Below are 56,249 nucleotides of genomic sequence, written 5' to 3' on the forward strand. Positions count from 1 at the left end.
GGGGTGAGGGCCCTTGTCCGAATGGACGCGGGCCCTCACCCCTCAGCCGAGTCGCAGCGGCGGCGTCAAGCACCGATGGCGTGCAGACCGCCGTCCACGTGGATGATCTCGCCCGTGGTCTTCGGGAACCAGTCGCTCAGCAGGGCGACAACGCCCTTGCCGGCCGGCTCCGGGTCCTTGAGGTCCCACTCCAGGGGGGCGCGGGTGTCCCAGACGGAGGCCAGCTCGGCGAAGCCCGGGATGGACTTGGCGGCCATGGAACCGATCGGCCCGGCCGAGATGAGGTTGCAGCGGATGTTCTGCTTGCCCAGGTCACGCGCCATGTAGCGGCTGGTGGCCTCCAGCGCGGCCTTGGCCGGGCCCATCCAGTCGTACTGCGGCCAGGCGTACTGCGCGTCGAAGGTCAGGCCGACGACCGAGCCGCCGTTCTGCATCAGCGGCAGGCAGGCCATGGTCAGCGACTTCAGGGAGAACGCCGAGACGTGCATGGCCGTGGCCACGGACTCGAACGGCGTGTTGAGGAAGTTGCCGCCGAGGGCGTCCTGCGGCGCGAAGCCGATGGAGTGCACGACGCCGTCCAGGCCGCCCAGCTCCTCGCCGACCAGGTCGGCCAGGCGCCCGAGGTGCTCGTCGTTGCTGACGTCGAGCTCGATGACCTTGGTGGGCTTGGGGAGCTTCCTGGCGATGCGCTCGGTCAGCGTGGGACGCGGGAACGCGGTCAGGATGATCTCCGCGCCCTGCTCCTGGGCCAGCTTCGCGGTGTGGAAGGCGATGGAGGACTCCATCAGCACACCGGTGATCAGGACGCGCTTGCCCTCGAGAATTCCGCTCATGGTGTTCAGTGACCCATTCCCAGTCCGCCGTCAACGGGAATGACGGCTCCAGTGATGTACGAGGCGTCGTCCGAGGCGAGGAACCGCACCGTCGCGGCGATCTCCTCGGGCTGCGCGTACCGGCCGAGCGGCACCTGCTTCACGATCCCCTCGCGCTGCTCGTCGGTGAGCGCCTTGGTCATGTCGGTGTCGACGAAGCCCGGCGCGACGACGTTGAAGGTGAGGTTGCGCGAGCCCAGCTCACGGGCGAGCGAGCGCGCGAAGCCCACCAGGGCGGCCTTGGAGGCGGCGTAGTTCGCCTGGCCGGGGCCGCCGTACAGACCCACGACCGACGAGATCAGCACGACGCGGCCCTTCTTGGCGCGCAGCATGCCGCGGTTGGCACGCTTGACGACCCGGAAGGTACCCGTGAGGTTCGTGTCGATGACCGAGGTGAAGTCCTCCTCGGACATGCGCATCAGGAGCTGGTCCTTGGTGATGCCGGCGTTGGCGATCAGCACCTCGACCGGGCCGTGCTCGGCCTCGATCTCCTTGTAGGCCTGCTCCACCTGCTCGGTGTCGGTGATGTCGCACTTGACGGCCAGGAAGCCGGCCGGCGGCTCGCCCGAGCGGTACGTGATGGCAACCTTGTCACCGGCGTCGGCGAATGCGCGGGCGATGGCGAGGCCGATGCCCCGGTTGCCTCCGGTGACGAGAACCGAGCGGCTCAACGGATCACCCTTTCGATAGCGGTCTGGCACACCCGCCCGAACACCTGGATGACAGGCGGCTTCCTCAAAAACCTATCGGTCCGGGCCCGTGCGCGGACAATCGGGCATCCACAGTGGCTTACGGGACTCCCTGTCGGGTCCCTACAGAAAGATGCGGAACTCCGCCGGAAACGTATGGTCCGCGGACCCGCCCCCGCGACATGATCGGAGCCGACAGGTCACGACTCCAGGGAGATGCCCGTGCCCCATACGATCGACGAAGCCTTCACGGCGCTTCCACTACGCGCCTTGGCCGACGCCGCCCTGGCACGCGCGCGTGCGCTGGGCGCGGCGCATGCGGACTTCCGGTTCGAGCGGGTGCGCAGCGCCTCCTGGCGGCTGCGGGACGCCAAGCCCTCCGGCACCTCGGACACCACCGACCTGGGCTACGCGGTGCGGGTCGTGCACGGCGGTACGTGGGGTTTCGCGTCGGGTGTGGACCTGACCCTGGACGCCGCCGCCAAGGTCGCCTCGCAGGCGGTCCAGATGGCGAAGCTGTCCGCCCAGGTGATCAAGGCCGCCGGGTCGGACGAGCGCGTGGAGCTGGCCGACGAGCCGGTGCACTCCGAGAAGTCGTGGATCTCCTCGTACGAGATCGATCCGTTCTCGGTGCCCGACGAGGAGAAGGCGGCACTGCTGGCGGAGTGGAGCGCGCGGCTCCTGGCCGCCGACGGCGTCAACCACGTGGACGCCTCGCTGCTCACCGTCCATGAGAACAAGTTCTACGCCGACACGGCCGGGACGGTGACCACCCAGCAGCGGGTACGGCTGCACCCGCAGCTGACCGCCGTGTCCGTCGACGAGTCGAGCGGCGAGTTCGACTCCATGCGGACCATCGCGCCGCCCGTCGGACGCGGCTGGGAGTACCTCACGGGCACCGGCTGGGACTGGGACGCCGAGCTGGCGCAGATCCCGGAACTCCTCGCCGAGAAGATGCGGGCACCCAGTGTCGAGTCGGGGGTGTACGACCTCGTCGTCGACCCGTCCAACCTGTGGCTGACCATCCACGAGTCCATCGGGCACGCCACCGAGCTGGACCGGGCGCTCGGCTACGAGGCCGCCTACGCCGGCACCTCCTTCGCCACCTTCGACCAGCTGGGCAAGCTCCGGTACGGCTCCGAGCTGATGAACGTCACCGGTGACCGCACCGCCGAGCACGGCCTGGCGACCGTCGGGTACGACGACGAGGGCGTCGCGGGCCAGTCCTGGGACCTGGTGAGGAACGGCACCCTGGTCGGCTACCAGCTGGACCGGCGGATCGCGCGGCTGACCGGGTTCGAGCGGTCCAACGGGTGCGCCTTCGCCGACTCCCCCGGCCACGTGCCGGTGCAGCGCATGGCCAACGTGTCCCTGCAGCCGGACCCGGCCGGGATGTCGACCGAGGACCTGGTCGGAAGCGTGGAGCGCGGGATCTACGTCGTCGGCGACCGGTCCTGGTCGATCGACATGCAGCGCTACAACTTCCAGTTCACCGGGCAGCGGTTCTTCAGGATCGAGAACGGGCGGCTCGCCGGCCAGCTGCGGGACGTCGCGTACCAGGCGACGACCACCGACTTCTGGGGCTCGATGGCCGCGGTGGGCGGTCCGCAGACGTACGTCCTCGGCGGTGCCTTCAACTGCGGCAAGGCCCAGCCGGGGCAGGTCGCCGCCGTCTCCCACGGCTGCCCGTCCGCCCTGTTCAAGGGCGTCAACATTCTGAACACCACGCAGGAGGCGGGTCGATGAGTCCTCGTGTGCCCCACGGCATGACGAACAAGCCGCACGAGATCGTCGAGCGGGCCCTCGCCCTGTCCCGGGCGGACGGCTGTGTGGTCATCGCCGACGAGCAGTCGACCGCCAACCTGCGCTGGGCCGGCAACGCCCTCACCACGAACGGTGTCACCCGCGGCCGTACGCTCACCGTCATCGCGACCGTCGACGGCAAGGAGGGCACGGCCTCCGGTGTGGTCTCGCGGTCGGCCGTGACCGCGGACGAGCTGGAGCCCCTGGTGCGGGCCGCCGAGGCCGCCGCGCGCGGTGCCCAGCCCGCCGAGGACGCCCGGCCGCTGGTCACCGGCGTGCCCCACTCCCCCGACTTCACGGACGCGCCCGCCGAGACCTCCTCCGCGGTGTTCGCCGACTTCGCGCCGGCGCTCGGTGAGGCGTTCGCCCGCGCGCGTGCCGGCGGCCGCGAGTTGTACGGCTTCGCCAACCACGAGCTGGTCTCCAGCTACCTGGGCACGTCGACGGGGCTGCGGCTGCGGCACGACCAGCCCAACGGAACGCTGGAGCTGAACGCCAAGTCGCCGGACCGTACGCGGTCGGCGTGGGCGGGGCGGTCGACGCGGGACTTCAAGGACGTCGACCCCGCCGGGCTCGACGCCGAACTGGCCGTACGCCTCGGGTGGGCCGAGCGCCGGATCGATCTGCCCGCCGGGCGGTACGAGACGCTGCTGCCGCCCACCGCCGTGGCGGACCTGCTGATCTACCAGATGTGGTCGGCGTCGGGCCGGGACGCGGTCGAGGGCCGCACGGTGTTCTCGAAGCCGGGCGGGGGCACCCGGGTGGGCGAGCGGCTCACCGACCTGCCGCTGACCCTGCGCAGCGACCCGAACGCGCCGGGCCTGGAGTCGGCGCCCTTCGTGCTCACGCACTCCTCCGGGGGCGACCAGTCGGTGTTCGACAACGGGCTGCCGCTGACCGCCACCGAGTGGGTCCGCGAGGGCGAGCTGAGCGGTCTGCTGACCAGCCGGCACAGCGCCGAGCTGACCGGGCTGCCGGTGGCGCCGGGCATCGACAACCTGATCCTGGACGGGGGCGAGGACCGGTCCCTGGAGGAGATGGTCGCGAACACCGAGCGCGGGCTGCTGCTGACCTGCCTCTGGTACATCCGCGAGGTCGACCCGGCGACGCTGCTGCTCACCGGCCTGACCCGGGACGGCGTCTATCTCGTCGAGAACGGCGAGGTGAGCGGCGAGGTCAACAACTTCAGGTTCAACGAGTCGCCGGTCGGCCTGCTGGGCCGGGCCTCCGAGGCCGGGCGCACGGAAAAGACGCTGCCGAGGGAGTGGAGCGACTGGTTCACTAGGGCTGCGATGCCGGCCCTGAGGGTGCCGGACTTCAATATGAGCTCTGTCAGTCAGGGCGTATAACCTCGTAGTCGGCTGTCGCTCGACTGCCCGAAGGTCATTCCAAGGAGATACGAGAACCGTGACGGACATCGTCGACGAACTGAAGTGGCGCGGGCTGATCGCCCTCTCCACTGACGAGGACGCATTGCGCAAGGCGTTCGCGGACGGTCCCGTCACGTTCTATTGCGGCTTCGACCCGACCGCGCCCAGCCTGCACCTCGGCAACCTCGTGCAGATCCTGACGATGCGTCGGATCCAGCAGGCGGGCAACCGTCCGCTGGGCCTGGTCGGGGGCGCCACCGGCCTGATCGGCGACCCGAAGCCGGACTCGGAGCGCACGCTGAACGCCCCGGAGGTCGTGGGCCAGTGGGTCGAGCGGCTGCGCGCACAGATCCAGCCGCTGCTGGACTTCGAGGGACCCAACGCCGCGGTGATGGTCAACAACCTGGACTGGACCCAGGGTCTGTCGGCCATCGAGTTCCTGCGGGACGTGGGCAAGCACTTCCGGGTCAACAAGATGATCGCGAAGGAGGCCGTTTCCCGGCGGCTCAACTCCGACGCGGGCATCAGCTACACGGAGTTCAGCTACCAGATCCTGCAGAGCATGGACTTCCTGGAGCTGTACCGGAGGTACGGCTGCACGCTGCAGACCGGCGGCAGCGACCAGTGGGGCAACCTCACCTCTGGCACCGACCTGATCCACCGGGTCGAGCCCGACGCCGTGGTGCACGCGCTGGGCACGCCGCTGATCACGAAGGCCGACGGCACCAAGTTCGGCAAGACGGAGTCCGGCACGGTCTGGCTCGACCCCGAGATGACCACGCCGTACGCCTTCTACCAGTTCTGGCTGAACGCGGACGACCGGGACGTCTCCAAGTTCCTGCGCATCTTCAGCTTCAGGTCCCAGACGGAGATCGAGGAGCTGGAGCGGCAGACCGAGGAGCGCCCGCAGGCGCGGGCCGCCCAGCGGGCACTGGCCGAGGAGCTGACGACACTGGTGCACGGCGCCGACCAGACGGCCGCCGTGATCACCGCGTCCAAGGCCCTCTTCGGCCAGGGCGAGCTGACCGACCTGGACGAGAAGACGCTGGCCGCGGCCCTCTCCGAGGTGCCGCACATCCAGGTCGCCGAGCTCGGTGCGGTGGTCGACCTCTTCGCCGAGGTCGGCCTGGTCGCCAGCAAGTCGGCCGCGCGCCGCACGGTCAAGGAGGGCGGCGCCTACGTGAACAACACGAAGGTCGCCGCGGAGGACGCCGTCCCCGCCGCGGAGGACCTGCTGCACGGGCGCTGGCTGGTGCTGCGCCGGGGCAAGAAGAACCTGGCGGCGGTCGAGGTCACGGGTTCCTAGCCGCGCCGAAGCCGGTCACACCGAAGGGGGCTCCTTCCCGTACGGAAGGAGCCCCCTTCGCCGTGCCGCCCTCAGGTTCTCTGCTTGTCGCGGCCCAGCGTCGCCATGTACGCCATGTCGCCCAGGAAGACGATGATGACCGCGGCCGCGAGCTGGAACAGATGCCGCAGCCAGTCGATGCCGGAGGTGGCGTCGACGCCGGCCGCGCGGGCGATCGCGTTGCCGACGATCGCGCCCAGGATGCCGAAGATGGTGGTCAGCCAGAGAGGGCTGTGCTGCTTGCCCGGGATGATCGCCTTCGCGATCAGCCCCAGGACGAATCCCACAATGACGGCCCACAACCAGCCCATGGCTGCCTCCTCGTACGGCTCTACGTGAGCATTACGCCCAGTGTCGGTCGGCTCGCCGTACGTCGCATGGCGGGTGCGGCCGTACGTGCCGCGGCCGAGGACGTTCGTCCAGGGTGGAGGTGCCCCGCTCTCGTAGGCGGCGCAGGCCGGGCGTACCGTGGATGCTGTCCGGGTCCCCGTTCCCCGACCGGGGGCGGACCGGATACGGGGTGGGGAGACTCGGATGCGGGCGGATGGTGGAATGTGATGCGGAAGCAACATGGCGGCGGCAACGTCCAGGTGTTCCGGATCACCGGGGCCAGGACGAGCCTCCAGGAGGACGTGCGCGGACGGCAGCGCCGGTACGTCATCTCGATGACGGTCCGCACCCTCTCGGTGATCCTCGCGGTGACGCTGTGGAACGTCGAACGGCACGTCGCGATCGTCGCCCTGGTACTCGGGGCGGTACTTCCCTATATCGCCGTGGTCATCGCCAACGCGGGGCGGGAGAACGCGCCGTCGCTCCCGTCGACGTTCGTGGCCGCGCCGACGCGGCCGATGATCACTCCGCCCGGTGCGGAGGAGCCCTTCGCGGAACCCGTCCCGGAAGACGCCGCGGCCGATCCGGCCTCGGGCGCGCGGAAGGAACCGCGCGAGCGAGCATGATCATGCACGGCGTCGGCCGATCATGAGGCGGCGTCCGCGGGCGAGTCACAACCGGAAGTCAGGGCGTCGCCAAGCTCAAGAAAAGCTCAGATCAATCATGTTGTTCCGGTGCCGGGCGACGGGTTACCCGTGACATACTTCGTAGGCGCTCCGCATCCCCCGTCGGAGCGACGGACCGACGCCGGGCAGCTCCCCCCGTGGCTGCTCGGCGTCGCCTTTTTACGCATCTGTGAGACGAACCGGTGAGTGAAGAAACCCCGATCTGTTCCGCCAAGGGCTGTCGAGCCGGCGCCGTGTGGGTGCTGGCGTGGAACAACCCGAAGATCCATACGCCGGAGCGGCGCAAGACGTGGCTCGCGTGCGAGGAGCACCGGGAGCACCTGTCACAGTTCCTCGGGGTGCGGGGGTTCCTGAAGGACGTGGTCCTCCTGTCGGAATGGGAGTCCTCCGAGGCCTCGTAGCCGCTCGCTCCGTCCGCCCGGCGGCCGTTCGATCCGCTAGCCGCCGATCGCCGACATCGGCCGGTCCGGCTGGTGGAACGTCGGGTCGTCCAGCCCCGAGCCCGCCTTCTTGCCCCACATGGCCAGGCGCCAGATGCGGGCGATCTCCTCGTCGGGAGCGTCGGAGCGCAGGGCGGCGCGCAGGTCGGTCTCCTCCGTGGCGAACAGGCAGGTGCGTATCTGGCCGTCGGCCGTCAGGCGGGTGCGGTCGCAGGCCGCGCAGAACGGGCGGGTGACGGAGGCGATGACGCCGACGCGGTGCGGTCCGCCGTCGACGAGCCAGCGTTCGGCGGGGGCCGAGCCGCGCTCGTCGGAGCCCTCTTCGGTGAGGTCGAAGCGGGTGCGCAGGGACGCCAGGATGTCTCCCGCCGTGATCATGCCGTCGCGCTTCCAGCCGTGCTGGGCGTCGAGGGGCATCTGCTCGATGAAGCGCAGTTCGTAGTCGTGCTCCACCGCCCAGGCCAGCAGGTCCGGGGCCTCGTCCTCGTTCAGTCCCGGCATCAGGACCGAGTTGACCTTGACCGGGGTCAGGCCGGCGTCGCGGGCGGCCTCCAGGCCGGCGATGACGTCCTGGTGGCGGTTGCGGCGGGTGAGGGTCTTGAAGACGTCCGGGCGGAGGGTGTCCAGGCTGACGTTGACCCGGTCCAGGCCGGCCGTCTTCAGGGCGGCCGCGGTGCGCTTGAGGCCGATGCCGTTGGTGGTGAGGGACATCTGAGGGCGCGGCTCGAGGGCGGCGACGCGCTCGACGATGCCGACCAGGCCGGGGCGCAGCAGGGGCTCGCCGCCGGTGAAGCGGACTTCCTCGATGCCGAGGGAGGTGACGGCGATGTCGATGAGCCGCACGATCTCGTCGTCGGTGAGCAGGTCGGGCTTGGCAAGCCACTGCAGGCCCTCCTCGGGCATGCAGTAGGTGCAGCGCAGGTTGCAGCGGTCGGTCAGCGAGACTCGCAGGTCGGTTGCCACCCGGCCGTAGGTGTCGATGAGCACGTGGGCCCCCTCCCTCGTCGCGGATCAACTGTTTCCGTCTCCTGCGAGCCTACGTGACGGGACCGACATCACCAGAGCCCGATCCCACGAGACGGGGCGCGGCCGCGTCGTAGAGACCTACGACGCGGCCGCTCAGGGGGCGGTCTCAGTGGATGCCCGTGGGTTTGCTCAGTGGGCGCCGGTGCCGGTCAGGGACCGTACCTCCAGCTCCGCGTACTTGGCGGTGTCCGGCTCCTCCTTGGAGAGGACCGTGCCGAGCCAGCCCATCACGAAGCCGAACGGGATCGAGATGATGCCGGGGTTCTTCAGCGGGAACCAGGCGAAGTCGACGTCCGGGAACATCGCCTTGGGGTCACCGGAGACGACGGGCGAGAACAGCACCAGGCCGACGGCGACGACGAGACCGCCGTAGATCGACCACAGGGCGCCCTGGGTAGTGAACCGCTTCCAGAACAGGCTGTAGAGGATCGTCGGCAGGTTGGCGGAGGCCGCGACCGCGAAGGCGAGGGCGACGAGGCCGGCGACGTTCAGGTCGCGGGCGAGGGCGCCCAGGAGGATGGAGGCCGCGCCGATGCCGATGGTCGCCAGCCGGGCCGCCCTCATCTCCTGCTTCTCGGTGGCCTTGCCCTTCTTGATGACGTTCGCGTAGATGTCGTGCGCGAAGGACGACGACGAGGCGAGGGTGAGGCCGGCGACCACGGCGAGGATGGTCGCGAAGGCCACCGCCGAGATCACGGCGAGCAGGATCGCGCCCCAGGCGGAGTCGACGCCGCCGAGGTGGAGGGCGAGCAGCGGTGCCGCCGTGTTGCCGGACGGGTTGGACGCGATGATCTCGTCCTGCGAGATGAGCGCCGCGGCGCCGAAGCCGAGGGCGATGGTCATCAGGTAGAAGCCGCCGATGATGCCGATGGCCCAGTTCACGGACTTCCGGGCGGCCTTGGCGTTGGGCACCGTGTAGAAGCGGATCAGGATGTGCGGCAGACCCGCGGTGCCGAGCACCAGGGCGATGCCGAGGGAGATGAAGTCCAGCTTGGTGGTGCCGGTCGCGCCGTACTGGAGGCCGGGCTCCAGGAAGGCGGTGCCCTTGCCGCTGTTCTCGGCGGCCGTGCCGAGCAGGTCGGAGATGTTGAAGTTGAACTTCAGCAGCACCAGGAAGGTGATCAGGATGGTGCCGCTGATGAGCAGCACGGCCTTGACCATCTGGACCCAGGTGGTGCCCTTCATGCCGCCGATGGAGACGTACACGATCATCAGGACGCCGACGAGGGCGACGATGAGGACCTTGCCGGCGTCGGAGGTGATGCCGAGCAGCAGCGAGACGAGGACGCCCGCGCCGGCCATCTGCGCCAGCAGGTAGAAGATCGAGACGACGATCGTGGAAGTGCCTGCCGCCGTACGGACCGGGCGCTGGCGCATGCGGTACGCCAGGACGTCACCCATGGTGTAGCGGCCGGAGTTGCGCAGGGGCTCCGCGACGAGGAGCAGCGCCACCAGCCAGGCGACCAGGAAGCCGATGGAGTACAGGAAGCCGTCGTACCCGAAGAGTGCGATGGCGCCGGCGATGCCGAGGAAGGACGCGGCCGACATGTAGTCGCCGGAGACCGCGAGTCCGTTCTGGAAGGCGCTGAACTGGCGTCCGCCCGCGTAGAAGTCGGCGGCGTCCTTGGTCTGGCGGCCGGCCCATACGGTGATGACGAGGGTCGCGACGACGAACACCGCGAACAACGAGATGATCAGTGGCCGGTGTTCGCTTGCCTCGCCGGCTGCCAGGGTGATCGCGGGGCTCATGCGCCGCCCTCCATTCGGGACTTGATGGCCTCGGCCTTGGGGTCGAGCTTCGCGGCGGCGTGCCGCGAGTACCACCAGGCGATGAGGAAGGTCGTGAGGAACTGCGCGATGCCGAAGACGAAGGCGACGTTGATGTTGCCGAAGAGCTTGGTGCCCATGAAGTCGCCGGCGTAGTTCGACAACAGGACGTACAGCAGGTACCAGGCGATGAAGCCGACGGTCAGCGGAAAGGCGAAGGAGCGGTAGGAGCGGCGCAGTTCACCGAACTCCGCGCTCTCCGCCACCTCGCTGAACTCCTCGGGTGAGGGGAGTTTGTGTTGCTCCTTCGAGGGGGGCGGTGCGTCGGTGGCCACGGAGTCTCCTCGCGTTGCGGATGCGGTTGTGACGGGGATCGGGGGCGAGTGTCCTCGCGTTCCCTGCACAAGGTCACGGCGGCGCGCTCGCCCCGGTTCAACAACGCGGGCTTCTTTCCGAAGTCACTTCGGGTAAGTCATTGCTGGCCAGCGGCTGCGGGAGATAGCTTCGGCCTGCACCACCCGTCATGTACCTGCCCGAGCACCACCTGTGCCTCGGGCCGGTTTCGTTTCCGGATGATGTGGAGACCCCATGCCTCATCTGCGTTCCAGACGCCGCCTGGCCCTCGCCGTGCCCGTCGTCCTGTCGTTGACGGCCTCGTTGGGCTTTCTGCCCATGGCGGCCGCAACGGCCGCCCCGCAGGCGGAGACCGCCGCTCAGGCGGTGGACGCGCCCAACCTGGCGTACGTCGTCAACACCAAGCTGGACCGCCGCACGATCGAAGCGGTGAAGAAGGCGGTGCCCGCGGCCGGCGGCACCGTCGTGATCACCTACGAGAAGATCGGCGTCATCGTCGCCCACTCGTCGAACCCGGACTTCGGCACGGAGATGCGCCGGGTGCGCGGGGTGCAGTCGGCGGGTGCCACGCGCACCACTCCGCTGACCGCCGCGGGCACGACGGACGAGGGCTCGGCGCAGTTCCTGTCGAAGGAGCAGGCCGCGAAGGTCGAGAACGCGTCCGCGGCGACGCCCGACAGCGAGCCCCTTGAGGCCGACCAGTGGGACCTCCGGGCGATCGGCGCCGAGAAGGCCGCGAAGATCAACCCGGGCAGCCGCAAGGTGACCGTCGCCGTGATCGACACCGGCGTCGACGACACCCACCCGGACCTCGCGCCCAACTTCTCCGCCGCGCAGTCCGCGAACTGCGTCGGCGGTGTCGCGGACACCAGCGAGGGCGCCTGGCGCCCGTACACCGCGGAGGACTACCACGGAACGCACGTGGCGGGTGAGATCGCCGCGGCCCGCAACGGCATCGGTGTCGCCGGTGTCGCTCCGGGCGTCAAGGTGTCCGGCATCAAGGTGAGCGACCCGGACAACGGTCTCTTCTACCCGGAGAGCGTCGTGTGCGCCTTCGTGTTCGCCGCCGACCACGGCGTCGAGATCACGAACAACAGCTACTACGTCGACCCGTGGCTGTACAACTGCATGGACGACCCCGACCAGCGGGCCATCGTCGACGCGGTCAACAGGGCGCAGCTGTACGCCCAGCACAAGGGTCTGCTCAACCTCGCGTCCGCGGGTAACTCCAACCACGACCTGGACTCCGACGCGATCGTCGACGACTCCAGCCCCGACGACTCCACGCCGGTCGAGCGGACCATCGACCCGCACGAGTGCTTCGACGTGCCGACGCAGCTGCCGGGTGTCGTCACGGTCAGCGCGACGGGCGTCCAGAACCTCAAGTCGTACTACTCCTCGTACGGCAAGGGCGTCATCGACGTGGCCGCGCCGGGCGGCGACCGGCTCTACCAGATCCCGGACACGCCGTCGAAGAACGGCCGCATCCTGTCCACCATGCCGAACGGCCAGTACGCCTTCCTCCAGGGCACGTCGATGGCTTCCCCGCACGCCGCGGGTGTCGCCGCGCTGCTGAAGTCGACGCACCCGCGCGCGACGTCGGCCCAGCTCCAGGCGCTGCTCAAGGCGCAGGCGGACGCCACCGCCTGCCCTGAGTCGTACGACCAGGACGGCAACGGCACGCAGGACGCGGTGTGCAAGGGCGGCAAATACGTCAACGGCTTCTACGGGTATGGCATCGTCAACGCCCTGCGCGCGGTGAAGTGACCCGCGGCGCCGTACCCCGGACCACCGGGGCACCTCGCCCCGCCCGACTCCGCTCACGGTCCGTCTCATACCGCGAACGAACTGGAGACACTGACACATGACAGCGCCTCACCCGCGCTACCGCCGCGCGGTCGCCCTTCCCCTCGGCATGGCCCTGACGACAGCCCTGGCGTTCCTGCCGAGCGCCACGGCGTCCGCGGCCGACGTACCCGGCACCGTGGCCGGCGTGACCGGCGCGGTGAACGACGTCCTCGCCTCCGCGGCCACGGACGACGCCACCTCCCTCAGCTACGTGGTCAACGTCAGCCCAGGGCACGGTCCTTCCGCGCACATCAAGAAGGCCATCGCCGAGGCCGGCGGCACGATCGTGACGTCGTACGACCAGATCGGCGTGATCGTCGTCCACTCGTCGAACGCCGACTTCGCCAAGACCGTCCGCAAGGTGAAAGGCGTCGAGTCGGCCGGCAACACCCGCAACGCCCCGCTGCCCGCCCAGTCGACGACCGACCTGGGCACGCCGAAGGCGCTCAGCGCGACAGAGGTCGCCGCCGCCGAGGCCCAGGCCGCCGCCGGACAGGACCCGCTGGAGTCCCTGCAGTGGGACCTGCCCGCCATCAAGGCGGACAAGGCGCACGAGAAGTCCCTCGGCAGCAGCAAGGTGACCGTCGCCGTGATCGACACCGGCGTCGACGACACCCACCCCGACATCGCGCCGAACTTCGACCGCGCCGCGTCGGTCAACTGCGTGACGGGCAAGCCGGACACCGCGGACGGGGCGTGGCGGCCGAGCGCGTCGGAGAGCCCGCACGGCACCCACGTGGCCGGTGAGATCGCGGCCGCCAAGAACGGCGTCGGCATGACGGGCGTCGCGCCCGGCGTGAAGGTCGCCGGCATCAAGGTGTCGACCACGGCCGGCTACTTCTACACCGAGGCCGTGGTCTGCGGCTTCATGTGGGCGGCCACGCACGGCGTCGACGTCACCAACAACAGCTATTACACCGACCCCTGGTACTTCAACTGCAAGAACGACCCGGACCAGAAGGCGCTCGTCGACGCGGTCGGCCGGGCCTCGCGGTACGCGGAGAAGAAGGGCGCGGTGAACGTCGCGGCGGCCGGCAACGAGAACTACGACCTCGCGGCCGACGAGATCACCGACCCGGTCTCGCCGAACGACGGCACGGCTTCCGACCGGGTGGTCGACCCGTCGAAGTGCCTTGACATCCCGACTCAGCTGCCGGGTGTCGTGACGGTCGCGGCGACCGGTGCCAAGGGCATCAAGTCGTCCTTCTCCAACCACGGTCTGGGGGTCATCGACATCGCCGCGCCCGGCGGCGACTCGACGGCCTACCAGAAGCCGGATGCGCCCGCGACCAGCGGTCTGATCCTGGGCACGCTGCCCGGCGGCAAGTGGGGCTACATGGCCGGTACGTCGATGGCGAGCCCGCACGTCGCGGCCGTCGCCGCCCTGATCAAGTCGACGCACCCGCACGCCTCGCCGGCCCTGGTGAAGGCGCTGCTGTACGCCGAGGCCGACGCCACGCCGTGCACGGACCCGTACGACATCAACAGCGACGGCAAGATCGACGCGGTGTGCGAGGGGACGAAGAACTACAACGGCTTCTACGGATGGGGTACCGCGGACGCGCTGGACGCGGTGACCAAGTAAACCGATGTAGACGGATGTAGGCCGACTTGACCGATACAGAAAGACCGGTCAAGTCGGCCTACTTGCAGCAGGTCCAGACAGGTCAACCAGGTCAACATGTTGATTTGGTCAATACTGCATAGTGCAGTCATGACTGACATCGAGTGCGCCTGGTCCGCGTTGGGCGGTGATCCCGCCCTCCTCCCGCGCGTGTCGACCGTGGTGCGGGAGGGCGCTCTTCAAGGGCGCCTTCCCGCAAGGGAGTTGGCACGGGCCTGCGTAGGCGCGTGCGCGCTGGCCGCCGCCGAGCTGGGAGCGCGACGGGCCGGGCTCTCGGAGGTGCCCGGTGTTCGGGTGGACGACGGGGCCGTGGCGACGGCGTTCGTCAGTGAGCGGCATCTCCTGGTCGACGGGCGGGCGCCGGTCACCTTCGCGCCGCTGTCCCGGTTCTGGCGGACGGCGGACGGGTGGGTGCGCACGCACGCGAACTACGCCCACCACCGGGCCCGGTTGCTGGACGCGTTGCGGGTACCGGGGGACGTGACGGCCGTCGAGGCCGCGCTCGCCGAACGGTCCTCCCTGGAGGTCGAGGAGACCGTGTACGCGGCCGGCGGCCTCGCCGTCGCCCTGCGCACGACCGAGGAGTGGGCCGCTCACGAGCAGGGGGCCGCGGTCGCCAAGCGGCCGCTGGTCGAGCGCGAGCGGCTGGACTCCGCGCACGCGCGCGTGCTCGCCCCGGCCGGTACGACCTCCCCTCCCCTGCTGCCCGCCGCCGGACTGCGCGTCCTGGACCTGACGCGGGTCATCGCTGGCCCGGTCGCCACCCGCACGCTCGCCCTGCTGGGTGCGGACGTGCTGCGCGTGGACGCGCCGCGGTTGCCCGAACTGCCCGACCAGCACGCCGACACGGGCTTCGGGAAGCGGTCGACGACCCTCGATCTCGTGGCTGACCGGCGCAGCTTCGAGGAACTGCTCGGGGCGGCGGACGTGGTCGTCACCGGCTACCGGCCGGGCGCGCTGGACCGGTTCGGGCTGTCGGCTCAGGCACTGGCCGAGCGGCGGCCCGGAGTGGTCGTGGCGCAGTTGTCGGCGTGGGGCGGGTACGGGCCCTGGGGCGCGCGGCGTGGGTTCGACAGCCTGGTCCAGGTGGCCACGGGGATCGCCGCGGCCGAGGGCTCGATGGCCGAGCCCGGCGCGCTGCCCGCCCAGGCCCTGGACCACGGCACGGGATACCTGCTGGCGGCTGCCGTGCTGCGGGCGCTGACCGAGCAGTCGTCCGAGGGCGGCAGCCGGGTCGTCCGACTGGCGCTGGCGCGGACGGCCCGGTGGCTGATGGACGGGAGCGGGACCAGCAGCGTCGTGGGCGCCCCGTACGAAGGGCCCGGCCCCTGGCTGGCGGAGGCGGACAGCGGGCTCGGGCGTCTGCGGTACGCCCTGTCGCCGGTCTCCTTCGAGGGCGGCCCGGCCGACTGGGCACGGCCGCCGGGACCCTGGGGAGCGGACGCGCCGCGCTGGGGCTGAGTCACGGTCGGGCCGCGAACGTACCGATGGGCGCAATGCCGTAGCTCCCAGTTGTTTTCCTTGACTTGCCCTGCTCTATGACGGCTGGTGAAGATCTCGAGGTGACCTTGACAAGACCCACGCCCGGGCTGCCCGGCGCGAGCGAGCCCGTGCGGCGCCCCGGGGTGGGCCGGGCCGTCGCCGTCCTGGCCCTGGTGCTGCTGGCCGCGCTGGTGCCGCTGCTGGGGCCGTCCCCCGCGCTGCACGGCACCGGAGAGGCCGCGGCACCCGGCGTCGGCGCCGTCGCGCTGCTGCGTACCGTACTGTTCGCGGCCCTGTGCGTGCCGCTGGGCGAGTTGTTCGTACGCCGGCTGCTCCGTGCCGTGCCCGGCGCCCCGGACGCCGCACCCCGCGGCTGGGCCCTCTACGCGGCCCCCGCCGGTTTCGTCGCCGCACTGGGGCTCGCGTCGATCGTGGCGACGGGGAACGCGGTGCCGGGCAGCGTCGCCGAGATCGACGTCGGCGGCCTCTACGCGTCGCGGGACGGGAAGCTCGCGCTGGTGGAGGTCAACGGGTTCCTGGCGGCGGGGCTGTGCGCGCTCTCGGCGCGGCCGGCGACGCAGGTGTGGCCGCTGGCCGCGGTGGTCGTGGCCGAGGCCTTGCGCGCGCATCCCACCACCGAGCAGAGCCCGCTGGTCGGCTCCGGGCTGACGCTGGTGCATCTGACGTGCGCGGCGCTGTGGGCGGGCGGTCTGCTCCACGCGCTGCGGACGCTGCGACGCTGGGGCCCCTCGGAAGCGGGCGTGGCGTTGCTGGGCCTTTACGCGCGCGTGGCGGCCGTGCTGCTCGCCGCCATCACGGCGACCGGCGTGGGCAGTTCGCTGCGCCGCATGCCTGCGGAGACGATCCTCGAGCAGCTGACGACGACCGCGTACGGGCGCGTCCTGCTGGCCAAGGTGCTCCTCGTGGCCGCCGTCGCCGCGCTCGCCCTGTGGGCACGGATCCGGCTCGGCCGGGCCGCCGACCCGCTGACCGCCTGCTCGCCCGCGCGCGCGGAGGTCGTCGCGCTGGGCGTGGTGGTCGCGGTGTCGGGGCTGCTGACGGCGTTGCCGGTACCGATCCGCTGGTGAGACGTCTGCGGCCGCGGGACCGTCTCAGTTGGTGATCATCACCTTGAGCGCGGTGCGCTCGTCCATCGCCTGGTAGCCACCGGGGACGCCCTCCAGGTCGACGGTCAGGTCGAAGACGGGCGAGGCGTCGACGCTGCCGTCCAGGACGTCGGGCAGCGGCTCGGGGAGGTATGCCCGAACCGGCGTCACCCCGCCGAGCGGCGCGATGCTCCGGTCGAGCATGGCACCAAGGCCGTGGGCGCGCTCAGGGCGTGGTCGAGCGCACTTCACCGCACGTCGTCACCGGTGCCGGGCGCGCTTCGAGGGCACCGAGGGTGCCGACGGTGAGGAGGAGCTGCGCGGCGAGGTAAGTGAGCATGATCCACAGGTCGGGCCGGGGCGGCTGGGGCCAGTCGGCGACGCCGGCGGCGATCAGGGTGTCGGACAGCAGGAAGAGCGCACCGCCGAGGCCGACGACGAGGCCGAGCCGGGTCGCCGCCATGTACGCCATCGCCGTGAGCAGGAGGCTGTAGCCGGCGACGGGGACGCGGAGATCCGGGGGCAGGTCCGGCCAGAGCGAGGCCACGGTGGCGAGCAGGGCGGTGGCGTAGACGAGGACGAGAAGACCACCACGCGCGCGGGCGTCGCCGTACGCCTTGAAGCCGTACGCCCTGCCGTGCGCCTTGTCGTAGACCCTGCCGTGCGCCTTGAAGAGGGCGAGATAACAGAGGTGGCCGGCCGCGAAGGAGGCCATGCCGGCGAGGAAGGCCGGCTCGGCGTCGGACAACAGCAGGACGTCGCCGCCCCAGCCGAAGAGGAGGGCGGCGATCAGGAGACGGGGTGCGCCGTGCGATGCCGCGTACCCGGCCAGAAGGGGCATCAGGAGCGGCTTGGCGACGGTGTGCCCGGGGCCGAACCCCACGGCGAGGCACACGAGGTCCGCGGCGGCGGCCAGCGCGAAGGCGGCCAGGAGGACTCGGCGGACGATCACGCGACCACGGTTTCCCCGGCCGCCTCCGGCGCGGGCGTGGGCGCCGGCTGCCACCCGGGCCCCCGGAACACCCGCCCCGCGCGCTCGCGCCAACCGGCCGCCGCCTTCACGTCCTTGACGATGGCGACGTACTCATGAGTGGCCACCTTGATGGGATTGAACGTGTTGATGTTCTTGGTCAACCCGTAGACGGGCCGCACGGTCTCGGCGACGAACGATCCGAAGAGCCGGTCCCAGACGATGAGGATGCCGCCGAAGTTGCGGTCCAGATAACCGCCCTGGGAAGCGTGGTGCACCCGGTGGTGCGACGGCGTGTTGAAGACGTACTCGAACCAGCGGGGCAGCCTGTCGATCCGCTCGGTGTGGATCCAGAACTGGTACACGAGGTTCGCGGAGGAACAGAACGCGAGGGCGGCCGGGTGCACGCCGAGGGCCACGAGGGGGACGTAGAACGGCCAGACGGTCAGCGAGGTCCAGGGCTGGCGCAGCGCGGTGGTGAGGTTGAACCTGCGGCTGGAGTGGTGGACGACGTGACAGGCCCACAGGATGCGGATGACGTGGTGACCGCGGTGGGACCAGTAGTAGAAGAAGTCCTGGGCGAGCAGCATCAGGGGGACGGTCCACCACAGCACGGGCACCCGCAGCGGGGTGAGTTCGTACACCGCCGTGTAGATGGCGACGATCGGGATCTTCCACAGGAAGTCGAAGGCCAGGCTCCCGAGTCCCATGCCGACGCTCGTGGCCGCGTCCTTGGTCTCGTAGCCGGCTGCCTCCTCGTCGGGATGGAGGCGGACGCTGATCATCTCGATCAATGTGAGCAGCACGAAGGCGGGTATCGACCACAGCACGACATCGGGCAGGTTCGGCATGAGGGCACCGTAGAACCGCTGGTCGGCCGCGGCTAGACGTTGTTACCCACAAGTATTACCGACGGTACGCGCTTGCTTCTTGGCGATCTCCACCAAGGGGCGCACCGTCGGCGCAGGGTCTGTACGAGGAACTGCTGCGGCTGTGCTGCGCGCATGTCGTCGACCACCTCGCGGGTCGGGCCGGGCCGGGCCGGGCCGGGCCGGGGAAGTCGACACTCATGCAGTGGCTCGCGCTGAACGCGGCTCGACGGAGCTTCGGCCCGGAGCCGGCGGACTGGAACCGGTGCGTGCCGTTCGTGCCGCGTCTGCGGTCCTTCAACGCGCCGGACGGCCTGCCGCTGCCGCGGGACTTCCTGCCCGCCTCGGGCGCACCGCTGCGCGCGCCGCCGACTGGGTCGCGGAACTCCTCGGCGGCGGCCGGGCGTTGGTACCGGTCGACGGCGTCGACACGTGCCCCCTACCGACGCGGGCCGACGCCGAGGACCAGGAAAGGGGCAACCGTCCATCGAGGAAGGGAATTCGGCCGAGCTCGAACAGCCGAACCCGACAACGCCCCTGAGGACGGGGACTGTCGGTCGCGACCCGTATCCTCAGGGACCATGCTCGAAGACCGCATGAGGGCAGCGTCCTCCCCCACCGCCTGGCCGGCCGCGTATCCGAAGGGATACGCGGTCGTTGACGTGGAGACCACCGGCCTGGCCCGGGACGACCGGATAATCTCCGCGGGCGTCTACCGACTGGACGAGCGCGGCGAGGTCGAGGACCACTGGTACACGCTCGTCAACCCGGAGCGGGACCCGGGCCCGGTGTGGATCCACGGTCTGACGAGCGACGTGCTGGAGGGCGCTCCCCTCTTCCCGGAGATCGCCGAGGAGTTCTCGGCCCGCCTGGACGGCCGGGTGCTCGTCGCGCACAACGCGGTCTTCGACTGGCAGATGATCGCGCGGGAGTACGCGCGCGCGGACCGCGAGGCGCCGGTGCGGCAGCGGCTGTGCACCATCGCGCTCTCCAAGGAGCTGGCCCTGCCCCTGCCCAACTACAAGCTGGAGGCCCTGGCGGCGCACTTCGGCGTCGTACAGCAGCGGGCGCACCATGCCCTCGATGACGCGCGTGTCCTCGCCGAGGCGTTCCGGCCGAGCCTCAGGGCCGCGGCGGCGGGCGGCGTACGGCTGCCGCTGCACGAGTGCCGGCCGCTGACCGAGTGGACGGACCGGGCCGTGCCCCGGCAGCAGGCGGGCTACGGCAGCTACCGGCAGACCAGTTGGCGCCCCTCCCGCAAAAGGCCGGCATGCCCCCATCCCAACCCAGGGCGTTACGAAGCGGGCAAGCGGCTCAAGCAGGGCATGCGGGTCGCCTTCTCCGGGGACACGTCGACCGAGCGCGACCTGCTGGAGGACCGCGCGACCGAGGCCGGGCTGCATGTCGCGACGAGCCTGTCCCGGCTGACCAGCCTGCTCGTCACGAACGACCCGGACTCGGGCACGTCGAAGGTGGTCAAGGCCCGTCAGTTCGGGACGCCGGTGGTGGACGAGGCGGCGTTCGGGCAACTCCTCGGGGATGTGGAACCGGCGTCGGAGGGATGACCGTACGGAACAGAACGGAACGGCCGTCGGCGGTCACCCGGTGACTCGGTCACCCGGCGGCGACCGTACGGACGGGTGATTGCCGCGCGACTCGCCCGGCAGCCGCTCGCCCGCGTCGCGCCGAGCGCTCACCCTGTGGCCCATGGCGACTTGCGAAGTTTGCGGCAACAACTACGGAATGACCTTCGAGGTGCACGCCCAGGGCTCGGTGCACGTCTTCGACTGCTTCTCCTGTGCGATCCACCGCATGGCCCCGATCTGCGAGCACTGCCGGGTGCAGATCATCGGGCAGGGGGTCGAGGTCGAGGGCCACTGGTTCTGCGGCGCCCACTGCGCCCGCGCGGAGGGCAAGGTGGGCATCGTCGACAAGGTCTGACGCGGTCCCCGGACCCACGGAAGCCCTGCTTCCGGTACCCGCCTCCGTGCGCCCCACGACCCGGTTGTACGGTCGTGGGGTGTACCGCTTCCTGTTGTCCCGGCAGTGGGTGATCCTCACACTGGTCGCCCTCCTCCTCATCCCCACGATGATCAGGCTGGGTATCTGGCAGATGCACCGCTACGAGGAGCGCACCGCCCGGAACCAGCTGGTCTCCGACGCGCTCTCCTCCGACCCGGTGCCCGTGGAGCGGCTGACCTCCCCCGGCCACACCGTCACCACCGGCGAGCGTTACCACAACGTGACCGCGAAGGGCCGCTTCGACACCGACGACGAGGTCGTCGTCCGGCGTCGCACCAACTCCGACGACGAGGTCGGCTACCACGTTCTGACCCCGTTCGTCCTCTCGGACGGCAAGGTGCTGCTCGTCAACCGCGGCTGGATCCCCGCGAACGGCCCGAGCCAGACCGCGTTCCCCAGGATCCCCGCACCGCCGGCCGGCGAGATCACCGTCACCGGGCGGCTGATGCCCGACGAGACGACCGCGGCGAGCGGCATCAAGGACCTCAAAGGCCTGCCGGACCGGCAGGTCATGCTGATCAACAGTGAGCAGGAGTCGCGCCGCCTCGACGCCCAGGTGCTCGGCGGCTATGTCGTGCAGACGGCTCCCGAGCCGAAGGGCGACACCCCGGAACTGGTCGGCAGCCCGGGCAGCGAGGACGCGGCGCTGAACTACGCGTACGCCATCCAGTGGTGGCTGTTCGCGGCCGGCGTGCCGGTCGGCTGGGTGGTCCTGGTCCGGCGGGAACGGCGCGACCGGCGGGCGGCGCAGGCCGAACAGGCCACGGCGGAGTCGGAACCGGCGGCGGTGTAGCCACCCCACCCGTCGTCCAGTCGGCCTGGTGTAGCCACGCCCCCCTCGTCCCGCCGCCCCGGTGTAGCCGCCCCACTCGTCGTACAGCCACGTCACCCGTGGAGCCCTTACGGCCGCTCCCCCGTGTGACCGCCCGCGTCACTCACCCGGCCCCGCCCCGGATTGCCACCCCTGGCGCCCGGGAACCCGCTCTGCGTGCACCCCCGTATCGAGGACTACGCCCTCATCGGCGACGAACAGACCGCCGCCCTGGTCGGCCTGGACGGCTCCGTCGACTGGCTCTGCCTGCCCCGCTTCGACTCGGCCGCCTGCTTCGCCAAGCTCCTGGGGGACAAGGACAACGGCCACTGGCGCATCGCCCCCAAGGGCGCCGACCGGTGCGTGAGACGCGCCTACCGCACCGGCACCCTCGTCCTGGACACCGAGTGGGAGACCGACGAGGGCCGGGTGCGCGTCACCGACCTGATGCCGCAGCGCCACCGCGCCCCGGACCTGGTACGCGTCGTGGAGGGTCTGGGCGGCCGGGTCACCGTGCGCAGCACCCTGCGGCTGCGCTTCGACTACGGCTCGGTCGTGCCGTGGATGCGCCGGTCCGACGGGCATCGCGTGGCGGTCGCGGGACCGGACTCGGCGTGGCTGCGCAGCGAGCCCCAGGTGCACACCTGGGGCGAGGACCGCGCTACGCACTCGGAGTTCACCGTCGAGGAGGGCGAGAAGGTCGCCTTCGTCCTCACCTGGCACCCCTCGCACGAGCCGCGCCCGCCGCTCGTCGACCCGTACGAGGCACTGGAGCACAGCGTCACCGACTGGCAGGCGTGGGCGGCGCGCTGCCGCTACGACGGTCCGCACCGGGACACCGTGGTCCGCTCCCTGATCACCCTGAAGGCGCTCACCTACGCGCCGACCGGCGGCATCGTGGCCGCGGCCACGACCTCGCTGCCCGAGGAGCTCGGCGGGGTGCGCAACTGGGACTACCGCTTCTGCTGGCTGCGCGACTCCACCCTCACCCTGGGCGCCCTGCTGTCGTGCGGTTACCAGGAGGAGGCCGAGGCGTGGCGGAACTGGCTGCTGCGGGCGGTCGCCGGCGACCCGGCGGACCTCCAGATCATGTACGGCCTCGCCGGCGAGCGGCGGCTGCCCGAGTTCGAGCTGCCGTGGCTGTCCGGTTTCGCCGGCTCCCGGCCCGTACGGATCGGCAACGAGGCCGTGAAGCAGCTTCAGCTGGACGTGTACGGCGAGGTCATGGACACACTGTCGCTGGCCCGGCGGGCGGGTCTGCCCGCCAAGCCGCACATGTGGTCCATGCAGAGCGTCCTGCTGGAGTTCCTCCGCTCGTCGTGGCGGCAGCCGGACGAGGGGCTGTGGGAGGTACGCGGCGGCCGCCGTGACTTCGTGCACTCGAAGGTGATGGTGTGGGTGGCCGCCGACCGTGCCGTGCGCGCCATGGAGGACTACCCGGAGCTGCGCGGCGACCTGGACGGCTGGCGCGCACTGCGCGAGGAGGTGCACCGCGAGGTGTGCGAGAAGGGCTTCGACCCGGACCGGAACACCTTCACGCAGTACTACGGCTCGCGCGAACTCGACGCGGCGCTGCTGCTCATCCCGCGCGTCGGCTTCCTGCCGCCGGACGATCCGCGCGTGGTCGGCACGATCGACGCGGTCCGCGACGAGCTGGGCCACAGCGGCTTCGTACGCCGCTACAGCACCGTGGAGACGGCCGTCGACGGGCTGCCGGGCGACGAGGGCACCTTCCTGGTGTGTTCCTTCTGGCTCGCGGACGCGCTGCACATGACGGGCCGTACGCAGGAGGCCCGGGAGCTGTTCGAGCGGCTGGTCGGGCTCGCCAACGACGTGGGGCTGCTGTCCGAGGAGTACGACCCGGTGGCCGGCATGCAGCTCGGCAACTTCCCGCAGGCGTTCAGTCACATCGGTCTGGTGAACACGGCCCTCGCCCTGTTCGGCGGCGAGCAGGCAGGATAGGGGCCATGGATCTTGGACTGAAGGACCGGGTGTACGTCGTCACCGGGGCCACCCGCGGCCTCGGCAACGCCGCCGCGCGCGAGCTGGTCGCCGACGGCGCGAAGGTGGTCATCACCGGCCGGGACGAGAAGAGCGTCACCGACGCGGCGTCCGCCCTGGGCCCGAACGCGTTCGGCGTGGCCGCGGACAACGCGGACCCCCAGGTGGCCGCGCGGCTGATCGCCGCCGCGCGCGAGCACTTCGGCGGCTTCGACGGCATTCTCGTCAGCGTCGGCGGGCCGGCGCCGGGCTTCGTCGCCGACACCACGGACGAGCAGTGGCAGACGGCGTTCGAGTCGGTGTTCCTCGGCGCGGTACGGCTCGCCCGGGAGGCGGCGGGTGAACTGGAGGCCGGCGGTGTCATCGGGTTCGTGCTGTCCGGGTCGGTACACGAACCGATCCCGGGCCTGACGATCTCGAACGGGCTGCGGCCGGGGCTGGCCGGGTTCGCGAAGTCCCTCGCCGACGAGCTGGGACCGCGCGGCATCCGGGTCGTCGGGCTGCTTCCGGCCCGCATCGACACGGACCGCGTGCGCGAGCTGGACGGTCTGTCGGCCGACCCCGAGGCGACTCGGGCGGCGAACGAGTCCCGGATTCCGCTGCGGCGGTACGGAAGGCCCGAGGAGTTCGGGCGGACGGCCGCGTTCCTGCTGTCGCCCGCCGCGTCCTATCTGACCGGCGTCATGGTGCCGGTCGACGGGGGAATGCGGCACGGGTTCTGAGCCGTCCGCGGGTCCGGTGGGGGCCACTCGCCCCCACACGGGCCCTTTCGGTCTGTCAACTCACCCTCTCCGCACCATGCTTGACGCCCTTCAGCCGCACCTCCGCCGGAAGCGAGGCCAGGCCCGCCGAGTGCCGGGCGTGGGCGAGCGCCTGGTCGGTGAGGTCGTGGAGGGCCGTCGCGGGATCCACATGCGGTTCCAGCCTCAGGCGTACTCGGGCCGCTGGGGCGCTCGATCGGCCGGTCAGCAGGGCCTTGGCGTGGGCGACGCCGTCCAGTTCGCCCGCCTGCCCCGCCAGCACGTTCTCCAGTGCACGCCCCCGCAGCAGCGCGCCCGCGCCGTCGCCGGTGTCGACGAGCACCTCGTTGAGCCGGTGCCTGCGCAGGACCGCGGTCAGCCGCCACAGGGCGAGCAGCACGAGGACGGCGAGCACGGCGATGACGGTCGGCCACCACCAGTCGGCGTCCCGCCACCGGGTGCGTTCGGCGTCGCTCAGCAGGACGTCGTGCCTGCCGTCGTGGATCCACCACGAGGGCGCCGGGGCACCCAGTCCCACGGCGAGTACGGAACCCCCGACGACGACCAGCACGAGGCCGACCACGCCGAGCAGTACGCGGTTGAGGGTCCTGAGCACCGTACTCACCCCTTCCGTCCGGGCCGCGTCACGTGCACCGACAGCCTGGGCGGCCGGGACAGTCCAAGCCCCTTGACGGCTTCGGTGAGGGTGGCTTCCAGGTCCGTGCGGACCTCGTCCTGTTCGCGGAAGTGGGCGACCGCGCGGACGTCGGCGCGTGCGCGGCGCATCCGCACCCGGACCGACTGCACTCCGGCGACCTCCATGGCCCGGTCCCGCAGGACCATGGCCGCCGCCTCCCGGTGCAGTCCGGCGCGGACGTCGGCGTGGGTGCGCCGCATCGGCAGCACCGCCCGCAGGCCGGGCGTCGCCGCCAGCACGAGCAGCCACAGGCCGAGGGCCGCGGCGACGCCCGCGCCGACGAGCACCCAGGTGTCGTCGAGGGGCCGCTCGGCGAGTTGCCGGGCCAGTTCCCGGCGCCAGGCCAGGGCGTCCCGGCCGGCCCGCACGGCGGCGATGTCGTACAGGAAGGCACCGGCGACGACCAGGAGCAGCAACGCCACGATGCCGGCCGGCACCCGGCGTGCCGACCAGAACCGCCCACTGCTCCCGGCCTCGTCCGCGTGGTCGGCCGGCGCAGGCGGAGCCTCGTACTCCCCGCCTGCGCCGGTCGCCTTCTCCATGACCGGCAGTCGTTGTGTGGTGCCCTCGGAGCCCTGGGGCTCGCTCATCGCGTCCTCCCCTTTGCCGCGCCGTGCGCCGTCACCGGATGCAGCCGTTCCACCTGGACGGCGACCTCCGGCACCTCCATGCCCACCAACGCGCCTACCCGCTCCACGACATGACGACGCACCTGACGGCAACGCGCTCCGATGTCGCAGGGATAGCCGAGTTCGAGGTGCAGGCGGATCCGGACGGTCTCGTGGCGGACGACGACCGTGGCGGACGGCGGCGCGGCGTCCTCGGGCAGCTCGCCCACAGCCTCCCGCGCCGCCTGCGAAGCGATCTTCGAGACGACCCGGTCGGCGATCCGGGTCGCCCCGCGCTCGCCGGGCGGGACGACGGCCGCAGGTCTGCGGAGCTCACCGGCCCCACTGCTCACGGACGTCACCGCCGCCCGTCACGCCGGTTGTCGCGCATGCGGAAGAAGTCGCCGAGATCCATGTCCCCCTCGAGGAACCGGCCGACGACGAAACCGATGGCGCCCAGGGCCGCCACCAGCAGGAAGGCGCCGAACCCGCCGAAGTACCCGGCGAAGCCCAGTGCCATGCCGGCGATCATCCCGACCACGGCCATGCTCATGGTGCCTCCGTTCGGTTCCCTGTCCTCGGCGCGTCACTGGAGCCGGGACTCGGGCTCTTCTTCCTCTTCGTCCGGCAGCTTCACGTCGCTCACCGCGATGTTGACCTCGACGACCTCGAGGCCGGTCATCCGCTCCACCGCCGCGATGACGTTCTCCCGGACGGCCTGTGCCACATCGGCGATCGCCACGCCGTACTCGACAACGATCTCCAGGTCGAGCGCGGTCTGCACCTCACCGACCTCGACCTTGACCCCGCGGGTCACGGCCTTGGTTCCGCCGGGCACCCGGTCCCGAACGGCTCCGAAGGTACGGCTCAGTCCGCTGCCCATCGCGTGCACACCGACCACGTCCCGGGCGGCCATCCCGGCGATCTTCTCCACGACTCCGTCGGCAATGGTCGTCCGTCCCCGGCCGGCCGGGTCCCCACCGCCGCGCCTGACGGCCTTGCGGGTCTGCGTCGGCGGATCGGTGGCGCCCTCAGGGCTCTGCGTCCGGTTCCGCTCCGTCATGTCACTCATCGCCGTACGTCCCTTCCGGTCGTCCCTCTTGACCACGGTAAGCCGGGTTACGCGATCGCGCGCCGGGGATGCGGCAGGCTGGAGTAATGACGGCGGACCGGTTCACACAGGCGGTACGACAGCGGCTGCGGCTCGGCAGGCTCCTTCCCCTGGGAGGCCCGCGTGACGGCGCGTGGATCTCCGAGGAGGCGACGGAGGCGGTGCTCCTGCGCGCGGCGCGAGACCTGCCCGGCGTACGGCTGGGCTCACTGCGGATCGGGCTCGCCGACCCGGATGACGCGCACGAGCCCGCCGTACCGCCGCCGCCGAGCGCTCTGCCGCCCGGTCCGCTGCGGGTGACGGCGGAGTTCGCGGCCACGGTGTCCGAGCCGCTGCCGACGACGGCGGCCCGCGTACGCGCGCTCCTGGCGGCCGCGGCGGAGGCGCTGGGTCTGGCGGTGGTGGAGGTGGACCTGCGGGTGACGGGTGTGCTGGACGAGGAGACCGGGGCTCCTCCGGTCCCGGAGCCCGAGTCGGCGCGCGCCGCCGAGCCAGGCGCCGGTGACGAGGGCCGCGCGGGTGCCGCCGCGCTGACCGTCCCGGGCGTGCTCCACCTGACGGGTCTGCTGGGGCGGCCGGTGCACGTCGAGGAGCGGCAGGGCGAGAACACCCTGCCGCGTCGCCATGTGCGGGTCGAACTGGCGGTGCGCGCGGACCACCCGGCCCTGGACGTGGCCCGGGAGGTCCGCGCGAAGGTGGAGCAGGCCCTGGCGGATCATCCGACGGTGGCGGTGCTGGTGACCGCGGTCGGCTGAGGGCTTATTCGCCGGCGCCGGCCAGGTCGCGCAGCCGGCGTGCCTGCGCGGCCCGTTCGGCGGCGCGCTGGGCTTCGTAGTCCCGGTCCTGGGCGCCGCGCAGCAGCGCCTTGGTCTCGATGACCGCGTCCCGGGGCGCGGACAGCAGTGCCGCGGCCAGGTCGCGTACCGCGCCGTCGAGCTGGTCCAAGGGCACGGCGACGTTGGCCAGCCCGGTGCTCACGGCCTCCTCGGCGTGCACGAACCGGCCGGTCGCGCAGATCTCCAGTGCCCGGGCATAGCCCACCAGGCCCACGAGCGGGTGCGTGCCCGTGAGGTCCGGCACCAGCCCCAGGCTGGTCTCGCGCATGGCGAACTGCACGTCGTCGGCGACGACGCGCAGGTCGCAGGCGAGAGCGAGTTGGAAGCCCGCGCCGATGGCGTGGCCCTGGACGGCGGCGATGGACACGAGGTCGTTGCGCCGCCACCAGGTGAAGCCCTCCTGGAACCCGGCGATGGCGCCGTCGAGTTCGGCGTCGCCAGTGCGCGCGAGTTCGATGAAGGAGGATTCGCCCTCGATCCCCTCGGGCGTGAACATCTGCCGGTCGAGCCCCGCGGAGAAGGACTTGCCCTCACCGCGCAGCACAACCACTCGGACGTCGCCCGGCAGCAACCTCCCGGCCTCTGCCAACGCCCGCCACAGAGCGGGATTTTGGGCGTTGCGTTTGGCCGGGTTGGTCAGTGTCACCGTGGCGAGCGCGTCGTCCACGGTGAGCCGTACGCCGTCCTTGTCGAGCAGGGGAACGAGTTCCTGGTCGGGCGAAGCCATGGGGCGCCTCCGATGAGTGCGGTCAACAGAGCGATGCTAAGTGACTGCACAGTAACCACCCGGCCGATCAGCCGACCGACCGGGTGGTCACCATCGAAGCCGATGATCCGCCCGGATTCAGGACGAGGCGGCCTTCTTGCCCCGCGTCGCCCCGCCACGCCCACGAAGCGTGACGCCCGACTCGCTGAGCATCCGGTGGACGAAGCCATACGAGCGGCCGGTTTCCTCGGCCAGTGCTCGAATGCTCGCACCGGAGTCGTACTTCTTCTTCAGGTCTGCCGCGAGCTTGTCGCGCGCGGCGCCGGTTACCCGGCTGCCCTTCTTCAGAGTCTCGGCCACCCGTGCCTCCTCATGGGAAGTGCGCTCTGGTCTCCTCATGATCACCCCTCCGGGCCGACATGGCCACCCATTCGGCAAGGTCCGTGAGACACGGTTTTGACGACAGGAGCGCGTCGCCACAAACGGAATATGTGATTCCACGCGGGGATGTTCGTACCGCCGAACGGGTTCTTTCGCGAAGTGCCAGGTCAGGGACGTACGACGGCCGAGCCCTTGTCGATAAAGGGCTCGGCCGTGAAATCGATGTAGGACACACCTCGGTACGAGGAGATCTCACACAGATGATGGATCACCGATGGGCCGAATGATCCAGACGCAGTGGATCACGTCTTCGATCAAGCGTTCCCGGCACGTCCCGGCCCTCGGGCGAGGGTTCGGGGAGGGCTCAGGCGAGAGCGACGAGGTCCGCGTAGTCCGCGCCCCAGAGGTCCTCGACACCGTCGGGCAGCAGGATGATCCGCTCGGGCTGCAGCGCGTCCACGGCGCCCTCGTCGTGGGTGACGAGGACGACCGCGCCCTTGTAGGTGCGCAGGGCGCCGAGAATCTCCTCGCGGCTGGCGGGGTCGAGGTTGTTGGTCGGCTCGTCGAGGAGCAGCACGTTCGCCGAGGACACGACCAGGGTCGCGAGCGCGAGGCGGGTCTTCTCGCCGCCGGAGAGGACGCCGGCGGGCTTGTCCACGTCGTCGCCGGAGAACAGGAAGGAGCCGAGCGTCTTGCGGACCTCGACCAGGTCCAGGTCGGGGTTGGCGGAACGCATGTTCTCCAGGACCGTGCGCTCCGGATCCAGGGTCTCGTGCTCCTGCGCGTAGTAGCCGAGCTTGAGGCCGTGACCCTCGATGACCTGGCCGGTGTCGGGCTTCTCCGCGCCGCCGAGCAGCCGCAGGAGGGTCGTCTTGCCGGCGCCGTTCAGACCGAGGATGACGACGCGCGAGCCCTTGTCGATGGCCAGGTCGACGTCGGTGAAGATCTCCAGCGATCCGTACGACTTGGACAGGCCCTCGGCCATCAGCGGGGTCTTGCCGCAGGGCGCGGGATCCGGGAAGCGGAGCTTGGCGACCTTGTCGGACTTCCGCTCGGCCTCCAGGCCGGCGAGCAACTTGTCGGCGCGGCGGGCCATGTTCTGCGCGGCGACGGTCTTGGTGGCCTTGGCGCGCATCTTGTCGGCCTGCGAGTGGAGCGCGGAGGCCTTCTTCTCGGCGTTCTGCCGCTCGCGCTTGCGGCGCTTCTCGTCGGCCTCGCGTTGCTGCTGGTAGAGCTTCCAGCCCATGTTGTAGACGTCGATCTGGGCGCGGTTGGCGTCGAGGTAGAAGACCTTGTTGACGACGGTCTCGACCAGGTCGACGTCGTGGGAGATCACGATGAAGCCGCCGCGGTAGGTCTTGAGGTAGTCGCGCAGCCAGACGATCGAGTCGGCGTCCAGGTGGTTCGTCGGCTCGTCGAGAAGCAGCGTGTCCGCGTCGGAGAACAGGATGCGGGCCAGCTCGATACGGCGGCGCTGACCGCCGGAGAGCGTATGGAGGGGCTGGCCGAGCACCCGGTCGGGCAGGTTGAGCGCGGCGGCGATGGTGGCGGCCTCCGCCTCGGCGGAGTACCCGCCCTTGGTGAGGAACTCGGTCTCCTGGCGCTCGTACTGCCGCATGGCCTTCTCGCGGGTGGCGCCCGAGCCGCTCGCGATGCGCTGCTCGTTCTCCCGCATCTTGCGGATCAGGGTGTCCAGGCCGCGCGCGGAGAGGATGCGGTCGCCGGCGAGCACGTCGAGGTCGCCGGTGCGGGGGTCCTGCGGGAGGTAGCCGACCTCGCCGGAACTGGTGATGGTGCCGGCGGCGGGGACACCCTGGCCTGCGAGGCACTTGGTGAGGGTGGTCTTGCCGGCGCCGTTGCGGCCGACCAGACCGATGCGGTCGCCCTTGGCGATGCGGAAGGTGGCGGACTCGATGAGGATGCGGGAACCGGCGCGCAGCTCGATACCGGAGGCGGAGATCACGGACAGACTCCAGGGCGGATGGGGTGACGGGAAGGACGGCTGAGGACGTTCCCGCCGTCTAATGCGCGAGGAGAATGGCCATGGGGGCCAGTCTAACGGGGCCGTGCAACCACTTTTTCTGCGTACCGCTGTTCGAGCCGCCTGCCGGGGTTGTCGGCCGGGCTGTCGCCGTGGGCGGCGGACGCAGCTCGCGGGGCGTTGTCAGTGGTCGCTGCCAGACTGGACAGCAGGTGAGATCTCCGGCAGGGATCACAAAGGAGTGATCGGCATGGCAGGAACGAACGGCGGGCGGCCCAGCATCTTCCCGACCCTGCTCTACGCGGACGCGAAAGCGGCGATCCGGCAGCTCACGGAGGCGCTCGGCTTCACGGAGCTGTCGGTGTACGAGGGCGAGGACGGCTCCGTGCTGCACGCCGAGCTGGCGCAGGGCAACGGCGGCGTGATGATCGGCTCCAAGGGCCGCGGCGGCGTCTTCGACACGGCGATGAAGGGCGCGGGCCCGAGCGGGGTGTACGTCGTCGTGGACGACGTCGACGCACACCACCGGCGTGCCGTGGATCACGGCACGGAGATCCTGATGCCCCCGACCGACCAGGACTACGGCTCGCGGGACTACATGGCCCGGGACAGCGAGGGCAACATCTGGAGTTTCGGCACGTACGGCCCCGAGATGGAGGGCTGACGGCGGACAGCCGCCGGCGGCGCTCCCGCGTCAGCTTCCTCCGGTGTGCACCTGGAAGGCCGCCCGGCGTACCGCCTTCGCCAGGGCCGGGTCGGGGTGCGCGGCGGCGAGCGCGACCAGGACCTGCACGGTGCGGGGGTGACCGACGGCACGCACCTCGTCGAGCAGCATGGGGACGGTCGGCTGCACCGCGGACTCCAGGTGCCGCACCAGCATCGGGGCCTCGCCGTGGTCGGCGACGGCGGCGGCGGTGTCGACCCACAGCCACGTGGCCTCTTCCCGGGTGAGGACCTCGTGGGCGTCCTCGGGGTCGATGCCGTCGTGCTCGGCCAGCCACAGCAGGGCGTACGGCCGCAGGGTGGGCTCGTCGGCCACGGAGCGGACGTCGGGCTCGGCGGGGGCGCCGACGACCCGCAGCGCCTCGAAGGCGAGGCCGCGCAGCAGGGCGTCCTCGCCGCGGGCGGCGCCGAGCAACTCGGTGACGGCGCTGCCGACGGGGCGGGCGGCGAGCCAGGCTCGGTACTCGGCGCGGGCCGCGTTCGGGCGCAGCTGGGCGCAGCCCCGGAGCATGCCCTCGGCCGCCTGCTCGATGTTCCCGGCGGGGCTCTGCGCGGCGACGCAGATCTGCTCCAGCTTGACCCAGACCGCCCAGTTGCCCAGCGGGGTGAGCGTGGCCTGCCCGTCGCCGTAGGTGAGGGCACCGACGGAGGCGAGGGCGCGCAGGGCCCAGTCGAGGAGGGGCGAGAGCGGGGCGTCGTCGGGCTCCGGCCGGGCCGGGGGCGACGGGACGGGTACCGGTACCGGCTGGGGGCCGTACGGGATCTCGCAGCGCTCCGTGCGCAGCTCGGTGACCCGCTGCTCCAGAAGGTCGAGGAGTTGCTCCACGGGGACGGGGCCGGCGGACAGCTGGAGGAAGGAGAGCACCTGGGGCATCGCCGAGACGACCTCGGCGACGGCGGCCGCCTCGTGGTCGGCCGGTTCCGGGCAGGCCAGCGACCAGGCGTCGAAGAGGGCGACCCAGCCGCGCAGCACGGCGCTGTCGTCACGGTCCCAGGCACGCAGCCGCCAGCCGGGGCGGGCGGTGTCGCCGTGCACCTCGACCAGGCCGGCGAGACGGGCGGTGTCCCAGTCCGCGCGGACCTGAGCCGCGGTCAGGCCCAGGTCGGCGGCGGCTCGTTCGGCGGTCTCGCCGGAGAGGGCGCCCTTGCCGTCGGGGTTCGCGCCGTCCCGGCGGGGGCGCAGCGCGGCGTCCGCCCAGTGGGCGACGCGGGCGGCGGCGGCCAGGCCGGAGCGTGCCATTCTGGCCAGTTCCGCGGGGGCCGGGGTGCCTTCCGGCGGGCGGGGCGCGGGGCGGCGCGGGCGCCGCTGGTTCACAGCTGTGGGGGCGGCGGCCAGGGGTCGCGGGCGGACGAGTCGAAGCCTGGAGTCGCGCGGGATACGGGACGTCACGGGTGCAGTCTTCCGGTTGACGGTCCGAAAACCCAAACGGAATGGCACGGCGGGCGACCGGGAGGGCTGGCGCCGGGCCCTCGCGAGCGGCCGCAGGCCGAGATCAGGCCAGTGGTACGGCGTTAAACGGAAGGCCCGGCACCGGGAGCGGAGGAGATGGCCGGGCGGGGGCCTGAGGAGGCGTCACGTCACATCAACGGCGTCAGGAAGCGGCGCAGGGCCTCTTCGTAGGCCTTCGGGTCGGCGTTCCACATGGCCGCGTGGGGCGCTCGACGGACCGTGTGGAGGGCGACCCGGCCGGAGTGGGTCGCGGCGAGGCGGCGGGAGTGGGCCCAGGGGGCCACCGTGTCGTCCGGGCCGTGGAAGAGCAGGGTCGGCGGCATGGCGAGACGGTCGGGGGTCGCGGCGGCGCCGAGGCGGTCGCCGTACAGGCCGGTGCGGCCCTGTGCGGCGCGTACCGCGAGCGGCAGCAGGGCGCTCGGGGTGCGGCGGGCCGAGGCGAGGGCGCGCAGGGTCGCCTCCCAGTTGAGGACCGGGGAGTCGAGGACGAGCCCCGAGATCCGCTCCCGCAGCCCCGAGCGCGCGGCGGCCCGCAGCGCCATCGTGGCGCCGGTGGACCAGCCGTGCAGGACGAGCTGCCGGGCGCCGTGGCCGACGGCGTAACGCATCGCCGCGTCCAGGTCGCGCCACTCGGTCTCGCCGAGGTGGTTGAGGCCGTCCGGTGGGCGGGGCGCGCCGAGGTCGCCACGGTAGGCGAGGGCGAGTACCGGGAAGCGGTGGCGGTGCAGGAACTCCATGACGTTCATGGGGTGTTCTCGGGTGGTGCCGAGGCCGTGCACCGCGATCACCCAGGTGTCGCGTACGCCGGGCACGAACCAGGCGGGCAGGGCGCCGAGTTCACCGGGGACGTCGATGTCGGTGTGGTCCAGGCCGAGGGCGGTGCCGGGGTCGCCCGCGTACACGTTCGGGGTGAGCCAGACCTTGTCGCCGGGTTTCAGGGTGCCGTGCGTGACGCGTTCCAGGCGGCGTACGACGGTGTCGGCGGAGTGGGGCTCCGTGCCGAGGACGGGGCCGACGACCGCGTGCGAGCCGTCGCCGCGAAGGCCGTGGACGCCGGGGCGCAGGGCGGCCAGGTCGCGGGTGAGGGCGACGCGGCCGGCCGCAGTCGCGTGCACGGTGAGGTGGGGTTCGGTGGGCAGGGGGCGGCCCGCGGGCGCCTTGAGCGCGGCGTCGGCGGCGAGCCGGCCGACGGCGATTCCGGCGGCGCCGGCGGCCAGGGCCGCGGTGACGGCGGCGGTCGTTGCGGTGACAGTGCGCACCCGTCCAGTGTCCTGGCGGACCTCGTCGGCGGCCAGTGGGAGTGCGCTCGGGGCGGCTCTCGCGGTGGGCGGGCCGGGAGCCGTCGCGGCGGCCTGCGGCTCAGCCTCGCTGCCCGTACCCCCGCAGCCGCTCACCCGCCTCCGCGAGCTGTGCCTCGGAAAGCAGGGCCGGCGAGAGGCCCGGTACCGAGGACGCCGTCAGCCACAGGCGGCACATCCATTCCAGCTGGGCCGTGCGGTCGTAGGCCTGGTCCAGGGTGGTGCCGTAGGTGAGGGTGCCGTGGTTCTGCAGGAGGCAGGCGGAGCGGTCGGCGAGGGCGTGGAGCATGTTCTCGGCCAACTCGTCGGTGCCGTATGTGGCATACGGGGCAACCCGGACGGGGCCGCCCAGCGCGCCGGCCATGTAGTGGATCGCCGGGAGCTCGGGGACGAGCGTGGAGACGGCCGTGGCGTGCACGGCGTGGGTGTGGACGACGGCGAGCGCGTCGGTGGTGCGGTAGACGGCCAGGTGCATGGGCAGCTCGCTGGTGGGGACGAGGGTGCCGAGGACCTGCCGGCCGTCGAGGTCGACGCCGGTGACGTCGTCCGGCGCGAGCCGGTCGTAGGGGACGCCCGACGGTGTGACCAGGACGGTGTCCTCGACGCGTACCGAGACGTTGCCGGAGGTCCCGACGACCAGTCCGTCGGACACCGTCCGCCGGGCCGTCGCGACGAGCGCCTCCCAGGCGTGCGCCTCCTCGGGGCGCACACTCCTCCCCCGCGGCTCCGGCACATCCTGTGCGCCGTCCCGGCCGCCCCGCACGCCCCCGGCGTCCCGCCGCTCCTCAGCCATGCGGCGATCCTGCCAGGCGCGGCGTCAACCCGCCCGCGGGCGAGGGCACTTTAGGCCGGAACCGGCACCTCCGAAAGAGCACATATGGGCATACACAGGCTTCTTCGGTCGCTTGGCCGGAGATCACCGGAGATGCGACGACCTTCCAGTAATCTCTGGGGGATTTGTCGTGCACGTCGCCATTCCGGGGGGACATATGGCCCGTGATCGCAATCCGTCCCGTCGCCGCACCCGCGCCTTGGCGGCGGCCGCGGCGGCACTCACCGTCGGGGGAACAGCCCTCGCCGAGACGCCCGCCTCGGCCGCGAGCCTGCCCAAGGGGCACGACGTCTCTTCCCACCAGAAGAACGTCGACTGGCAGAAGGCCAGGGCGAAGGGCGCCACGTTCGTCTACGTCAAGGCGACCGAGTCCACCACCTACCGCAACCCGTACTTCGGCCGGCAGTACAACGGCGCGCGCGAGGCGGGCATCATCCGCGGGGCGTACCACTTCGCCCTGCCGAACACGTCGTCCGGCTCGGCGCAGGCAGCGCACTTCGTGCGCAACGGCGGCAGCTGGAGTGCGGACGGCTGGACACTGCCGCCCGCGCTCGACATCGAATACAACCCGTACGACAAGAAGCACAAGTGCTACGGCCTGACCAAGCCGAAGATGGTCAGCTGGATCAAGTCGTTCAGCGACGAGGTCAAACGGCTCACCGGCCGCCGTCCGGTGATCTACACCACCGCCCACTGGTGGAACACGTGCACCGGCGGCAGCCCCGCCTTCGCCGCCAACCACGCCCTGTGGGTCGCCCGCTACAACTCGGCGAACGCCGGAACGCTGCCCGCCGGCTGGTCGTTCTGGACCATCTGGCAGTACGACAACAGTGGCGGCCTGCCGGGTGACCAGAATCTCTTCAACGGGTCCCGGACCCAGCTGAGGGAGTTCGCCAGAGGCGACTGATCCCGCGGCGTCGGGGCCGCGCGGATCAACTGGAGCCCGGTGGAGCGAGAACCGTCGAATCCAGACACCGTGCGGCCCTGCTCAGTTCATCTTCCGTTCACCCTGGTTACCTACGTTCATCTGGCCAATGACCTCGAACGATTGCCTGGGTAAATGGAAAACTTCTCGCTGATCCTCGCGATTGTGGTAGTAACCGCACTCGCGTTCGATTTCACGAACGGTTTCCACGACACCGCCAACGCGATGGCCACCACCATCTCGACCGGTGCACTCAAGCCCAAGGTCGCGGTGGCCATGTCCGCCGTGCTGAACCTTGTAGGCGCTTTCCTCTCCGTGGAGGTCGCCAACACGATCTCCAAGGGTCTCGTCGACGAATCCGGCATCCGTCCCGAGGTCATCTTCGCCGCCCTGGTCGGCGCGATCCTCTGGAACCTGCTGACGTGGCTGGTCGGGCTCCCCTCCAGCTCCTCGCACGCCCTCATGGGCGGCCTCATCGGCGCCACCATCGCCTCCGCGGGCGTCGGCGCGGTGCACGGTGACGTCCTGGTCACCAAGGTCCTGATCCCGGCGATCGCCGCCCCGATCGTGGCGGGCCTGGCGGCGATGCTCGCCACGCGCCTGTCCTACTCCCTCGGCAAGAAGGCCGACGGCAAGGCCGCCGAGAAGGGCTACCGCGCCGGCCAGATCGCCTCCGCCGGCCTGGTCTCCCTGGCCCACGGCACCAACGACGCCCAGAAGACGATGGGCATCATCACCCTCGCCCTGGTCGCCGGCGGCGCCGTCGCCCCCGACTCGGACCCGCCCACCTGGGTCATCCTCTCCGCGGGCCTCGCCATCGCGCTCGGCACCTACCTCGGCGGCTGGCGCATCATCCGCACCATGGGCAAGGGCCTGACCGACCTCCAGCCGCAGCAGGGCTTCGCCGCCCAGACCAGCGCGGCCACGGTCATCCTGGCCTCCTCCCACCTCGGCTTCTCCCTGTCCACCACGCACTCCGTCTCCGGCTCGGTGATGGGCGCCGGACTCGGCCGCAAGGGCGGCGTGGTCCGCTGGTCGACGGCGACCCGCATGTTCGTGGCGTGGGGCCTGACCCTGCCCGCCGCGGCCCTGGTGGGCGCGCTCGCGGAGTATGTGACCGGCTTCGGCGCCTGGGGCACCGCCCTCGTCGCCGTCTTCCTCATCGCCTCCAGCGCGGCGATCTGGAAGCTCTCGCGCCGCGAGGTCGTCGACCACACGAACGTCAACGACAGCGAGGAGCCGGCCGGCGTGGTCACCACGGCGATCGCCGCCGTGACGCCGCCGCCGGTCGGGGCCTCGGTGACTGAGGACCTCACGGCCACGATCCCGGCCCCGGCCAGCGCGGCCGACCCCGCGGCCCCGTCGGCCGCGACCACCGTCTGAGCCCCGCCACCCAGGCACCAACCGGCATGAAGGAAGAACCAGCATGAAGATCGACTGGGCGGCCCTCGGATCCGTCTTCGGCATCAGCCTCCTGATCACCGTGACCCTCGTGGCCCTCTTCACCCTCGGCATCGTGGGCCTGTCCCGCCGCGAGCGGGCCGTCGCGCAGGGCGGCACGGCCGCTGCCGCGGTCACGGGTGCGTACGCGTGCTTCGCGGCCTGCGCGGCGGCTGTCGGGTACGGGATCTATCTGATCGTGGCCTGACGTCACGGCACGACAACCGGGCGGGTGCGGGGCTTCGGCCTCGCACCCGCCCGGTTGTCGCATGTCGGCGTCACCCGCGCGGTCGACGGCGACACGTGCGGGGCACACCGCCGGGCGGAGTGCCTCCGTGACGGACGCGCCGCTCAAACCATGCCCTTTCGGTACCTTCCACCCGTAACTACCGGCGCCTCATCCCTTCCTGACGGACCACATGCGTTGACGAAGCGTGATCACAAGCGCCTGACCGGAGAGCCGCCCCGCGCAGGCGAATCACCGGCCGGCCGGCCCCCGTGAGCCGACCGTCATGCCACCGATGTGGGTCTCAGCACACTCCCCTCTCGCAGGTCAACAGCAAGTTGACGGCCCTTCCAACCCCGTGGTGGACTGCCGGAGCCATGTACGGCGGTAGGAGAGGAAGCCGGTGTGAGTCCGGCGCGGTCCCGCCACTGTCACCGGGGTAGGAAGCCCCGGGAGCCAGGAACTCTCACCGCCGATCTCGTCGAACCAGGGCGCGGACACCCTGAGTGAGGACATATCGCCATGCGCGGCTGCCGTTCGAGGTTCAACACCAGCACCCTGTCTGTGACAGCGGTCGGCTGAGTCCATGCGTGCCGATCGCGTTTTCGCGTACGGCGCCGCCGCCGGCCTTCTCGGCGACCTCCTGCTCGGCGATCCACGCCGTGGGCATCCGGTCGCCGTGTTCGGGCGGGCCGCGGGTGCCGTGGAACGGGCGTTGTGGCGGGACCACCGGGGGTGGGGCGCGCTGCACGCCGTCGTGTGCGCCGGGGGCGCGGTCGCTGTCGGGGCCGTGGCCGCACGGAGCGTACGTACCTCCACTGCCGCTTCCCTCGCGCTCACCGGAGCCGCCACCTGGGCCGTGGTCGGCGGGACTTCACTCGCCCGGGAGGCCCGGGGCGTCGGGCAGGCCCTGGAGGCGGGGGACATCGACGCCGCGCGGGACCGGCTGCCGCATCTGTGCGGGCGGGATCCGCAGGCCCTCGACGCCGACGGGATCGCCCGGGCGGTCGTCGAGTCCGTTGCCGAGAACACCTCCGACGCGGTGGTCGGGGCGCTGGTGTGGGGAGCCGTGGGCGGTGTGCCCGGGCTGCTCGGCTTCCGGGCCGTGAACACCCTCGACGCCATGGTCGGCCACAAGTCGCCCCGGTATCGGCGGTACGGGTGGGCTTCCGCTCGGCTCGACGATCTCGCCGGGTGGCCGGGCGCGCGGCTCACCGCCGTGCTGGCCGCGCTGACGGGTTCGGATCCCCGGGGCGCCGTGCGTGCCTGGCGGGAGGACGCCGCGAAGCATCCGAGTCCCAACGCCGGGCCCGTGGAGGCCTCGTTCGCGGGGGCGCTCGGGGTGCGGCTCGGCGGGACGTTGTCGTACGGGGGGCGGATCGAGCATCGGCCTGTGCTGAACGGGGAGGGGCGTGCCGTGCGGGTGGGGGACATCGAGAGGGCTGTTCGGTTGTCGCAGCGGGTCGGGTGGCTCGCACTGGGGGTGAGTGCGGCGGGGGCACTGCTGCGGGGGCGCGTCAAGGGGCGCTCGGGGCCGCGGGCTGTGCCCACCGGTTCGGTCCCGCGCGCGGGTGGTGCGTCATGACCGGTGGTGGTCTTCTCGTCGCCGGTACCACCTCCGACGCCGGCAAGAGCGTCGTCACCGCCGGGATCTGCCGGTGGCTGGTGCGGCAGGGGGTCAAGGTCGCGCCGTTCAAGGCGCAGAACATGTCCCTCAATTCGTTCGTGACGCGTGAGGGTGCCGAGATCGGGCGGGCGCAGGCCATGCAGGCGCAGGCCTGCCGGGTCGAGCCGACCGCGCTGATGAACCCCGTGCTGCTCAAGCCGGGCGGTGAGCAGAGCAGTCAGGTCGTGCTGCTCGGCAAGCCGGTCGGTGAGCTCAGTGCGCGGGGGTATCACGGGGGGCGGCAGCAGAAGCTTCTCGGGACCGTTCTCGACTGTCTCGCCGAGTTGCGGGGCACGTATGACGCGGTGATCTGTGAGGGGGCCGGCAGCCCCGCCGAGATCAACCTGCGGCGGACGGACATCGTGAACATGGGGATCGCCCGGAATGCCGGGCTGCCCGTACTCGTGGTCGGTGACATCGACCGCGGCGGGGTCTTCGCCTCCTTCTTCGGGACCGTCGCGCTGCTGTCGCCGGAGGATCAGGCGCTCGTCGCGGGGTTCCTCGTGAACAAGTTCCGGGGGGACGTGTCCCTGCTCGAACCCGGGCTCGACATGCTGCACTCGCTCACCGGGCGGCGCACGTACGGCGTCCTGCCCTTCCGGCACGGGCTCGGCATCGACGAGGAGGACGGGCTGCGGGTCTCGCTGCGGGGGACGGTCAGGGAGTCGGTCGTGGCCCCGCCCGTCGGCGAGGACGTGTTGCGGGTCGCCGTCTGTGCGGTCCCGCTGATGTCCAACTTCACCGACGTCGACGCCCTGGCCGCCGAGCCGGGTGTCGTCGTGCGGTTCGTAGACCGGCCGGAGGAGTTGGCGGATGCCGACCTCGTCGTCATTCCGGGGACCCGGGGGACCGTACGGGCCCTGCAGTGGCTGCGGGAGCGGGGGCTTGCCGACGCCCTCGTCCGCAGGGCCGCCGAACAAAGGCCCATTCTCGGCATCTGCGGCGGCTTCCAGGTCCTCGGCGAGCACATCGAGGACGAGGTCGAGAGCCGGCAGGGGCATGTCGAGGGGATCGGGGTCCTTCCCGTCCGGGTGCGGTTCGCCCGCGAGAAGACCCTCACCCGGCCCGTCGGCGAGGCCCTCGGCGAACACGTCGAGGGGTACGAGATCCATCACGGGGTCGCCGAGATCGAGGGCGGGGAGCCCTTCTTGGACGGCTGCCGGGTCGGTCAGACCTGGGGCACCCACTGGCACGGCTCGCTGGAGTCGGACGGTTTCCGGCGGGCCTTCCTGCGCGAGGTGGCGGCCGCCGCGGGCCGCCTTTTCGTACCGGCGGCCGACACCTCGTTCGCCGCGCTGCGCGAGGAGCAGCTCGACCGGCTCGGCGACCTGATCGAACAGCACGCGGACACGGACGCGCTGTGGCGGCTCATCGAGTCCGGCGCGCCGCAAGGACTGCCTTTCATTCCACCGGGAGCGCCCGCATGAGCACAGTGTTGTTGTTGTCGACCGCCGACACGGATCTGCTGGCGGCCCGGGCCGCTTCCGATGCCTCGTACCGGATCGGCAATCCGAACCGGGTGGACGTGGCGGAGGAACTCCCCCGTCTCGTCGAGGGCTCGGACATCGCCGTCGTACGACTGCTCGGCGGCAAGCGTGCCTGGGAGGACGGGCTCGCCGCCCTCAAGGCCTCGGGCATCCCGACCGTTCTGCTCGGCGGGGAGACCGTGCCCGACGCGGAGCTCATGGCCGAGTCGTCGGTGCCCGCCGGTGTGGTGGCCGAGGCGCTGCGGTATCTCGTCGAGGGCGGCCCGGCCAACCTCACGGAGCTCGCCCGGTTCCTGTCCGACACCGTGCTGCTGACGGGTGAGGGGTTCGTCGAGCCGCGGAAGATGCCGGAGTACGGCGTCCACGGGGAGCGCGCCTTCGTCGACGGCCGTCCGACCGTCGGTGTGCTCTTCTACCGCGCCCACCAGCTCAGCGGCAACACCGCCTTCGTGGACACGCTGTGCGAGGCGATCGAGGCGAAGGGCGCCAACGCCCTTCCCGTGTACTGCGGTTCGCTGCGCGGCGCCGACGCCGGGCTGTACGAGATCCTCGGGAAGGCCGACGCCCTCGTCGCCACCGTCCTCGCCGCCGGCGGCACGCACGCCTCGCAGGCCTCGGCCGGAGGCGACGAGGAGGCCTGGGACATCGGGGCGCTCGCCGACCTCGACATCCCCGTGTTGCAGGGCCTGTGCCTGACCTCCTCGAAGAGCGCCTGGGAGGAGTCCGACGCCGCCCTCTCCCCCATGGACGCGGCGATGCAGGTCGCGATCCCGGAGTTCGACGGGCGGCTGATCACGGTCCCCTTCTCCTTCAAGGAGCAGGGGCCGGACGACGTCCCCGTGTACGTCGCCGACCCCGAGCGGGCCGCGCGGGTCGCCGGAATCGCCGTACGGCACGCGGTGCTGAAGCACAAGCCGAACCAGGACAAGAAGCTCGCCCTCGTCTTCACCGCCTATCCGACCAAGCACTCCCGGGTCGGGAACGCCGTGGGGCTGGACACACCCGCGTCGGCGATCCGCGTCCTGGACTCGCTCCGCGACGCCGGGTACGCCGTCGAGGGGCATCCCGACAACGGCGACGAGCTGATCCACCGGCTGATCAACGCCGGTGGTCACGACGTCGAATGGCTGACCGAGGAGCAGCTCGCCGCCGCGCCCGCGCGGGTGCCGCTCGCCGACTACCGGGCGTGGTTCGACACGCTCGACGCGGGGCTGCGGGAGGGCATGCTGGAGGCGTGGGGCGAGCCGCCGGGCAGCCTGTACGTCGACGGGGACGACATCGTCCTGGCCTCCCTGCAGTTCGGCAACGTCGTCGTCATGATCCAGCCGCCGCGCGGCTTCGGCGAGAACCCGATCGCGATCTACCACGACCCCGACATGCCGCCCTCGCACCACTACATGGCGGCCTACCGGTGGCTGGAGAACTCGTTCGGCGCCGACGCGGTCGTGCACATGGGCAAGCACGGCACGATGGAGTGGCTGCCGGGCAAGGGCCTCGGGCTCTCCAGGAGCTGCGCGCCCGACGCCGTCCTCGGTGAACTGCCCCTCGTCTACCCGTTCATCGTCAACGACCCGGGCGAGGGCACCCAGGCCAAGCGTCGCGGGCACGCCACCGTCGTCGACCATCTCGTACCGCCCATGGCCCGCGCGGACACCTACGGCGACCTGGCCAAGCTGGAGCAACTGCTCGACGAGTACGCGCTCGTCTCCGACCTGGACCCGACGAAGGCGCCGGCCGTGCGCGCGCAGATCTGGACGCTGGTGAAGGCGGCCGAGCTGCACCACGACCTGCACGTCGACGACCAGCCGGACGACGACGCGTTCGACGAGTTCGTCATGCACATCGACGGCTATCTGTGCGAGATCAAGGACGTGCAGATCCGCGACGGACTGCACATCCTCGGCGGCGGTCCGGTCGGCGAGCCGCGTGTCAACCTCGTGCTCGCCGTGCTGCGCGCCTCGCAGGTGTGGGGCGGGCAGGCGAACGCGCTGCCGGGGCTGCGGGCCTGCCTCGCGACTCATTTCGGGCTCACCGAGAAGGAGTTGCTGGCCGAGCCCGGAGCGCCGGTCAAGGTCCCGGTGGAACTGACGGACCTCGTCGAGGGCCCTGCCCGCTCGGCCGCCGACGCGATCGACCTGCTGGAGCAGCTGTGCCGGCGGTTCGCCGAGGGCATGGAGGCACGCGGGTGGGCCGTGGCCGAGAGCGCACCTCTCGTTCGGGAGGTCATCGGCACCGAACTCCCCGACGCCGTCGCCGTGCTGGAGTTCGCCTGCAAGGAGGTCGTGCCCCGGCTGGAGAAGACCACCGACGAGATCGGGCACATCCTGAAGGCGCTGGACGGCGGTTACGTCCCGGCGGGACCGTCCGGTTCGCCGACGCGCGGCCTGGTCAACGTCCTCCCGACCGGCCGCAACTTCTACTCCGTCGACCCCAAGGCCATTCCGTCCCGGCTGAGTTGGGAGGTCGGGCAGTCCCTCGCCGACTCGCTCGTGCAGCGGTACCTCCAGGACACCGGCGAGTACCCGAAGTCCGTCGGGCTCACGGTGTGGGGCACCTCCGCCATGCGCACCCAGGGCGACGACATCGCCGAGATCCTGGCGCTGCTGGGCTGCCGTCCCGTCTGGGACGACGCCTCGCGCCGGGTGACCGGCTTCGAGGTCGTGCCGCTCGCCGAGCTCGGGCGTCCGCGCATCGACGTCACGGTCCGTATCTCCGGGTTCTTCCGGGACGCGTTCCCGCACGTCGTCGGACTGATCGACGACGCCGTGCGGGCGGTGGCCGACCTGGACGAGCCGGCCGAGCAGAACTTCGTGAAGGCGCACGCCGACGAGGACACCGCCGAGCACGGTGACCGGCGGCGCGCGACGGCCCGTATCTTCGGCTCCAAGCCGGGCGCGTACGGGGCCGGTCTGCTGCCGCTGATCGACGCCCGCAACTGGCGCTCGGACGCCGACCTCGCCGAGGTGTACGCGGTGTGGGGCGGCTACGCCTACGGGCGCGGGCTCGGGGGCCGGGCGGCGCGCGGGGACATGGAGACGGCGTTCAAGCGGATCGCCGTGGCGGCGAAGAACGTCGACACCCGCGAGCACGACCTCGTCGACGCCGACGACTACTTCCAGTACCACGGCGGCATGGTCGCCATGGTCCGGCACCTGACGGGCGCCTCCCCCGAGGCGTACGTCGGTGACTCGGCCACACCGGACCAGGTGAAGACCCGCACGCTCGGCGAGGAGACGCACCGCGTCTTCCGCGCCCGCGTGGTCAACCCGCGCTGGATGGCGGCCATGCGCCGGCACGGCTACAAGGGCGCCTTCGAGATGGCGGCGACCGTCGACTACCTCTTCGGGTACGACGCCACGGCCGGGGTCGTGGACGACTGGATGTACGAGAAGCTCGCCGGCGAGTACGTCTTCGCCCCGGAGAACCAGGAGTTCATGAAGCGATCGAATCCCTGGGCGCTGAGGGGCATCACGGAGCGTCTGCTGGAGGCGGCTGACCGAGGGCTCTGGGCGGAGCCGGACCAGGAGACCCTGGACCGGCTCCGGGCGACCTACCTCGAACTCGAGGGCGATCTGGAGGGAGACGCGTGATCTCCCTGGAAACCCCCGCGTCGGCGGGGAGCACACCAGCACACCGCCTACTGCCGGCGACACGGCCGGACCACCCCCGCGTCGGCGGGGAGCAGGCTTCGACCGTGACGGGGTCGCGGCTTGGCTGCGAGTCGTTCTGCCATGAATCCCCCGAAGGAGTGATCACCGCGTGAGCACGCCCTATCCCTTTACCGCCCTCGTCGGACAGGACAGCCTCCGCTTGGCACTGCTCATCAACGCGGTGAGCCCGGCGGTCGGCGGTGTGCTGGTGCGTGGCGAGAAGGGCACCGCCAAGTCGACGGCGGTGCGGGCCCTTTCGGCGCTGCTGCCGGAAGTCCCCGTCGTCCCCGGCTGTCGCTTCTCCTGCGACCCGGCGGCGCCGGACCCGGCGTGCCCGGACGGCCCGCACGAGCCCGGCGACGGCACCGCGCGCCCGGCCCGCATGGTCGAACTCCCCGTCGGTGCCTCGGAGGACCGGCTCGTCGGCGCCCTGGACATCGAGCGGGCGCTCTCGGAGGGCGTGAAGGCCTTCGAGCCCGGCCTGCTCGCCGACGCGCACCGCGGGATCCTCTACGTCGACGAGGTCAACCTCCTGCACGACCACCTCGTCGACCTGCTCCTGGACGCGGCGGCGATGGGCGCCTCGTACGTCGAACGCGAGGGCGTCTCCGTACGGCACGCCTCGAAGTTCCTGCTGGTCGGGACCATGAACCCGGAGGAGGGCGAGCTGCGGCCGCAGTTGCTCGACCGGTTCGGGCTGACCGTCGAGGTCGCGGCCTCGCGGGAGCCCGACCAGCGGGTGGAGGTCGTACGGCGGCGCCTCGCGTACGACGACGACCCGGCCGGCTTCGTCGCCCGGTGGGCGGACGAGGAGAGTGCCGTACGGGCGCGGATCGTGGCGGCGCGCAAGCTGCTGCCGTCGGTCCTGCTGGGTGACGGGGCGCTGAGGCAGATCGCGGCGACCTGTGCCGCGTTCGAGGTGGACGGCATGCGCGCCGACATCGTGATGGCCCGGACGGCGAGCGCGCTGGCGGCCTGGGCCGGACGGACCGAGGTGATCGCCGAGGACGTACGGCAGGCCGCGCTGCTCGCGCTGCCGCACCGCAGGCGTCGTAACCCCTTCGACGCACCGGGCCTCGACGAGGACAAGCTCGACGAGACCCTGGAGGAGTTCGGGGACGGGTCCGACGACGAGGACCCGAACCCGGATCCCGACGGGCCCGACGGGGGCGGCGGGCAGCCGCCGTCGGAGGACGGCCCTGAGGGAGGCGACACGGGTGCGCGGCCCGAGGCCGGGGAGGAGGGCGGCGAGCCGCAGCCCTCCAGTGCCGGCTCGGGCGAGCAGCAGCCGGCGCGGGCCTCCGAGCCCTTCCGTACCAAGGTGCTGAGCGTGCCCGGCCTCGGTGAGGGGGCAGCGGGGCGGCGTTCGCGGGCGCGGACCGAGCACGGGCGGACGACCGGGGCCCGGCGGCCCCGAGGGGCGCTGACCAAGCTGCACCTGGCGGCGACCGTGCAGGCGGCGGCGCCGCATCAGCGGGCGCGGGGCCGGTCGGGGCGCGGTCTCGTCGTACGCCGTGACGATCTGCGGCAGGCGACCCGGGAAGGGCGCGAGGGGAACCTCGTGCTGTTCGTCGTCGACGCCTCCGGGTCCATGGCCGCCCGGCAGCGGATGAGCGCGGTGAAGGGTGCCGTGCTGTCGCTGCTGCTCGACGCCTACCAACGGCGGGACAAGGTGGGGCTGGTGACCTTCCGGGGGGCGGCCGCCGAGGTCGCGCTGCCTCCCACCTCTTCCGTCGACGCGGCGGCGGTGCGGCTGGAGTCGCTGCCCACCGGCGGGCGGACGCCGCTCGCGGCGGGCCTGCTGCGGGCGCACGAGGTGCTGCGGGTGGAACGGCTGCGGGATCCGGCTCGGCGCGCGCTGGTCGTGGTCGTGACCGACGGGCGTGCCACGGGTGGACCCGAGCCGGTCGCCCTCGCCGGGCGTGCGGCCCGGCTGTTCGCGGCCGACTCGGTCGCCTGTGTGGTCGTGGACTGCGAGTCGGGGCCCGTGCGGCTGGGCCTGGCCGGGCAGCTGGCGGGTGAGCTGGGAGGTACGGCGGTGACGCTGGACGAGTTGCGGGCGGACTCGATCGCCGGGCTGGTCAGGGACGTTCAGGGCAATTCGAGGAGGGCCGCGTAATGCCGCAGGGACAGCCGAGTGTCGTACCGGAAGACGGTCTGACGACTCGTCAGCGTCGTAACCGGCCTCTCGTCGTCGTGCACACGGGGATCGGGAAGGGCAAGTCCACCGCCGCGTTCGGGCTCGCTCTGCGCGCCTGGAACCAGGGGTGGCCGATCGGGGTGTTCCAGTTCGTCAAGTCGGCGAAGTGGAAGGTCGGCGAGGAGAACGCGCTGCGGGTGCTGGGTGCCAGTGGTGAGGGCGGGTCCGTCGACTGGCACAAGATGGGCGAGGGCTGGTCGTGGGTGCAGCGGGGCATCCAAGGTGACAACTCGACCAACGAGGAGAAGGCCCGGGAGGGCTGGGAGCAGGTCAAGCGGGATCTGGCGGCCGAGACCTACAAGCTGTACGTGCTCGACGAGTTCGCCTATCCCCTGCACTGGGGGTGGATCGACACCGACGAGGTCGTCTCCGTGCTCCGGGACCGGCCCGGCACCCAGCATGTCGTGATCACCGGGCGCAACGCTCCCGAGAAGCTCGTCGAGTTCGCCGATCTTGTGACCGACATGTCCAAGGTCAAGCATCCGATGGACGCCGGGCAGAAGGGGCAGAGGGGCATCGAGTGGTGACTTCTTCCGTCCCTCGGCTGGTCATCGCCGCGCCCTCCTCGGGCAGCGGCAAGACCACCGTTGCCACGGGGCTGATGGCCGCGTTCGCCGCGCGGGGGCTCGCCGTGTCCCCGCACAAGGTCGGGCCCGACTACATCGACCCCGGGTACCACGCGCTCGCCACCGGGCGGGTGGGGCGGAACCTCGACGCGTATCTGTGCGGTCCGGAGCTGATCGGGCCGCTGTTCCTGCGTGGGGCGAGTGGGTGTGACATCGCCGTCGTCGAAGGTGTCATGGGGCTGTACGACGGGGCCGCCGGGGAGGGTGAACTGGCGTCCACCGCTCATGTGGCGAAGCTGTTGCGGGCGCCGGTGGTGCTGGTCGTCGACGCCTCGTCGCAGTCGCGGTCCGTGGCGGCGCTGGTGCACGGGTTCGCGTCGTGGGATCCGGAGGTGCGGGTCGGGGGCGTGATCCTCAACAAGGTCGGGTCGGATCGGCACGAGGCCTTGTTGCGGGAGGCGTTGGACTCGGCGGGGGTGCCGGTGCTGGGGGTGTTGCGGCGGGTGGCTCAGGTGTCGACGCCGTCGCGGCATTTGGGGCTGGTGCCGGTTGCCGAGCGGCGCGCTCAGGCTGTGGACGCTGTTGCGGCGATGGCGGAGCAGGTGCGGGTCGGTTGTGACCTGGAGGCGTTGGTCGCGCTGGCGCGGGGTGCCGGTGCGTTGGCCTGTGCGGGGTGGGATGCGGCTGAGGCTCTGGCTTCTTCGCCCCCGCGGCCCCTTCCCGTCCCGTCCCTGGGGGCCGCGCCCTCAGACCCCCGCTTTCGGCCCGAAGGACCTCGTCCTCGAACTCCCCCAGAGGGGGGACCCCCAGACGGGCTGGATATCGCGGAGCGTCGCTCAGAAGTGAGGGTTGCCGTCGCCGGGGGGCCCGCCTTCACCTTCTCCTATGCCGAGCACGCCGAGCTGCTCACCGCGGCGGGCGCCGAGGTGGTCACCTTTGACCCTCTGCGGGACGAGCAACTGCCCGACGGTACGCGCGGGTTGGTCATCGGGGGTGGGTTTCCCGAGGTGTATGCCTCCGAGCTGTCGGCCAACGAACCGCTGCGCAAGGCCGTTGGCGCGCTCGCGGACAGTGGTGCTCCTGTCGCCGCGGAGTGTGCCGGGCTGCTGTACCTGTGCCGTGAACTGGACGGGCAGCCCATGTGCGGGGTGCTCGACGCCTCCGCGCGGATGGGCGAGCGGCTGACCCTGGGCTACCGGGACGCCGTGGCCGTGAGTGACAGTGTGCTCGCCGTCGCGGGGACGCGGATGCGGGGGCACGAGTTTCATCGGACGGTGGTGGAGCCCGGTGCGGGGGCCGGTGCTGCCTGGGGGGTGCGGACTCCGCAGCGGCGGGTCGAAGGTTTTGTGGAGCGCGGTGTGCACGCGAGTTATCTGCACACGCACTGGGCGTCCGAGCCCGGTGTGGCCCGTCGGTTCGTGGAGAGGTGCCGGACGTCATGAGCAGCAGGTTGATCGGAGTCGGGGTCGGACCCGGGGATCCGGAGCTGGTGACCGTCAAGGGCGTCAACGCTCTGCGGGCCGCCGAGGTCGTCGTCGTGCCGGTGATGGACACCGGTGAGCGGGGGCGCGCGGAGGCCACCGTGCTGCACTACGTGCCCGGGGACAAGGTCGTACGGGTCGTGTTCGCGCTGAACGAGCGGACCGACCGGGCTCGGCGGGAGGCCGCCTGGGACGCCGCCGGGGAGCGGGTCGCCCAGCTGCTCGAAGCTCATGGCTCCATCGCCTTCGCGACCATCGGCGACCCGAACGTGTACTCCACCTTCACCTATCTCGCGCAGACCATCGGCGAGCTGGTGCCGGGCGTCGTCGTGGAGACCGTGCCCGGGATCACCGCGATGCAGGACCTGGCGGCGCGGTCGGGGGCGGTGCTGACGGAGGGGACCGAACCGCTGACACTGGTGCCGGTCACCGCCGGGACCGCCGTGCTCAAGGACGCGTTGAACGGACCCGGGACCGTCGTCGCCTACAAGTTCGGGCGGCAGGCGCAGGAGGTGGCCGAGGCGCTGCGGGAGAGCGGGCGGATCGGCGACGCGGTGTGGGGTTCGGCGCTCGGGCTGCCGGAGGAGTCCATCCGGCCGGCCGCCGAGCTGGACGGGGAGCCCCTGCCGTATCTCTCGACGCTCATCGCGCCCCCGCCGCGCGGGGGCGGGCGGGGCGGCAAGCTGTGACAGCCCCCAGAGCATCACTCGGCGATGCCCACCACCAGCCAGATGAACGCCGCGCCCGCGATCGTGCACAGCACGGTCGAGCGGGCGGGGTGTTCGTGGTGGGCCTCGGGCAGGATCTCGGCCGCCGCGAGGTAGAGCAGCGCGCCGCCGAAGAAGCCGAGGTAGCCACCGAGCAGGGGCTCCGGGATGGTGAACAACAGCGTCGAGGCGGCGCCCAGCACGGGGGCGGCCGCGTCCGCGAACAGCATGGCGAGGGCTCTGCGGCGGGCGTTCCCGTACAGGCTCGTGATCGTGTACGTGTTGAAGCCGTCCGCGAAGTCGTGGGCGACGACGGCCAGCGCGACCGCCGCGCCCATGCCGCCGCCCACCTGGAAGGCCGCGCCGATCGCGACGCCGTCCATGGCGCTGTGGCCGACCATCGCGGCCGCGGCCGTCAGGCCCACCTCGGGGGCGCGGCCGTTCACCTCTTCGGCGCCGTGCGCGGCCTGCCGTACCGCGAGCAGACGTTCCACCAGATGGGCCATCAGGAACCCGGCCACGAACAGGAGCAGGGCCGCGGGTACGCCGAACACCTCGGTGCCGGCCGCGTCCAGCGCCTCCGGCAGCAGGTCCAGGCCGACCACGCCCAGCATCAGGCCGCCGGCCAGGCCAAGGACCAGATGGCGGCGGTCGGTCACGCGCAGTGCCGTCCAGCCGCCGGCCAGCGTCATCAGGAACGCGCCGAGCGCGACGAGGACCGCCATGTGCCCTTGGTATCCGATCAAGCCCCCGTTACGCACATCCAAGCCCCGGTGACGCGCACCCGACGCCGGCGCCCGCACCGCTCGTAAGACCCAGTGACACCTCGTGACACCTCGTGACACCTCGCAAGACCTTGAAGAGAGGACCGTTTCCCATGGCCGATGCCCCCACCGGCAAGGTGACCTTCGTCGGTGCCGGCCCCGGCGCCGCCGACCTGCTGACGTTCCGTGCCGCGCGTGCCATCGCCGAGGCCGACGTCGTGATCTGGGCTGCCAGCCTGGTCCAGGAGGAGGTCCTCCAGCACGCGCGTGAGGGCGCGGAGATCCTCGACTCGGCCACGATGTCCCTGGAGGACGTGGTGGCCGTCTACGAACGGGCACTGACGGAGGGCCTGCGCGTGGCCCGTATCCACTCCGGCGACCCGGCCCTGTGGGGCGGTACGCAGGAGCAGCTCGACCGGTGCGCCCGGATCGGCATCGACACCGAGGTGATCCCGGGTGTCTCCGCATTCTCCGCCGTCGCGGCGCTCGCGCAGCGCGAGCTGACCATCCCCGAGGTCGCGCAGTCCGTGGTGCTCACCCGTCTCGGCGGCGGCAAGACGCCGATGCCGCCCGGGGAGGAGGTGCGGGAGTTCGCCAAGCACGGCACCACCATGGCGATCTTCCTGTCGGCGGCCCGCAGCGGGCAGCTGGTGCGGGAGCTGCTGGAGGGCGGCTACCCGACCGGCACGCCGGTCGTGGTGGCGTACCAGGCGACCTGGCCGGAGGAGCTGATCGTGCGGTGCACGATCGAGACGCTGGAGGAGACGGTCAAGGAGCACAAGCTCTGGAAGCACACCCTCTTCCTGGTGGGCCCGGCCCTCGACGCCGAGGGCACCCGCTCGCACCTGTACCACCCCGGACATTTCCACGGGTACCGCAAGGCCGACCCGGAGGCCCGCAGGGCCCTGCGCTCCCGGGGTGCGAGCACGTGATCACAGTGGTCGGTACGGGGACCGGGGCGCCGCTTCCGGCCGGGGTGCTGGCCGGGGCGCGGCTCGTCGTCGGCGGCCGCCGGCATCTGGCCGCCGCGCCGGTCCCGGCCGACGCCGAACAGGTCGTGCTCGGTGCGCTGGCGCCCGCGCTGGACGTCATCGAGCGGCACCTGGAGAAGCGGAACCCCGTCGTCGTGCTGGCCTCCGGGGATCCCGGGTTCTTCGGGATCGTGCGGGTGCTGTCCGAACGGTTCGGGGCGGCGGCGCTCGATGTCCGGCCGGGGGTCTCGGCCGTGGCCGCCGCCTTCGCGCGGGCCGGGCTGCCGTGGGACGACGCGGTGGTGGTCAGCGCGCACGGGCGTGACCTGCGGACGGCCGTCAACGTGTGCCGGGCGCGGCCGAAGGTCGCCGTGCTGACCGGGCCGGGGGCCGGGCCCGCCGAACTGGGCGCCGCCCTCAGGGCCGACGCGCGGGTCCTGGTCGTCGCCTCCGCGCTGGGTTCCGCGGCCGAGCGCCTGGAGCGGGTGACGCCGGCGGAGGCCGCCGCCCGAGACTGGGGCGACACGGTGAACGTGGTGCTGTGCCTGGACGGGTCGCGGGCGCTCGGTCCCGTGCGCACGGTCGCCGGGCCGCCCGCCGGGCCCGCCGCCTGGGCGTTGGACGAGGACGAGTTCACCCACCGGGACTCCATGATCACCAAGTTCGAGGTGCGGGCGCTGGCGTTGGCCCGGCTCGGTCCCCGCCTCGGTGACCTGGTGTGGGACATCGGCGCGGGCTCCGGCTCGGTGGCCGTGGAGTGCGCGCGGTTCGGCGCCGCCGTCACGGCGGTCGAGAAGACCCTGGACGGCGTCGAGCGGATCCGGGCGAACGCCGCCGCGCACGGGGTCGACGTACGGGTCGTGCACGGGGCGGCGCCGACCGTGCTGTCCGACCTCGACGATCCCGACGCCGTGTTCGTGGGCGGCGGGGGGCGCGAACTGCCCGCCGTCGTCACGGCGTGCGCGCGGCGGGCGCGGCGGACGGTCGTCGTCGCCATGGCGGCGCTCGACCGGGTCCCGGCCACGCGCGCGGCGCTCACCGGCGCCGGCTTCACCTGTGACGGGGTGCTGCTGCAGTCGTCCCGGCTCGCGCCGCTGCCGGGGGACGTGACCCGGCTCGCCGCGACCAACCCGGTTTTCCTGCTGTGGGGCGTCCGGCCCCAAGCGCTTGAAAGAAGAGGAGTTGCTCAGTGATCGGCCTCATTTCCGCCACCGCGGCGGGGGCGGCTGCGCGGGACCGGCTGGCCGCGGCGTGGCCGGACCGTACGCGCGTGTACGAGGGTCCCGTGGGGGACGCCGTACGTGCCGCGTTCGCGCAGTGCGAGCAGCTCGTGTGTTTCCTGGCGACGGGAGCGGTCGTACGGCTGGTCGCGCCGCTGCTCGGCGACAAGGCGTCCGACCCGGGTGTGGTGTGCGTCGACGAGGGCGGCCGGTTCGCCGTGTCGCTGGTCGGCGGGCACGGCGGCGGCGCCAACGAACTCGCCCGCGAGGTCGGCGAGTTGCTGGCGGCACAGCCCGTGGTGACGACGGCGACGGACGCGGTGGGGGTGCCCGGCCTCGACACGCTCGGGTTCCCGGTGGAGGGCGATGTCGCGGCCGTCTCGCGCGCCCTGCTCGACGGCGAACCGGTGGCCCTGAAGGCGGACTTCGCCTGGCCTCTTCCGCCGCTCCCGGTCGCCTCGGAGGGCTCGTACGCGATCAGGCTGACGGACCGCCTCGTCGAGCCCGCCGCGCACGAGGTCGTCCTGCGGCCCCCGTCCCTCGTGGTGGGCGTCGGCGCCTCCAAGGGCGCCCCGGCCGACGAGGTGCTGGGGCTGGTGGAGGCCGCGCTGGCGGACGCGGGACTGTCCGCCAAAAGCATCGCCGAACTCGCCACCGTCGACGCCAAGGCCGGGGAACCGGGGATCGTGGAGGCCGCCCGGCGTCTGGGCGTGCCGCTGGTCACCCACGTGGCCGAGGAGCTGGCCGCCGTGGACGTGCCCAACCCGTCCGGCGCGCCCCTCGCGGCCGTCGGCACTCCGTCCGTGGCCGAGGCCGCCGCGCTCGTCGGCGGGGGCGAACTGCTCGTCCCCAAGCGAAAGTCGGACCGCGCGGACGGGCGGCCCGCCATGGCGACCTGTGCCGTCGTACGGCGGCCCGCGCGCGGCCGGCTCGCGGTCGTCGGGCTCGGTCCCGGCGCCCGGGACCTGCTCACGCCCCGGGCGAAGGCGGAGCTGCGGCGCGCTTGCGTGCTCGTCGGTCTCGACCAGTACGTCGACCAGATCCGCGACCTGCTGCGGCCGGGCACCCGGATCCTGGAGTCGGGGCTCGGGGCCGAGGAGGAGCGGGCGCGAACGGCTGTGGAGGAGGCGCGGAAGGGACAGGCCGTCGCGCTGATCGGCAGCGGGGACGCCGGCGTGTACGCCATGGCCTCCCCCGCGCTCGCCGAGGCGTCCGACGACATCGACGTGACCGGCGTGCCCGGTGTCACCGCGGCGCTCGCCGCGGCCGCCATCCTCGGTGCGCCGCTGGGCCACGACCACGTGTCCATCAGCCTCTCCGATCTCCACACCCCCTGGGAGGTCATCGAGCGGCGGGTGCGGGCGGCGGCCGAGGCCGACATCGTCGTGACCTTCTACAACCCGCGCAGCCGGGGCCGGGACTGGCAGCTGCCGAAGGCCCTCGCCATCCTCGCCGAGCACCGGGAGGCGGCCACACCGGTCGGTGTCGTGCGCAACGCGTCGCGGCCGGACGGGTCGAGCCGGCTGACGACGCTGGCCGCCCTGGACCCGGCGACCGTCGACATGATGACCGTCGTGACCGTGGGCAACACGGCGACCCGGGACATCGCGGGGCGCATGGTGACACCGCGCGGTTACCGGTGGCAGGAGAGCCCGCAGGAGGAGCCCAAGTGAACCGTGTGGATCGTGTGATTCATCCGATCGAGCAGGAGTCCTTCCGGCGGCTGCGCGCCCGTCTGGACACCTCGCACTTCCCGCCGCTGACCCGGGCCGTGGTGGAGCGCGTCATCCACTCCGCGGCCGACCTGGAGTACGCGTCGGATCTCGTCATGGACGAGGGCGAGTTGGAGAAGGCGCATTCCGCTCTGCACGCCGGTGCGCCCGTCGTCGTGGACGTGGAGATGGTCGCGGCCGGGATCACCCGGCGCGAGACCGTCTGCCGGCTCAGGGACGCCGTGGCCGGTCCGGAGCTGACCCGCTCCGCGCACGCCATCCGGCTCGCCTACGAGCAGGTCGGTCCCGGCGCCCTCTGGGTGATCGGCAACGCGCCGACCGCCCTGGAGGAGCTGCTGACCCTGGACGCGTCCCCCGCGCTCGTCATCGGTCTGCCCGTCGGTTTCGTCGGCGCGGCCGAGTCCAAGGCCGCGCTCCGCGAGAGCGGGCTGCCCGCCGTGAGCAACGTGTCCGAGAAGGGCGGTTCGGCGGTGGCCGCGGCCGCGCTCAACGCCCTTCTCTACCACCGTACTTCGCACCCAGATTCGCATTCCGAGGAGAAATCGTGACCACCCCGCCGCCCGCCCTGCTCATCGCCGGTCATGGCACCCGGGACGACGCGGGAGCCGAGGCGTTCCGCGACTTCGTCCGTGAGCTGGGCGACCGCCACCCCGAACTGCCCGTCGCGGGCGGCTTCATCGAGCTGTCCCCGCCGCCGCTGGGAGACGCGGTCACCGAGCTGGTGGAGCGGGGCGTACGACGGTTCGCCGCCGTACCGCTGATGCTGGTGTCCGCCGGCCACGCCAAGGGAGACATCCCGGCCGCGCTGGCCCGCGAGAAGGAACGGCACCCCGGGATCTCGTACACCTACGGCCGTCCGCTGGGCCCGCACCCCGCGCTGCTGTCCGTCCTGGAGCGGCGCCTCGACGAGGCGCTCGGCACCGCGGCGCGCAGGCCCGAGGACCGCGCCGACGTGACCGTGCTGCTGGTCGGGCGGGGCTCGACGGACCCGGACGCGAACGCCGAGGTGCACAAGGCGGCGCGGCTGCTGTGGGAGGGGCGCGGGTACGCGGGCGTGGAGACCGCGTTCGTGTCGCTGGCGGCACCGGACGTGCCGAGCGGGCTCGACCGGTGCGTGAAGCTGGGGGCGCGGCGGATCGTCGTCCTGCCCTACTTCCTGTTCACCGGCATCCTGCCCGACCGGGTGCGACAGCAGACGGAGGGCTGGGCGGCCGCGCACCCGGAGGTAGAGGTGCGGTCCGCGGACGTGATCGGCCCGGAGCCGGAGCTGCTCGACCTCGTGATGGAACGGTACGAGGAGGCCCTCAAGGGCGACCTGCGGATGAACTGCGACACCTGCGTGTACCGGATCGCGCTTCCTGGCTTCGAGGACAAGGTGGGTCTGCCGCAGCAGCCGCACTTCCACCCCGACGACGACGACCACCACGGACACCACCATGGCGCCCACTCCCATGCCCACTGAGGGACACGACCTGCGGCACCACGGTGACGCCGAGGTGCGGGACGACGGCGCGCGGCTGACCGACCTGGCGGTGAACGTCCGCGCGGACACGCCTCCGGCGTGGCTGCGGGAGCACCTCGCCGGCTCGCTCGGCGATCTGGCCGCCTATCCGGACGGACGGGCCGCGCGGGCCGCGGTCGCGGCGCGGCACGGGCTCCCGGTGGAGCGGGTGCTGCTGACGGCGGGCGCCGCGGAGGCCTTCGTGCTGCTCGCGCGGGCCCTGAAGGTCCGCCGGCCGGTCGTGGTGCACCCGCAGTTCACCGAACCGGAGGCGGCGCTGCGGGACGCCGGCCACACCGTCGACCGGGTGCTGCTGCGGGAGGAGGACGGCTTCCGGCTGGACCCGGCGGCCGTCCCCGACGACGCGGACCTGGTCGTGATCGGCAACCCCACGAACCCGACGTCGGTGCTGCACCCGGCCGCCACGATCGCCCGACTGGCCCGTCCCGGCCGGACCCTGGTCGTCGACGAGGCGTTCATGGACGCGGTGCCGGGTGAGCGGGAGGCCCTGGCCGGCCGCACCGACGTGCCCGGTCTCGTGGTCCTGCGCAGCCTGACCAAGACGTGGGGGCTGGCCGGGCTGCGGATCGGGTACGTACTGGCCGCGCCCGAGACGATCGCGGACCTGGAGCGGGCCCAGCCCCTGTGGCCCGTCTCCACACCCGCCCTCGCCGCGGCCGAGGCGTGCGTGTCGCCGCGGGCCCTGGCGGAGGCGGCCCACGCGGCCCACCGCGTCACCGCGGACCGGGCCCATCTCGTCGCGGGGCTGGAGGAGTTCGCCGCGGACGGGCTACGGGTGGCCGGACCGGCCGAGGGCCCCTTCGTGCTCCTGCGGCTGCCGCGTGCCGTCGCAGTCCGCCGCCACCTGCGTGACCTGGGCTTTGCGGTCCGTCGCGGGGACACGTTCCCCGGGCTCGGCGAGGAGTGGCTGCGG

At 71.8% G+C, this 56,249-nt stretch carries 52 protein-coding genes, 1 pseudogene and 1 riboswitch (1 of these 54 only partly in view); of the genes and pseudogenes, 32 read left to right on the plus strand and 21 right to left on the minus strand.

What is annotated here, in order from left to right:
* Positions 1–65: 65 nt before the first annotated feature.
* On the minus strand, positions 66–833 hold the full coding sequence (fabI, locus tag ACWBNA_RS05940; RefSeq protein ID WP_482703038.1) for an enoyl-ACP reductase FabI: 768 nt from the start codon (positions 831–833) through the stop codon (positions 66–68).
* A gap of 5 nt (positions 834–838) precedes the next feature.
* Positions 839–1,543, minus strand: coding sequence for a 3-oxoacyl-[acyl-carrier-protein] reductase (gene fabG / locus ACWBNA_RS05945; protein WP_482703039.1), 705 nt, complete (start codon positions 1,541–1,543; stop codon positions 839–841).
* Between the two features lie 234 nt (positions 1,544–1,777).
* On the opposite strand from fabG, the gene ACWBNA_RS05950 reads away from it, so the two are divergent.
* The 3 genes from ACWBNA_RS05950 to tyrS are packed head-to-tail and all read left to right on the plus strand — an operon-like array spanning position 1,778 to position 6,040.
* Entirely contained in the window at positions 1,778–3,307 is a 1,530-nt protein-coding gene (locus ACWBNA_RS05950) for a TldD/PmbA family protein (protein ID WP_482703040.1), read from the plus strand.
* Positions 3,304–4,713, plus strand: coding sequence for a metallopeptidase TldD-related protein (locus ACWBNA_RS05955; protein ID WP_482703042.1), 1,410 nt, complete (start codon positions 3,304–3,306; stop codon positions 4,711–4,713). The genes ACWBNA_RS05950 and ACWBNA_RS05955 overlap by 4 nt, the downstream gene beginning before the upstream one ends.
* Positions 4,714–4,771: 58 nt before the next feature.
* Positions 4,772–6,040: a tyrosine--tRNA ligase gene (tyrS, locus tag ACWBNA_RS05960; protein WP_482703044.1), complete on the plus strand. Its 1,269-nt coding sequence runs from the start codon at positions 4,772–4,774 to the stop codon at positions 6,038–6,040.
* A gap of 71 nt (positions 6,041–6,111) precedes the next feature.
* On the opposite strand, the gene ACWBNA_RS05965 is transcribed toward tyrS, so the two are convergent.
* Positions 6,112–6,390: a GlsB/YeaQ/YmgE family stress response membrane protein gene (locus ACWBNA_RS05965; protein ID WP_482703045.1), complete on the minus strand. Its 279-nt coding sequence runs from the start codon at positions 6,388–6,390 to the stop codon at positions 6,112–6,114.
* A 246-nt stretch (positions 6,391–6,636) separates the two neighbouring features.
* Between ACWBNA_RS05965 and ACWBNA_RS05970 the strand changes: the two genes are divergently transcribed.
* Positions 6,637–7,035 carry a DUF3099 domain-containing protein gene (locus ACWBNA_RS05970; RefSeq protein WP_482703047.1) on the plus strand — a complete coding sequence of 133 codons (399 nt, stop codon included), beginning with the start codon at positions 6,637–6,639 and terminating at the stop codon, positions 7,033–7,035.
* Between the two features lie 242 nt (positions 7,036–7,277).
* Positions 7,278–7,496: a hypothetical protein gene (locus ACWBNA_RS05975; protein ID WP_482703048.1), complete on the plus strand. Its 219-nt coding sequence runs from the start codon at positions 7,278–7,280 to the stop codon at positions 7,494–7,496.
* 36 nt (positions 7,497–7,532) lie between these two features.
* Here ACWBNA_RS05975 and moaA read toward each other — a convergent pair whose 3' ends face one another.
* The 3 genes from moaA to ACWBNA_RS05990 all read right to left on the minus strand — a co-directional run bounded on the left by moaA (position 7,533) and on the right by ACWBNA_RS05990 (position 10,663).
* Complete coding sequence (moaA, locus tag ACWBNA_RS05980; RefSeq protein WP_482703050.1) at positions 7,533–8,522, minus strand: GTP 3',8-cyclase MoaA; 990 nt, start codon at positions 8,520–8,522, stop codon at positions 7,533–7,535.
* A gap of 168 nt (positions 8,523–8,690) precedes the next feature.
* A complete protein-coding gene (locus ACWBNA_RS05985; protein WP_482703052.1) occupies positions 8,691–10,310 on the minus strand; it encodes a solute symporter family protein in 1,620 nt (539 codons plus the stop codon).
* On the minus strand, positions 10,307–10,663 hold the full coding sequence (locus ACWBNA_RS05990) for a DUF485 domain-containing protein (RefSeq protein ID WP_383875963.1): 357 nt from the start codon (positions 10,661–10,663) through the stop codon (positions 10,307–10,309). Before ACWBNA_RS05990 ends, ACWBNA_RS05985 begins: the two co-directional genes overlap by 4 nt.
* A 253-nt stretch (positions 10,664–10,916) precedes the next feature.
* On the opposite strand from ACWBNA_RS05990, the gene ACWBNA_RS05995 reads away from it, so the two are divergent.
* From ACWBNA_RS05995 to ACWBNA_RS06010, 4 genes are all read left to right on the plus strand, one after another.
* Positions 10,917–12,449, plus strand: coding sequence for a S8 family peptidase (locus ACWBNA_RS05995; protein ID WP_482703054.1), 1,533 nt, complete (start codon positions 10,917–10,919; stop codon positions 12,447–12,449).
* A gap of 97 nt (positions 12,450–12,546) precedes the next feature.
* Entirely contained in the window at positions 12,547–14,115 is a 1,569-nt protein-coding gene (locus tag ACWBNA_RS06000; protein ID WP_482703056.1) for a S8 family peptidase, read from the plus strand.
* A gap of 129 nt (positions 14,116–14,244) precedes the next feature.
* Positions 14,245–15,615, plus strand: coding sequence for a CoA transferase (locus ACWBNA_RS06005; protein ID WP_482703058.1), 1,371 nt, complete (start codon positions 14,245–14,247; stop codon positions 15,613–15,615).
* 101 nt (positions 15,616–15,716) lie between these two features.
* Positions 15,717–16,724, plus strand: a complete 1,008-nt coding sequence (locus ACWBNA_RS06010; protein WP_482703060.1) for a CopD family protein — start codon at positions 15,717–15,719, stop codon at positions 16,722–16,724.
* Positions 16,725–16,748: 24 nt separating this feature from the next.
* Here the strand turns inward: ACWBNA_RS06010 and ACWBNA_RS06015 are convergent.
* The 3 genes and pseudogenes from ACWBNA_RS06015 to ACWBNA_RS06025 form a co-directional block, all read right to left on the minus strand.
* A pseudogene (locus tag ACWBNA_RS06015) lies at positions 16,749–16,955 on the minus strand (IMP dehydrogenase); the annotation flags it as partial.
* 13 nt (positions 16,956–16,968) lie between these two features.
* Positions 16,969–17,694 carry a lysoplasmalogenase gene (locus tag ACWBNA_RS06020; protein WP_482703061.1) on the minus strand — a complete coding sequence of 242 codons (726 nt, stop codon included), beginning with the start codon at positions 17,692–17,694 and terminating at the stop codon, positions 16,969–16,971.
* The gene (locus tag ACWBNA_RS06025) at positions 17,691–18,563 is read right to left on the minus strand and encodes a sterol desaturase family protein (RefSeq protein ID WP_482703062.1); all 873 of its coding nucleotides are present in this window, start codon (positions 18,561–18,563) and stop codon (positions 17,691–17,693) included. The genes ACWBNA_RS06020 and ACWBNA_RS06025 overlap by 4 nt, the downstream gene beginning before the upstream one ends.
* A 599-nt stretch (positions 18,564–19,162) precedes the next feature.
* On the opposite strand from ACWBNA_RS06025, the gene ACWBNA_RS06030 reads away from it, so the two are divergent.
* The 5 genes from ACWBNA_RS06030 (at position 19,163) to ACWBNA_RS06050 (ending at position 24,137) form a co-directional block, all read left to right on the plus strand.
* Positions 19,163–20,146, plus strand: coding sequence for a DEDDh family exonuclease (locus tag ACWBNA_RS06030; RefSeq protein WP_482703063.1), 984 nt, complete (start codon positions 19,163–19,165; stop codon positions 20,144–20,146).
* Positions 20,147–20,288: 142 nt separating this feature from the next.
* Positions 20,289–20,522, plus strand: a complete 234-nt coding sequence (locus ACWBNA_RS06035) for a hypothetical protein (RefSeq protein WP_383875950.1) — start codon at positions 20,289–20,291, stop codon at positions 20,520–20,522.
* Between the two features lie 79 nt (positions 20,523–20,601).
* A complete protein-coding gene (locus ACWBNA_RS06040; RefSeq protein ID WP_482703066.1) occupies positions 20,602–21,396 on the plus strand; it encodes an SURF1 family cytochrome oxidase biogenesis protein in 795 nt (264 codons plus the stop codon).
* A gap of 195 nt (positions 21,397–21,591) precedes the next feature.
* Positions 21,592–23,376 carry a glycoside hydrolase family 15 protein gene (locus ACWBNA_RS06045; protein WP_482703068.1) on the plus strand — a complete coding sequence of 595 codons (1,785 nt, stop codon included), beginning with the start codon at positions 21,592–21,594 and terminating at the stop codon, positions 23,374–23,376.
* Between the two features lie 5 nt (positions 23,377–23,381).
* Positions 23,382–24,137: an SDR family oxidoreductase gene (locus ACWBNA_RS06050; protein WP_482703069.1), complete on the plus strand. Its 756-nt coding sequence runs from the start codon at positions 23,382–23,384 to the stop codon at positions 24,135–24,137.
* 55 nt (positions 24,138–24,192) lie between these two features.
* Here the strand turns inward: ACWBNA_RS06050 and amaP are convergent, their stop codons facing one another.
* The 5 genes from amaP to ACWBNA_RS06075 are packed head-to-tail and all read right to left on the minus strand — an operon-like array spanning position 24,193 to position 26,532.
* Complete coding sequence (amaP, locus tag ACWBNA_RS06055; protein ID WP_482703071.1) at positions 24,193–24,780, minus strand: alkaline shock response membrane anchor protein AmaP; 588 nt, start codon at positions 24,778–24,780, stop codon at positions 24,193–24,195.
* Positions 24,777–25,442 carry a DUF6286 domain-containing protein gene (locus ACWBNA_RS06060; RefSeq protein ID WP_482703073.1) on the minus strand — a complete coding sequence of 222 codons (666 nt, stop codon included), beginning with the start codon at positions 25,440–25,442 and terminating at the stop codon, positions 24,777–24,779. Before ACWBNA_RS06060 ends, amaP begins: the two co-directional genes overlap by 4 nt.
* Positions 25,439–25,822 carry an Asp23/Gls24 family envelope stress response protein gene (locus ACWBNA_RS06065; protein WP_482703075.1) on the minus strand — a complete coding sequence of 128 codons (384 nt, stop codon included), beginning with the start codon at positions 25,820–25,822 and terminating at the stop codon, positions 25,439–25,441. The genes ACWBNA_RS06060 and ACWBNA_RS06065 overlap by 4 nt, the downstream gene beginning before the upstream one ends.
* On the minus strand, positions 25,819–26,013 hold the full coding sequence (locus ACWBNA_RS06070) for a hypothetical protein (protein WP_482703077.1): 195 nt from the start codon (positions 26,011–26,013) through the stop codon (positions 25,819–25,821). The genes ACWBNA_RS06065 and ACWBNA_RS06070 overlap by 4 nt, the downstream gene beginning before the upstream one ends.
* 33 nt (positions 26,014–26,046) lie before the next feature.
* A complete protein-coding gene (locus tag ACWBNA_RS06075; protein WP_482703079.1) occupies positions 26,047–26,532 on the minus strand; it encodes an Asp23/Gls24 family envelope stress response protein in 486 nt (161 codons plus the stop codon).
* Positions 26,533–26,618: 86 nt separating this feature from the next.
* Between ACWBNA_RS06075 and ACWBNA_RS06080 the strand changes: the two genes are divergently transcribed.
* A complete protein-coding gene (locus ACWBNA_RS06080; RefSeq protein ID WP_482703081.1) occupies positions 26,619–27,326 on the plus strand; it encodes a nucleopolyhedrovirus P10 family protein in 708 nt (235 codons plus the stop codon).
* Positions 27,327–27,330: 4 nt separating this feature from the next.
* Here ACWBNA_RS06080 and ACWBNA_RS06085 read toward each other — a convergent pair whose 3' ends face one another.
* From ACWBNA_RS06085 to ACWBNA_RS06095, 3 genes are all read right to left on the minus strand, one after another.
* Positions 27,331–28,134, minus strand: a complete 804-nt coding sequence (locus ACWBNA_RS06085) for an enoyl-CoA hydratase/isomerase family protein (protein WP_482703083.1) — start codon at positions 28,132–28,134, stop codon at positions 27,331–27,333.
* Between the two features lie 117 nt (positions 28,135–28,251).
* Positions 28,252–28,473 carry a helix-turn-helix domain-containing protein gene (locus ACWBNA_RS06090; RefSeq protein ID WP_004002281.1) on the minus strand — a complete coding sequence of 74 codons (222 nt, stop codon included), beginning with the start codon at positions 28,471–28,473 and terminating at the stop codon, positions 28,252–28,254.
* A gap of 385 nt (positions 28,474–28,858) precedes the next feature.
* Positions 28,859–30,457, minus strand: a complete 1,599-nt coding sequence (locus ACWBNA_RS06095) for an ABC-F family ATP-binding cassette domain-containing protein (RefSeq protein WP_482703085.1) — start codon at positions 30,455–30,457, stop codon at positions 28,859–28,861.
* 268 nt (positions 30,458–30,725) lie between these two features.
* Here ACWBNA_RS06095 and ACWBNA_RS06100 point away from each other — a divergent pair, with 268 nt between their 5' ends.
* On the plus strand, positions 30,726–31,139 hold the full coding sequence (locus tag ACWBNA_RS06100) for a VOC family protein (RefSeq protein WP_482703087.1): 414 nt from the start codon (positions 30,726–30,728) through the stop codon (positions 31,137–31,139).
* Between the two features lie 30 nt (positions 31,140–31,169).
* Here the strand turns inward: ACWBNA_RS06100 and ACWBNA_RS06105 are convergent, their stop codons facing one another.
* The 3 genes from ACWBNA_RS06105 to ACWBNA_RS06115 form a co-directional block, all read right to left on the minus strand.
* On the minus strand, positions 31,170–32,588 hold the full coding sequence (locus ACWBNA_RS06105; RefSeq protein ID WP_482703089.1) for a hypothetical protein: 1,419 nt from the start codon (positions 32,586–32,588) through the stop codon (positions 31,170–31,172).
* Between the two features lie 188 nt (positions 32,589–32,776).
* A complete protein-coding gene (locus tag ACWBNA_RS06110; protein ID WP_482703091.1) occupies positions 32,777–33,907 on the minus strand; it encodes an alpha/beta hydrolase in 1,131 nt (376 codons plus the stop codon).
* 100 nt (positions 33,908–34,007) lie between these two features.
* Positions 34,008–34,739, minus strand: a complete 732-nt coding sequence (locus ACWBNA_RS06115) for a class II aldolase/adducin family protein (RefSeq protein ID WP_482703093.1) — start codon at positions 34,737–34,739, stop codon at positions 34,008–34,010.
* Positions 34,740–34,935: 196 nt separating this feature from the next.
* Here ACWBNA_RS06115 and ACWBNA_RS06120 point away from each other — a divergent pair, with 196 nt between their 5' ends.
* From ACWBNA_RS06120 to cobI, 10 genes are all read left to right on the plus strand, one after another.
* A complete protein-coding gene (locus ACWBNA_RS06120; protein WP_482703340.1) occupies positions 34,936–35,685 on the plus strand; it encodes a lysozyme in 750 nt (249 codons plus the stop codon).
* 153 nt (positions 35,686–35,838) lie between these two features.
* Complete coding sequence (locus tag ACWBNA_RS06125) at positions 35,839–37,086, plus strand: inorganic phosphate transporter (RefSeq protein WP_482703095.1); 1,248 nt, start codon at positions 35,839–35,841, stop codon at positions 37,084–37,086.
* A gap of 43 nt (positions 37,087–37,129) precedes the next feature.
* The gene (locus tag ACWBNA_RS06130; RefSeq protein WP_482703097.1) at positions 37,130–37,351 is read left to right on the plus strand and encodes a hypothetical protein; all 222 of its coding nucleotides are present in this window, start codon (positions 37,130–37,132) and stop codon (positions 37,349–37,351) included.
* Between the two features lie 363 nt (positions 37,352–37,714).
* Positions 37,715–37,854: riboswitch (cobalamin riboswitch) on the plus strand.
* Positions 37,855–37,955: 101 nt separating this feature from the next.
* A complete protein-coding gene (locus ACWBNA_RS06135; protein ID WP_482703099.1) occupies positions 37,956–38,954 on the plus strand; it encodes a cobalamin biosynthesis protein in 999 nt (332 codons plus the stop codon).
* Positions 38,951–40,462 carry a cobyric acid synthase gene (locus tag ACWBNA_RS06140; RefSeq protein ID WP_482703101.1) on the plus strand — a complete coding sequence of 504 codons (1,512 nt, stop codon included), beginning with the start codon at positions 38,951–38,953 and terminating at the stop codon, positions 40,460–40,462. Before ACWBNA_RS06135 ends, ACWBNA_RS06140 begins: the two co-directional genes overlap by 4 nt.
* Positions 40,459–44,112, plus strand: a complete 3,654-nt coding sequence (gene cobN, locus ACWBNA_RS06145) for a cobaltochelatase subunit CobN (protein ID WP_482703103.1) — start codon at positions 40,459–40,461, stop codon at positions 44,110–44,112. The genes ACWBNA_RS06140 and cobN overlap by 4 nt, the downstream gene beginning before the upstream one ends.
* A 169-nt stretch (positions 44,113–44,281) precedes the next feature.
* Positions 44,282–46,291 (plus strand): putative cobaltochelatase, encoded by a 2,010-nt coding sequence (locus tag ACWBNA_RS06150; protein ID WP_482703105.1) that lies wholly within the window; start codon positions 44,282–44,284, stop codon positions 46,289–46,291.
* Positions 46,291–46,899: a cob(I)yrinic acid a,c-diamide adenosyltransferase gene (gene cobO, locus ACWBNA_RS06155; RefSeq protein ID WP_482703107.1), complete on the plus strand. Its 609-nt coding sequence runs from the start codon at positions 46,291–46,293 to the stop codon at positions 46,897–46,899. Before ACWBNA_RS06150 ends, cobO begins: the two co-directional genes overlap by 1 nt.
* Complete coding sequence (locus tag ACWBNA_RS06160; RefSeq protein ID WP_482703109.1) at positions 46,896–48,380, plus strand: cobyrinic acid a,c-diamide synthase CobB; 1,485 nt, start codon at positions 46,896–46,898, stop codon at positions 48,378–48,380. The genes cobO and ACWBNA_RS06160 overlap by 4 nt, the downstream gene beginning before the upstream one ends.
* Entirely contained in the window at positions 48,377–49,108 is a 732-nt protein-coding gene (cobI, locus tag ACWBNA_RS06165; RefSeq protein WP_482703111.1) for a precorrin-2 C(20)-methyltransferase, read from the plus strand. Before ACWBNA_RS06160 ends, cobI begins: the two co-directional genes overlap by 4 nt.
* Positions 49,109–49,122: 14 nt before the next feature.
* Here the strand turns inward: cobI and ACWBNA_RS06170 are convergent, their stop codons facing one another.
* Complete coding sequence (locus ACWBNA_RS06170; RefSeq protein ID WP_482703113.1) at positions 49,123–49,851, minus strand: ZIP family metal transporter; 729 nt, start codon at positions 49,849–49,851, stop codon at positions 49,123–49,125.
* Between the two features lie 152 nt (positions 49,852–50,003).
* On the opposite strand from ACWBNA_RS06170, the gene cobM reads away from it, so the two are divergent.
* The 6 genes in view from cobM to cobC are tightly spaced (at most 5 nt apart) and all read left to right on the plus strand, a layout consistent with a single transcriptional unit that may run on beyond the window.
* Positions 50,004–50,822, plus strand: coding sequence for a precorrin-4 C(11)-methyltransferase (gene cobM / locus ACWBNA_RS06175; RefSeq protein WP_482703115.1), 819 nt, complete (start codon positions 50,004–50,006; stop codon positions 50,820–50,822).
* Positions 50,819–52,054, plus strand: coding sequence for a precorrin-6y C5,15-methyltransferase (decarboxylating) subunit CbiE (cbiE, locus tag ACWBNA_RS06180; protein WP_482703117.1), 1,236 nt, complete (start codon positions 50,819–50,821; stop codon positions 52,052–52,054). Before cobM ends, cbiE begins: the two co-directional genes overlap by 4 nt.
* Positions 52,051–53,754 (plus strand): precorrin-3B C(17)-methyltransferase, encoded by a 1,704-nt coding sequence (gene cobJ / locus ACWBNA_RS06185; RefSeq protein WP_482703119.1) that lies wholly within the window; start codon positions 52,051–52,053, stop codon positions 53,752–53,754. Before cbiE ends, cobJ begins: the two co-directional genes overlap by 4 nt.
* A gap of 5 nt (positions 53,755–53,759) precedes the next feature.
* A complete protein-coding gene (locus tag ACWBNA_RS06190) occupies positions 53,760–54,362 on the plus strand; it encodes a precorrin-8X methylmutase (protein ID WP_482703341.1) in 603 nt (200 codons plus the stop codon).
* On the plus strand, positions 54,359–55,276 hold the full coding sequence (locus tag ACWBNA_RS06195) for a sirohydrochlorin chelatase (RefSeq protein WP_482703121.1): 918 nt from the start codon (positions 54,359–54,361) through the stop codon (positions 55,274–55,276). Before ACWBNA_RS06190 ends, ACWBNA_RS06195 begins: the two co-directional genes overlap by 4 nt.
* Positions 55,266–56,249, plus strand: partial view of an Rv2231c family histidinol phosphate aminotransferase CobC gene (gene cobC / locus ACWBNA_RS06200; protein ID WP_482703123.1) — the 5' portion only. The gene runs 78 nt beyond the window's last position; only the first 984 of its 1,062 coding nucleotides appear in the window; it begins with the start codon at positions 55,266–55,268; its stop codon lies off the right edge, out of view. The genes ACWBNA_RS06195 and cobC overlap by 11 nt, the downstream gene beginning before the upstream one ends.

It is taken from the genome of Streptomyces sp. Q2 (assembly GCF_056820935.1).

Bases quoted from the DNA above. Each gene is read 5' to 3' on its own strand.
- ACWBNA_RS05970 (WP_482703047.1), top strand. From the start codon at position 6,637: ATGCGGAAGCAACATGGCGGCGGCAACGTCCAGGTGTTCCGGATCACC.
- cobM (WP_482703115.1), top strand. From the start codon at position 50,004: ATGGCCGATGCCCCCACCGGCAAGGTGACCTTCGTCGGTGCCGGCCCC.
- ACWBNA_RS06115 (WP_482703093.1), bottom strand. From the start codon at position 34,739: ATGGCTGAGGAGCGGCGGGACGCCGGGGGCGTGCGGGGCGGCCGGGAC.
- fabI (WP_482703038.1), bottom strand. From the start codon at position 833: ATGAGCGGAATTCTCGAGGGCAAGCGCGTCCTGATCACCGGTGTGCTG.
- ACWBNA_RS06135 (WP_482703099.1), top strand. From the start codon at position 37,956: ATGCGTGCCGATCGCGTTTTCGCGTACGGCGCCGCCGCCGGCCTTCTC.
- ACWBNA_RS06030 (WP_482703063.1), top strand. From the start codon at position 19,163: ATGCTCGAAGACCGCATGAGGGCAGCGTCCTCCCCCACCGCCTGGCCG.
- ACWBNA_RS06035 (WP_383875950.1), top strand. From the start codon at position 20,289: ATGGCGACTTGCGAAGTTTGCGGCAACAACTACGGAATGACCTTCGAG.
- ACWBNA_RS06120 (WP_482703340.1), top strand. From the start codon at position 34,936: ATGGCCCGTGATCGCAATCCGTCCCGTCGCCGCACCCGCGCCTTGGCG.
- ACWBNA_RS05985 (WP_482703052.1), bottom strand. From the start codon at position 10,310: ATGAGCCCCGCGATCACCCTGGCAGCCGGCGAGGCAAGCGAACACCGG.
- ACWBNA_RS06140 (WP_482703101.1), top strand. From the start codon at position 38,951: ATGACCGGTGGTGGTCTTCTCGTCGCCGGTACCACCTCCGACGCCGGC.
- ACWBNA_RS06025 (WP_482703062.1), bottom strand. From the start codon at position 18,563: ATGCCGAACCTGCCCGATGTCGTGCTGTGGTCGATACCCGCCTTCGTG.
- ACWBNA_RS06005 (WP_482703058.1), top strand. From the start codon at position 14,245: ATGACTGACATCGAGTGCGCCTGGTCCGCGTTGGGCGGTGATCCCGCC.
- ACWBNA_RS06085 (WP_482703083.1), bottom strand. From the start codon at position 28,134: ATGGCTTCGCCCGACCAGGAACTCGTTCCCCTGCTCGACAAGGACGGC.
- ACWBNA_RS06100 (WP_482703087.1), top strand. From the start codon at position 30,726: ATGGCAGGAACGAACGGCGGGCGGCCCAGCATCTTCCCGACCCTGCTC.
- ACWBNA_RS06060 (WP_482703073.1), bottom strand. From the start codon at position 25,442: ATGAGCGAGCCCCAGGGCTCCGAGGGCACCACACAACGACTGCCGGTC.
- ACWBNA_RS06070 (WP_482703077.1), bottom strand. From the start codon at position 26,013: ATGAGCATGGCCGTGGTCGGGATGATCGCCGGCATGGCACTGGGCTTC.
- ACWBNA_RS05950 (WP_482703040.1), top strand. From the start codon at position 1,778: ATGCCCGTGCCCCATACGATCGACGAAGCCTTCACGGCGCTTCCACTA.
- ACWBNA_RS06050 (WP_482703069.1), top strand. From the start codon at position 23,382: ATGGATCTTGGACTGAAGGACCGGGTGTACGTCGTCACCGGGGCCACC.
- ACWBNA_RS06080 (WP_482703081.1), top strand. From the start codon at position 26,619: ATGACGGCGGACCGGTTCACACAGGCGGTACGACAGCGGCTGCGGCTC.
- ACWBNA_RS06170 (WP_482703113.1), bottom strand. From the start codon at position 49,851: ATGGCGGTCCTCGTCGCGCTCGGCGCGTTCCTGATGACGCTGGCCGGC.
- cobO (WP_482703107.1), top strand. From the start codon at position 46,291: ATGCCGCAGGGACAGCCGAGTGTCGTACCGGAAGACGGTCTGACGACT.
- ACWBNA_RS06130 (WP_482703097.1), top strand. From the start codon at position 37,130: ATGAAGATCGACTGGGCGGCCCTCGGATCCGTCTTCGGCATCAGCCTC.
- ACWBNA_RS06125 (WP_482703095.1), top strand. From the start codon at position 35,839: ATGGAAAACTTCTCGCTGATCCTCGCGATTGTGGTAGTAACCGCACTC.
- ACWBNA_RS05995 (WP_482703054.1), top strand. From the start codon at position 10,917: ATGCCTCATCTGCGTTCCAGACGCCGCCTGGCCCTCGCCGTGCCCGTC.
- cobI (WP_482703111.1), top strand. From the start codon at position 48,377: ATGAGCAGCAGGTTGATCGGAGTCGGGGTCGGACCCGGGGATCCGGAG.
- ACWBNA_RS05965 (WP_482703045.1), bottom strand. From the start codon at position 6,390: ATGGGCTGGTTGTGGGCCGTCATTGTGGGATTCGTCCTGGGGCTGATC.
- cobN (WP_482703103.1), top strand. From the start codon at position 40,459: ATGAGCACAGTGTTGTTGTTGTCGACCGCCGACACGGATCTGCTGGCG.
- ACWBNA_RS06075 (WP_482703079.1), bottom strand. From the start codon at position 26,532: ATGAGTGACATGACGGAGCGGAACCGGACGCAGAGCCCTGAGGGCGCC.
- ACWBNA_RS06000 (WP_482703056.1), top strand. From the start codon at position 12,547: ATGACAGCGCCTCACCCGCGCTACCGCCGCGCGGTCGCCCTTCCCCTC.
- ACWBNA_RS05955 (WP_482703042.1), top strand. From the start codon at position 3,304: ATGAGTCCTCGTGTGCCCCACGGCATGACGAACAAGCCGCACGAGATC.